Annotated in this window: 44 protein-coding genes, 2 tRNA genes and 2 pseudogenes (2 of these 48 cut by a window edge); 15 read left to right on the top strand and 33 right to left on the bottom strand. The window is 65.2% G+C overall.

Annotated features, from left to right (window positions below):
- The 7 genes from HDR50_RS02760 to HDR50_RS02730 all read right to left on the bottom strand — a co-directional run.
- On the bottom strand, positions 1 to 91 hold the 5' portion of the coding sequence (locus tag HDR50_RS02760) for an efflux RND transporter periplasmic adaptor subunit (protein ID WP_291355704.1). It extends 929 nt beyond the left edge of the window; only the first 91 of its 1,020 coding nucleotides appear in the window; it begins with the start codon at positions 89 to 91; its stop codon lies beyond the left edge, outside the window.
- The gene (locus tag HDR50_RS02755; protein WP_291355702.1) at positions 91 to 1,437 is read right to left on the bottom strand and encodes a TolC family protein; all 1,347 of its coding nucleotides are present in this window, start codon (positions 1,435 to 1,437) and stop codon (positions 91 to 93) included. The genes HDR50_RS02760 and HDR50_RS02755 overlap by 1 nt, the downstream gene beginning before the upstream one ends.
- Before the next feature lie 21 nt (positions 1,438 to 1,458).
- Positions 1,459 to 2,136, bottom strand: a complete 678-nt coding sequence (locus HDR50_RS02750; protein ID WP_291355700.1) for a helix-turn-helix domain-containing protein — start codon at positions 2,134 to 2,136, stop codon at positions 1,459 to 1,461.
- 559 nt (positions 2,137 to 2,695) lie between these two features.
- A complete protein-coding gene (locus tag HDR50_RS02745; RefSeq protein ID WP_291355698.1) occupies positions 2,696 to 3,919 on the bottom strand; it encodes an integrase arm-type DNA-binding domain-containing protein in 1,224 nt (407 codons plus the stop codon).
- Positions 3,920 to 4,069: 150 nt separating this feature from the next.
- Positions 4,070 to 5,320: an integrase arm-type DNA-binding domain-containing protein gene (locus HDR50_RS02740; protein ID WP_291355696.1), complete on the bottom strand. Its 1,251-nt coding sequence runs from the start codon at positions 5,318 to 5,320 to the stop codon at positions 4,070 to 4,072.
- Positions 5,321 to 5,528: 208 nt separating this feature from the next.
- Positions 5,529 to 5,614, bottom strand: a tRNA-Leu gene (locus HDR50_RS02735).
- Between the two features lie 14 nt (positions 5,615 to 5,628).
- On the bottom strand, positions 5,629 to 6,075 hold the full coding sequence (locus HDR50_RS02730; protein WP_291355694.1) for a hypothetical protein: 447 nt from the start codon (positions 6,073 to 6,075) through the stop codon (positions 5,629 to 5,631).
- A 148-nt stretch (positions 6,076 to 6,223) separates the two neighbouring features.
- Between HDR50_RS02730 and HDR50_RS02725 the strand changes: the two genes are divergently transcribed.
- A tRNA-Ser gene (locus HDR50_RS02725) sits at positions 6,224 to 6,318 on the top strand.
- Positions 6,319 to 6,493: 175 nt separating this feature from the next.
- Here HDR50_RS02725 and HDR50_RS02720 read toward each other — a convergent pair.
- From HDR50_RS02720 to HDR50_RS02710, 3 genes are read right to left on the bottom strand one after another with little or no spacing between them, the layout of a single operon-like run.
- Positions 6,494 to 9,466: a DEAD/DEAH box helicase family protein gene (locus HDR50_RS02720; protein WP_291355692.1), complete on the bottom strand. Its 2,973-nt coding sequence runs from the start codon at positions 9,464 to 9,466 to the stop codon at positions 6,494 to 6,496.
- Complete coding sequence (locus HDR50_RS02715) at positions 9,463 to 10,740, bottom strand: restriction endonuclease subunit S (protein WP_291355690.1); 1,278 nt, start codon at positions 10,738 to 10,740, stop codon at positions 9,463 to 9,465. The genes HDR50_RS02720 and HDR50_RS02715 overlap by 4 nt, the downstream gene beginning before the upstream one ends.
- A gap of 11 nt (positions 10,741 to 10,751) precedes the next feature.
- Complete coding sequence (locus HDR50_RS02710) at positions 10,752 to 12,842, bottom strand: class I SAM-dependent DNA methyltransferase (protein WP_291355688.1); 2,091 nt, start codon at positions 12,840 to 12,842, stop codon at positions 10,752 to 10,754.
- Positions 12,843 to 13,082: 240 nt separating this feature from the next.
- Here HDR50_RS02710 and HDR50_RS02705 point away from each other — a divergent pair, with 240 nt between their 5' ends.
- Genes HDR50_RS02705 through fusA form a run of 4 tightly spaced genes read left to right on the top strand, consistent with a single transcriptional unit; the run spans position 13,083 to position 18,735 of the window.
- Entirely contained in the window at positions 13,083 to 14,288 is a 1,206-nt protein-coding gene (locus HDR50_RS02705; protein ID WP_291355687.1) for an argininosuccinate synthase, read from the top strand.
- A gap of 8 nt (positions 14,289 to 14,296) precedes the next feature.
- Positions 14,297 to 15,706 carry an argininosuccinate lyase gene (gene argH, locus HDR50_RS02700; protein WP_291355686.1) on the top strand — a complete coding sequence of 470 codons (1,410 nt, stop codon included), beginning with the start codon at positions 14,297 to 14,299 and terminating at the stop codon, positions 15,704 to 15,706.
- Positions 15,706 to 16,587: a hypothetical protein gene (locus tag HDR50_RS02695; protein WP_291355685.1), complete on the top strand. Its 882-nt coding sequence runs from the start codon at positions 15,706 to 15,708 to the stop codon at positions 16,585 to 16,587. Before argH ends, HDR50_RS02695 begins: the two co-directional genes overlap by 1 nt.
- 27 nt (positions 16,588 to 16,614) lie before the next feature.
- Positions 16,615 to 18,735 carry an elongation factor G gene (gene fusA, locus HDR50_RS02690; protein ID WP_291355684.1) on the top strand — a complete coding sequence of 707 codons (2,121 nt, stop codon included), beginning with the start codon at positions 16,615 to 16,617 and terminating at the stop codon, positions 18,733 to 18,735.
- A 17-nt stretch (positions 18,736 to 18,752) separates the two neighbouring features.
- On the opposite strand, the pseudogene HDR50_RS02685 reads toward fusA, so the two are convergent.
- The 19 genes and pseudogenes from HDR50_RS02685 to HDR50_RS02595 form a co-directional block, all read right to left on the bottom strand.
- A pseudogene (locus HDR50_RS02685) lies at positions 18,753 to 19,052 on the bottom strand (flagellin); the annotation flags it as partial.
- Between the two features lie 441 nt (positions 19,053 to 19,493).
- A pseudogene (locus HDR50_RS02680) lies at positions 19,494 to 20,063 on the bottom strand (flagellin); the annotation flags it as partial.
- A 170-nt stretch (positions 20,064 to 20,233) separates the two neighbouring features.
- Positions 20,234 to 20,437, bottom strand: a complete 204-nt coding sequence (locus tag HDR50_RS02675; RefSeq protein ID WP_291355682.1) for a dual CXXC motif small (seleno)protein — start codon at positions 20,435 to 20,437, stop codon at positions 20,234 to 20,236.
- Between the two features lie 150 nt (positions 20,438 to 20,587).
- Positions 20,588 to 21,913, bottom strand: coding sequence for a cell division protein FtsZ (ftsZ, locus tag HDR50_RS02670; RefSeq protein ID WP_291355680.1), 1,326 nt, complete (start codon positions 21,911 to 21,913; stop codon positions 20,588 to 20,590).
- A 63-nt stretch (positions 21,914 to 21,976) separates the two neighbouring features.
- Complete coding sequence (gene ftsA / locus HDR50_RS02665; RefSeq protein WP_165078915.1) at positions 21,977 to 23,215, bottom strand: cell division protein FtsA; 1,239 nt, start codon at positions 23,213 to 23,215, stop codon at positions 21,977 to 21,979.
- 10 nt (positions 23,216 to 23,225) lie between these two features.
- On the bottom strand, positions 23,226 to 24,176 hold the full coding sequence (locus HDR50_RS02660; RefSeq protein ID WP_291355676.1) for an FtsQ-type POTRA domain-containing protein: 951 nt from the start codon (positions 24,174 to 24,176) through the stop codon (positions 23,226 to 23,228).
- The gene (murB, locus tag HDR50_RS02655) at positions 24,161 to 25,063 is read right to left on the bottom strand and encodes a UDP-N-acetylmuramate dehydrogenase (protein ID WP_291355674.1); all 903 of its coding nucleotides are present in this window, start codon (positions 25,061 to 25,063) and stop codon (positions 24,161 to 24,163) included. Before murB ends, HDR50_RS02660 begins: the two co-directional genes overlap by 16 nt.
- Positions 25,056 to 26,429 carry a UDP-N-acetylmuramate--L-alanine ligase gene (gene murC / locus HDR50_RS02650; protein WP_291355672.1) on the bottom strand — a complete coding sequence of 458 codons (1,374 nt, stop codon included), beginning with the start codon at positions 26,427 to 26,429 and terminating at the stop codon, positions 25,056 to 25,058. Before murC ends, murB begins: the two co-directional genes overlap by 8 nt.
- Before the next feature lie 55 nt (positions 26,430 to 26,484).
- Positions 26,485 to 27,561, bottom strand: coding sequence for an undecaprenyldiphospho-muramoylpentapeptide beta-N-acetylglucosaminyltransferase (gene murG / locus HDR50_RS02645; protein ID WP_291355670.1), 1,077 nt, complete (start codon positions 27,559 to 27,561; stop codon positions 26,485 to 26,487).
- Complete coding sequence (gene ftsW, locus HDR50_RS02640; RefSeq protein ID WP_291355668.1) at positions 27,543 to 28,736, bottom strand: putative lipid II flippase FtsW; 1,194 nt, start codon at positions 28,734 to 28,736, stop codon at positions 27,543 to 27,545. Before ftsW ends, murG begins: the two co-directional genes overlap by 19 nt.
- On the bottom strand, positions 28,733 to 30,052 hold the full coding sequence (gene murD, locus HDR50_RS02635) for a UDP-N-acetylmuramoyl-L-alanine--D-glutamate ligase (protein WP_291355666.1): 1,320 nt from the start codon (positions 30,050 to 30,052) through the stop codon (positions 28,733 to 28,735). Before murD ends, ftsW begins: the two co-directional genes overlap by 4 nt.
- Before the next feature lie 9 nt (positions 30,053 to 30,061).
- The gene (gene mraY, locus HDR50_RS02630; RefSeq protein WP_291355664.1) at positions 30,062 to 31,138 is read right to left on the bottom strand and encodes a phospho-N-acetylmuramoyl-pentapeptide-transferase; all 1,077 of its coding nucleotides are present in this window, start codon (positions 31,136 to 31,138) and stop codon (positions 30,062 to 30,064) included.
- Entirely contained in the window at positions 31,128 to 32,546 is a 1,419-nt protein-coding gene (gene murF, locus HDR50_RS02625; RefSeq protein ID WP_291355662.1) for a UDP-N-acetylmuramoyl-tripeptide--D-alanyl-D-alanine ligase, read from the bottom strand. The genes mraY and murF overlap by 11 nt, the downstream gene beginning before the upstream one ends.
- The gene (locus tag HDR50_RS02620) at positions 32,543 to 33,991 is read right to left on the bottom strand and encodes a UDP-N-acetylmuramoyl-L-alanyl-D-glutamate--2,6-diaminopimelate ligase (RefSeq protein ID WP_291355716.1); all 1,449 of its coding nucleotides are present in this window, start codon (positions 33,989 to 33,991) and stop codon (positions 32,543 to 32,545) included. The genes murF and HDR50_RS02620 overlap by 4 nt, the downstream gene beginning before the upstream one ends.
- A 2-nt stretch (positions 33,992 to 33,993) precedes the next feature.
- The gene (locus HDR50_RS02615) at positions 33,994 to 36,165 is read right to left on the bottom strand and encodes a penicillin-binding protein (RefSeq protein ID WP_291355660.1); all 2,172 of its coding nucleotides are present in this window, start codon (positions 36,163 to 36,165) and stop codon (positions 33,994 to 33,996) included.
- 88 nt (positions 36,166 to 36,253) lie between these two features.
- Positions 36,254 to 36,562 (bottom strand): hypothetical protein, encoded by a 309-nt coding sequence (locus tag HDR50_RS02610; protein ID WP_291355658.1) that lies wholly within the window; start codon positions 36,560 to 36,562, stop codon positions 36,254 to 36,256.
- Entirely contained in the window at positions 36,559 to 37,548 is a 990-nt protein-coding gene (gene rsmH / locus HDR50_RS02605) for a 16S rRNA (cytosine(1402)-N(4))-methyltransferase RsmH (protein WP_291355656.1), read from the bottom strand. Before rsmH ends, HDR50_RS02610 begins: the two co-directional genes overlap by 4 nt.
- A 17-nt stretch (positions 37,549 to 37,565) precedes the next feature.
- Complete coding sequence (locus tag HDR50_RS02600; RefSeq protein WP_291355654.1) at positions 37,566 to 38,036, bottom strand: division/cell wall cluster transcriptional repressor MraZ; 471 nt, start codon at positions 38,034 to 38,036, stop codon at positions 37,566 to 37,568.
- A 197-nt stretch (positions 38,037 to 38,233) separates the two neighbouring features.
- On the bottom strand, positions 38,234 to 40,678 hold the full coding sequence (locus tag HDR50_RS02595; protein WP_291355652.1) for a tetratricopeptide repeat protein: 2,445 nt from the start codon (positions 40,676 to 40,678) through the stop codon (positions 38,234 to 38,236).
- A 209-nt stretch (positions 40,679 to 40,887) separates the two neighbouring features.
- Here HDR50_RS02595 and HDR50_RS02590 point away from each other — a divergent pair, with 209 nt between their 5' ends.
- Together HDR50_RS02590 and HDR50_RS02585 are read left to right on the top strand one after the other, a co-directional pair.
- A complete protein-coding gene (locus HDR50_RS02590) occupies positions 40,888 to 41,310 on the top strand; it encodes a peptidylprolyl isomerase (protein ID WP_165078926.1) in 423 nt (140 codons plus the stop codon).
- 18 nt (positions 41,311 to 41,328) lie between these two features.
- Positions 41,329 to 43,521, top strand: a complete 2,193-nt coding sequence (locus tag HDR50_RS02585; protein ID WP_291355649.1) for a glutamine synthetase III — start codon at positions 41,329 to 41,331, stop codon at positions 43,519 to 43,521.
- 4 nt (positions 43,522 to 43,525) lie between these two features.
- On the opposite strand, the gene HDR50_RS02580 is transcribed toward HDR50_RS02585, so the two are convergent.
- Positions 43,526 to 44,662, bottom strand: coding sequence for a tellurite resistance/C4-dicarboxylate transporter family protein (locus HDR50_RS02580; RefSeq protein ID WP_291355647.1), 1,137 nt, complete (start codon positions 44,660 to 44,662; stop codon positions 43,526 to 43,528).
- Between the two features lie 211 nt (positions 44,663 to 44,873).
- Between HDR50_RS02580 and HDR50_RS02575 the strand changes: the two genes are divergently transcribed.
- On the top strand, positions 44,874 to 45,326 hold the full coding sequence (locus HDR50_RS02575; protein WP_291355646.1) for a YkgJ family cysteine cluster protein: 453 nt from the start codon (positions 44,874 to 44,876) through the stop codon (positions 45,324 to 45,326).
- Between the two features lie 33 nt (positions 45,327 to 45,359).
- Positions 45,360 to 46,271 carry a DnaJ domain-containing protein gene (locus HDR50_RS02570; protein WP_291355644.1) on the top strand — a complete coding sequence of 304 codons (912 nt, stop codon included), beginning with the start codon at positions 45,360 to 45,362 and terminating at the stop codon, positions 46,269 to 46,271.
- Between the two features lie 88 nt (positions 46,272 to 46,359).
- Here the strand turns inward: HDR50_RS02570 and HDR50_RS02565 are convergent, their stop codons facing one another.
- The 3 genes from HDR50_RS02565 to groES form a co-directional block, all read right to left on the bottom strand.
- Positions 46,360 to 47,214, bottom strand: coding sequence for an alpha/beta hydrolase-fold protein (locus HDR50_RS02565; protein ID WP_291355641.1), 855 nt, complete (start codon positions 47,212 to 47,214; stop codon positions 46,360 to 46,362).
- Between the two features lie 134 nt (positions 47,215 to 47,348).
- Entirely contained in the window at positions 47,349 to 48,995 is a 1,647-nt protein-coding gene (groL, locus tag HDR50_RS02560; RefSeq protein WP_165078932.1) for a chaperonin GroEL, read from the bottom strand.
- Between the two features lie 77 nt (positions 48,996 to 49,072).
- Positions 49,073 to 49,360, bottom strand: a complete 288-nt coding sequence (gene groES, locus HDR50_RS02555; RefSeq protein WP_165078933.1) for a co-chaperone GroES — start codon at positions 49,358 to 49,360, stop codon at positions 49,073 to 49,075.
- Positions 49,361 to 49,671: 311 nt separating this feature from the next.
- Between groES and glmU the strand changes: the two genes are divergently transcribed.
- The 6 genes from glmU to HDR50_RS02525 form a co-directional block, all read left to right on the top strand.
- Entirely contained in the window at positions 49,672 to 51,039 is a 1,368-nt protein-coding gene (gene glmU, locus HDR50_RS02550; protein ID WP_291355637.1) for a bifunctional UDP-N-acetylglucosamine diphosphorylase/glucosamine-1-phosphate N-acetyltransferase GlmU, read from the top strand.
- Between the two features lie 149 nt (positions 51,040 to 51,188).
- On the top strand, positions 51,189 to 52,118 hold the full coding sequence (locus tag HDR50_RS02545) for a Tim44-like domain-containing protein (protein WP_291355635.1): 930 nt from the start codon (positions 51,189 to 51,191) through the stop codon (positions 52,116 to 52,118).
- Between the two features lie 90 nt (positions 52,119 to 52,208).
- The gene (locus HDR50_RS02540) at positions 52,209 to 52,631 is read left to right on the top strand and encodes a PaaI family thioesterase (protein WP_291355633.1); all 423 of its coding nucleotides are present in this window, start codon (positions 52,209 to 52,211) and stop codon (positions 52,629 to 52,631) included.
- A 19-nt stretch (positions 52,632 to 52,650) separates the two neighbouring features.
- Entirely contained in the window at positions 52,651 to 53,241 is a 591-nt protein-coding gene (locus HDR50_RS02535; RefSeq protein WP_291355632.1) for a tetratricopeptide repeat protein, read from the top strand.
- A 186-nt stretch (positions 53,242 to 53,427) separates the two neighbouring features.
- Complete coding sequence (locus HDR50_RS02530) at positions 53,428 to 54,705, top strand: DNA repair exonuclease (protein ID WP_291355630.1); 1,278 nt, start codon at positions 53,428 to 53,430, stop codon at positions 54,703 to 54,705.
- Positions 54,705 to 57,671, top strand: the 5' portion of a protein-coding gene (locus tag HDR50_RS02525; protein ID WP_291355628.1) for an AAA family ATPase. 1,026 nt of this gene lie beyond the right edge of the window; only the first 2,967 of its 3,993 coding nucleotides appear in the window; the start codon lies at positions 54,705 to 54,707; the stop codon falls past the right edge of the window. Before HDR50_RS02530 ends, HDR50_RS02525 begins: the two co-directional genes overlap by 1 nt.

Raw genomic sequence — 57,671 nt, 5'->3', positions numbered from 1 at the left:
CCAAGACTAGCCCCATACCAATGATCACATATGAGAGGTGATGTCTCAAAAAAGATTTAGTCGCGTCAGGAACAGTGTTTGTTGCCATCATCATTTTTCCAGAATAAGTTTTTTTCTTTCATTAAATTTCATGAAATCATCCATCTGCCCCGCAATGGCATAAAGCGTTGCATAATTTACAACAAATTGATAAGCAGCCATGCGCCTACCGACTTCCGCTTCGAGCAATTGATCCCACGCTTGTGTCACATCAAGTGAAGTATATAGGCCTTCACCAAAGCCCTGCCTTTTGAGATCGAGATTTTCCTGTGCCAGCCCAACTTCAGATGCCGTCAGGAAATATTGTTCTCGCGCGTTTTGCACATTCAACCACGCTGTTTCCGTTGCCGTTTGTATCTGGTTTCTTATATCAGCATGCATTGCGCGTGCCTCCCGCAAATTTGCCCTTGCACTTCTGTACGTTGCTACCCTGTCAGTTGAATCCCAGAGAGTGAGGCTGGCTCCAAGACCTAATAGCCATGAGGGTTCAATTGCTGTCTGGTAATGTCTGATAAAGCTGTATTCTCCAAAACCGAAAATTTGTGGAAACCATGAGCTTTTGCTGATTTCAACGCCTTGATTCGCCTGTTGAATCTGCGACTCAATCATTGCGATACGCGGATTATTGTTGAGCGCTATTTCCACCCAATATTCCATTGTGTGAGGCGCGCAATTTAAGACAAATAGTGGCGTCGTCAGAGTACCGATGCTCTCGGTCCGTATCAGACGCTGTAATTCCAGTTTTGCTGTCTTAACAGCATTTCTTGCCTTCAGATGTTCACGTTCCGCCTTATCTCTGGCAACCTTGACGCTCATGCGCTCGACCGGACTTATCATCCCCTCACGCTCAAATTTGACAGCTCTGGCCAATTCCTCATTTTTCATCTTCAGAGTATCTGCACGAAGATTTTCTATTGAAGTGGCAAGTTGCAAACCAAAATATCTGCCGATCAACTTAATATCTTGATCAATATATGTATTTCTCTGCTTCGCCCTTGCTTCATCAACCTGGTATCTTGCAATTTTCTGTGTAGCTTCTATTTTGCCACCCGTTATAATAGGTAATGTTCCTGTTATTGAAGCACGAGGTCCACTGAAATTATAATTTTCCTCCATATCGACCGGCATCTCTCCAAGGGGTGTAGAAACACGCTTATGAATATCTATGCGCGTTTCGCCCCACAATTCTTGTCCTTCAAGAGCAATGCGCGGTCCATGCAGCCATCTGAGCGAATTGGACGTATATTCCTTGCTTTCTACATTTGCAGTGGATGCTTTCAGCATATCGCTTCGTTCATAAAGCAACTTTCTCGCGTCTGCCAAGCTCATAGACGCAGGAAACGCATCCTCATGCAGAGTCAAAAACATAATTATAAAAATACAAATCTCGCGCAGCATAAGTATCCTGTGTTCAAAGATTTAGAAATCCGCCAGTTGAAGAAGCCTATCCTCATCGAGTATAGTAACCTTTCTACTGGTAAAACAGCCTATAATACCGGAATTTTTCAGATCCTTGACGATTGCTGCAAGCGTTGCCCTATGCATTCCTAGCATCGAAGCGCAATCTTCCTGGGTAAGTCCCGGAGAAAAATTATTNGAATTTGCGTTACGCATTGCAAGAATAAGATAGCGACAAAAGGCCTTATTGAGGTTATCAATTTTAAGATATGTAAGCCCAGTATAATATGTCTCCATAACAGAAGCCAGTATACGTAGGCTTATTTGAGTAAGGTAAGGACATTGGGGTTTGTCACTAATTACATTGTCTATAGGAATCTTCCATAAAATACTGTCTTCAGTTGCCATATATTCAAGAAAAGAAACTGACTTAAGGACAGCTCTGGTTAAGTTTAGAACGGATCCAGTTTCATATTCCAAGAGCTGTCTTCTTTTTCCTTTGCGGTTGACAAATACAGAATTAAACCTGCCTTTATCAACGAAATATATATCTTTGTCCGAGGCTGGCTGAAAATAAGCTCCTCTTGAAATGGCCATTTCCTTGCCATGGCTCCTTACCTCGGCCCAGACAGGATTATCAGGCCCACATTCGTTGCCTATCTTACGGCAGGCAAAGGGTAAAGAGACATTTATTTCCATATATGATGTCACCATATCTAGATTTTCCATCTTAACAGATTAAAATAATTGTCAGCTTTCTCTAGCTAATTTTCCAGTTAAAAAAATTTGCATCAGACCTTCCAAGTGCTCATGCCTACCGATTTACTTCGGGTCTCATGAATATATAGCTATATTCACGTGCCACAGAGATCACGTCTATTCTCCGTCGCTTGCCAGAGTTCCCTGCAAACCTCCTGAAGAAAATATGCTTTTTATAAAAATATGTCTGTCGTAATTGCGACAATCGTCATAAATTGTGTGGCAAGTGATGGTGAGAGCATCAAGCCCGGATCCCGGTACTCCATCAGCTATTAGGCAGGAACTATTACGTAATTTTCACCATGACTCGAGCAATGGAGGCCTCACAGATTTCCTGCCAGGCGATAAAACTTGAGATGTAACAGCAACTTATTCTTGATGGCAATATCTTGATAATCATGTTTATCAATAAATTAATTATTATTTTTTAAAATAACNAATTGCCTCATTATTTTTAATAATGAGGCAATTTGCTATTTCCTGATATGTTTTCCAGCAGTCAGTGGAGAGTAGATGCTGTTGCTTCTAACTTTCTCAGTTCATCTAGATACAAGGCCCAGCGCTCCATCATGCGGTGTCGTTCGGCTAGGTGCTGAGTACGGTTATATGCGCGGCCATTGGGGTCGCGCACCATATGTGCCAGTTGGTGTTCTATTAGCTCGTACCGCTCTCCCAAGACTTCATCAAGCAGGGTTCTCGCCATTGCTCGGAAGCCATGTGGGGTCATTTCCTCCCCCGTGATGCCCATTGAACGAAGGGCGGCAAGAAGTGCTGTTTTTGCCATGGGCCTCCCCTTTTGCCAGCTATGGGGAAATACCCACTCCTGATGGCCAGTATAGGCATAAAGTGTTTTCAAAATTTTCATGACCTGCGGGGCGAGAGGCACGATATGAGGAGTGCCCGTCTTACTCGTTGTATAACGCCACTCGCAGGCATCAAAGTCAATATCAGCCCACCTTGCATGTTGCAGCTCACCGGGACGAACAAAGACATACGGAGCAATTTTAAGAGCACTGGCGACGACCAGGCCACCGGGATAGGCATCTATAGTTCTCAAGAGCCGGCCCACTTCTTTGGGGTCGGTCATTGCCACATAATGCTTCGTTGTATGCGCGCGCAGACATCCACGCACAGACGGCAAGGGGTCAATTTCTGCGCGACCNGTCGCCACCGCAAAACGCATGATCATTCCACAGACAATGGCGATACGTTTTGCTGAATAAAGCTGGCCCTGTGCCTCAATGCCACGGAGCAGCTCAAGAAAGTCCGGCCCCTTCATCTGGGCTATGGGCCTTTTGCCAATGATAGGAAAAACAAACTTGTCCAGCAGTACCTCATAAATATGCATGGACTGGGGCTTAATTTTTGTAGAGTGGATCTCGATCCATTCGCGCGTAACGGCTTCAAAGGTATCTCGGGCAGATTTGGCACGCTCGGCTTTCTCCTCCTGACGAGCTACGCCTGGATCAACACCCTGCGCTTTTTGTGCTCTGGCCTCGTCCCGCATTTTTCGCGCCTGCTCCAAAGTGAGGGCAGGATACGGGCCGAAGCTCAACAGGCTTTCCTTGCCATCGTTTTTGCGGTATTTCATTTTCCAGTGCTTGCCGCCGGACGGATTGACCTGCAAAAACAAGCCGCCACCATCAAAGAGCTTGTACATTTTATCTTTGGGCTTGGCATTACTCACTTGGGTGGCGGTCAACGGTTTTATCAATTTNGCCAAGACGTTATCCTCCNNTATCGAACCCCAACACNAACCCCTACAAAAATCTCNATNACCCCGATATGAACCCCAATAATGGTTCCATGTCAAGAGATTTCTTTGGACATATCTGGAGGAATATCTTAGCTAACTCATGAAAATAACAAATTTTCAGGATGTAGATGGATATTTGTGGATGGCTTTGAGCGGGCCGAGATAGTCGGCCCATTTCTGAAGCATCTTACGCCGCTTATCAAGATAGGACGCATGGCTATAGGCATCCCGCACGGCATTTTGCTCCTTGTGGGCGAGTTGTGCTTCGATGATGTCGCCGTCAAATCCCCATTCCAGTTTCTTCTCGTTAAGAATCGTGGAAAACATAGCGCGGAAGCCGTGAATAGTCATTTCTTCCTTGCCGAAACCCATGCGCCGAATGCCGTTTAAAAGTGCCATGTCGGAAATGCACCGACTTGCCCAATGCCGTCCCGGAAAACATAAGTCCCCCGAGCCGGTGAGGAGGTGCAATTCACGGAACAGTCTCACCGCCTGCGTGGGCAACGGCACCGTATGGACAACGGGCATTTTCATGCCGCCGCCATCTTTAGGATTTTTCTGCCTGCTTGCCGGAACAGTCCAGAGCGCCTTGTCCAGATCAATCTCTGACCACCTGCCGCCTCGGAGCTCGGCACTCCGCAACGCCACATAGGGGAGTATCTTAAGCGCGTAGCCGACCACGGCTCCACCCTGGTATTCGTCTATGCAGCGCAGGAGATGACCCACCGCGACGGGGTCGGTGATGGTGGCGTAGTGTTTCGTCTGAATGGGCTTGAGGACTTCCTTCAGACCGTCCGCCGGATTGCAAACGATATAGCCGCATGTTCTGGCAAAGCGGCATATCTGCCCCGCCGTCCCCACCAGCTTGTGCGCCGTGCCCGAGTGGCCGGCTGCCTCGACAGGTCTGACGGCAGCCAGAATGTCGCCCGGAGCCAGCTTGGAGATGGGCTTATCGCCAATTCTTTCGTTGAGCGCATTAATGAGCCAGAGCTTTTTCTTGAGATTGGAGGTCGCGTAGGAGTCTCTTTTTGTGGCGAACCATTCCTGCGCCACAACAGCGAAGGTCAGCGCCTGTTCCCTCGCGGCCGATACAGCTTCTTCCTTGGCGGCTTTCTTCTGCGCGCCGGGGTCAATTTCGCTGGCGAGGAGTTCCTTGGCCTTGTCGCGTTTCCTCCGGGCTTCTTTCAAGGACACAGCGGGATATGCACCGAAACTGAGCGTCTTTCGCTTGCTGCCAAAACGGTAATCCATCCGCCAGAGTCTCGCACCTGACGCGGAAAGGTAGAGGTAGAGGCCCTCAGAGTCGGCGAGTTTTGCGGGAGTACCATCGGACTTCAAATTCCTGAGCATGGTGTCGGTCAATGGCATAGCTCAAATCCTCTGCTGTCAAGGGTTTGCAGGGTGACGGTATTCTTCTGGCCGAGATTTCTCAGTTTCAGCGAATACCGTCGCAAATACCGCCATTTTTGCGATGTGTCCCTGGGTTTCGCGACACCTTGTTGGACGTCCTATCGCCCAAAAATCCAAGTCCCGCAAGGGTTTTTCATACCTTGCGGGACTTGGCTGGATTTATCCTTGGTGCCCGGAGCGGGGGTCGAACCCGCACAGCCTTTGGCCGAGAGATTTTAAGTCTCTTGTGTCTGCCTGTTCCACCATCCGGGCGTGTAGGTTGAAAATCAGTCTGGGGCGTCCCCGAGTTCCGCAGCATCCGGGCCGGGACCCTCTGCGGCGATGACCTCGACCTCATGCCGGGGGGCGTCCGCCGGGGCCGTGGCTGGTACCGGCCATTCGGACTCCTGCCAGGCGCCCTTCTGCACCCAGAATAGGTGCATGCCCGCGAGGCTCTTGTCCAGGGCGAGCAGGCGCCCGGTGATGCCCTCAGGCAAGATGGCGGCGACGCCGGACGCTATGCCGCGGAAAGTCTCAAGGTCGACGGCTTCAAAAGCGCACTGGCAGCGCAGCATGTCGCCCAAAGGCGTGAAATCCAGATGCTCGCCCCCGGCGTCCTGTAAAAGCGCTTCCAGCCGGGCCATGAGCACCGCTTCCGCCTCCAGCAGCTCCTCGTAGGTCAGGCTGTCAGCATAGGTAAAGCGCGCGAAAACTTCACACTGGTTCTTGTCCATGGTGGCCTCAATGGCCGCGAACTTACGCCAGAACCGGGCCACAGGCAAGCGGGCCGCGCCACCCCCGGACCGTGGCGCTTTGGCCCATCCCCGCGCGGGGCCCTTGACAATGCCCCGCCACTTCTCTACATTCTCACAGCGGTTTTCAGGAGAGGTGTCCGAGTCGGCCGAAGGAGCTCGCCTGCTAAGCGAGTATACGGGCTTAAACCTGTATCGAGGGTTCAAATCCCTCCCTCTCCGCCAAGCAAGTTTTCAGTGATACGAGAAAAGCCCGCCACGCCTAGCGCAGAGCGGGCTTTTTCTTTCCTCAAGAAAGACGGCCCGAGGTGGGCGGCGGGGGGTGTCAGGCGCGCTTTTCCTGATAGGCGGCAAGATAATCTGTAAATCCCCCCAACGCGCCAGTGAGTCGGAAGCCCCGCTACACGGCCTCGCGCAGGCTTCGGTAAATCTCGTCCGAAAAAATCCCCAGCACCTGGCGCTTGATCTCGTCGTTTTCCAGAAGCAGCGTGTAAAAATCCTGATTCTGCGCCAGCCCCTCGATGAGGGCGTCGTCCACGTCGTCGAAATAGGAAAACTCAAAATCCTTTTGCGTGTTGGTTTTCGCGCTGGTCTTGAGCCGGTCGGACTTCACGAGGATGTCCCGTATCTGGAGCATGGCCTTCACCACCACGTCGTTGTCATAGTTCTTGCCCGTGCGGCTGTTGATTTCGTCAATAATTTCCGAAAGGCGCTTCTCTTTGTCTTCCGTGAGGCCGAAGCGCTCGGCCGTGGGCAGTTTCACGACGGGCTTTGCCACAAGGCGCGGCTCCGCATGCTCCTGCACCTTCTTCTGCACGAAGTTTGCCGCCCGTATCTTGCCGGTCAGATCAAAGCCCGGGCCGGAGTGGCGGATATTGATGAACGCCAAAAGATACTTGATGAAGTTGTACTTCTTGTGCAGCTCCACATCCTCGAAGCACGAGGCCTGCAACAAAAATTCATACAGGCGCACGAAGCCCCGCAGGAGCTGCATGCACTCCTCCTGCTTTTCCTCGTCATAGTGCTCCAGCAGTTTCCGGGTCTTTTCCAGAAAGAACGTGAGCTGCTGTCTCTGCTTCGCCGTGACTTTCCCCGAATACAGGATGGCGTTGGCCGTTTCCACGTCTCCGGGGTCAAGGATGGCGTAGGCGTCGATCTGCGCCTCAAGGTCATAGATGGACTCCGGCGTGACCGAGCTGGCAAGCAGTGTCGCCGTGAAATAGGGCGCGAAGGCGCCCTTCATCTCGTCATAGCTGTTCACGAAGTCCAGCACAAAGGTCTTCTTGTCGTAGGGCGGCTTGATGCGATTGAGGCGCGAGAGTGTCTGCACGGCATTGACGCCCTTGAGCTTCTTCAGCACATACATGGCGCAGAGCTTGGCCTGGTCAAAGCCCGTCTGGTACTTGTTGGCCACCAGAAGCAGCTTGTTGCCCGGCTGATCGAACATCTCCCGCGTCCGCGCCTCGGGGAAGCCGTTGAGCCCGGCCTCGGTGTATTCCGTGTCGTCATGGGGCAGTTTCACCTTGCCGGAAAAGGCCACCAGCGCCTTCATGTCGTCATAGCCCTTGCGGCCGAGGTAGTCGCGCACGGCCTGAAAATACTTGACCGCGGCCTGGCGCGAGGGCGTCACCACCATGGCCTTGGCGTTGCCCCCCAGTTCCTGCATGACCGAGGTGCGGAAATGCTCCACGATGACCTCCACGCGCTGGGCGATGTTGGTATCGTGCAGCTCCACGAAGCGGGCTATCTGGCGCTTGGCCGCATTGGTCTTGTAGCGCGGGTCCTCCTGAATGGCCTTGTTGATCTGGTAAAAGGTGGCGTATTCCGTATAGTTGCGGAGCACGTCAAGGATGAATCCCTCCTGGATGGCCTGGTTCATGGAATAGAGGTGAAAGGCCTCGCGCTGGCCGTGCTCGTTGAGCCGCCCGAACAGCTGGAGCGTGGTGGCCTTGGGCGTGGCCGTGAAGGCGAAAATGGAGACATTGGGCTGCTTGCCGTTAAGCTCTATCTCCTTCCTGATCATGTCCTCCACATCCGCCTCCGGCCCCTTCTCCCCTGCCCCAAGGGTCTTGGTCACGGCGCCCATTTCCGTGCCGGTGGTGGAAGAATGGGCCTCGTCGATGATGACCGCGAAGCGCTTGCTCTTCAGGTCTTTCACCCTGTCCACGATGTAGGGGAACTTCTGGATGGTGGTGGCGATGATCTTGGTGTTGCCCGTGAGCGCCAGGCGCAGGTCTTCGGAAGTGCACCTGTCGTCCAGCACCTTGATTTGCCCGGACTTGTGCCGGAGCGCCGTGATGGCCTCCTGCAACTGGCGGTCAACGATGACGCGGTCGGTCATGATGACCACGTTGTCGAAAACGGGCCTGTCGTCCGCGTCGTGCAGGTCGGCCAGGCGGTAGGCCAGCCAGGCGATGGTCTTGGTCTTGCCGGAGCCCGCGCTGTGCTGGATGAGGTAGTTGAGGGCCGTGCCGTTGACGCGCACATCGGCGAGCAGCTTGCGGATGGCGTCCAGCTGGTGATAGCGGGGGAAGATGAGGCTTTCCACCACCTCCTTCTTGCCCGTCGCCTCGTTGATCCGCTCCTCCGTGTCCACGAGCATGAAGCGGCTGATGAGGTCGAGGATGGTGTCTTTCTTGAGGATGTCCTCCCACATGTAGGCGACGCTGAACTTGTCCGGCCGGGCCGGATTGCCCGCGCCCGCGTTGACGCCCTCGCCGTTGCCCCGGTTGAAGGGCAGAAAGACCGTGGCCTCGCCGTTGAGGCGCGTGGTCATGTGCACCTCGGTGAGGTCCATGGCGAAGTTGACGAGGGTGCCGGCCTTGAAGCGGAAAAGGCGCGTCGCGGGGTTGCGCTGCGTGCGGAACTGGAAGATGGAGTCCTCAAAGGACTGGCCGGCATGGTTGCACTTGAGCTCAAAGGCCATGATGGCGAGGCCGTTGAGGAACACCACCACGTCCACGCGCTCTTTCTCGCTGGCCCAGACCTCTTCCATGACGGAAAAGATGTTCTGCCCGTGCTTGCGGCTCAAGGCCGGGTTGAAGGAGGTGGCCGGCTTCGTATACATGAGCTCGAGCTTGTGGTTGGCTATCTCGACGCCGCCTCGCAGCACATTGAGCAGGCTGCCGCGCTTTTTCGTGGCCTCCGTATTAATGTGGTTGACGATGGTCTCTTCCAGCGCGTCCTTGCAGATCTTGCGCAGGGCGGCCATGGTGTCCGGCTGCGTTTCGTGGAGGAAGCGGAAAAGCAGCTCGCGGTCCATGGCGAACCTGGGGTCATAATGGGAGGTCTTGCGCACGACAAAGCCGTTATCCTGTTCCAGCCGCTCCAGCAGGAACTTCTGGTAGTCTTTTTCAGAGAGGATGCTGTTCACGAGGCCGGAACCTTCTTCTTGCCGGTGACGTATTCAAAGATGAGGGATTTTTTGTAGTCAGCCAGGGTTTGGAGCTGCTGTCGTTTATCTGCTATGGTAGTGTCGATTTCGGCGCACTTCTTGTCCAGTGTTTCAACAATGGCATTTTGTTCTTCCTTCGGGGGTTCGACTACCATAAGCCGGGAAAACTCCGAGAAGTTGAGCCCCTGCCGCACGCCATTGCCCATATTGTAAAAAACCTTCATCACGTCAAAAGCGTGAAGCAAGTAGTGAAAATAGGTCGTATTTATGGGCTTGATGGGCCGCAGAGCAATATACGCCGATGTGATGATGCCCCGCTCCTTTGCGAGGCCGGTACGCAAACTCCGTTTGTCATTCTGCAAGTCTGTGGGCCTGATGATTATGTCTCCCGCTTCGATGATATTATAGGTGTTAAAACTTTCGGGGAGCAGACCCTCTTTTGAATCTATATCCTTCCTGATAATCTTGCCATAGCTCAAGGAGAGAAGGTTGGTCTCCAAGCCTTGGATATTCTGATTCCTCCGCTCCCCAAAATAGTAGTAAAGGCGATGAATTGCCCAGTGTGCGGGGACATCCCCAATAAAATCAATCCCGCTGTCGCGCATTTCCGCGTCAGGGTCCAGCCCCTTTGTCACGGCTTCGGTGATGACGCTGCGCTTGTACTGCTCCAGCGTATCGATTTGGGCTTGGATGTCGGCTGTGAGGGCGTCGATTTCGGCACATTTGGCGTCAAGAAGCTCTACAATTTGTCGTTGTGATTTAAGGTCAGGATAAACAATATATTGTTTTTTCAATTCAGAAAAATTAATAATTTTTCTAACGCCCCCTCCAATGTTGTGAAAAGCCTTACAATTATCATAGGCCTTAAGCAGATAATTAATAAATTCCGGCAAGATTTCACTATTCAATTTTTTTCTAAACACTAAATACGCAGATGTTATTATACCTATTTCTTTTACAATACCAATTCTCTGGGATACAAAGTCATAATTTAAATTTAATCCGTTGAGAACAATATCCCCTGGACTTACAATTGTATATCCTAGTATTGTCCCCGCTACATAATCATCACTATCAGCATCAAAATTTTGTTTTTGAACAATAGTACCATAAGTAAATTTAAGGGCATTTTGAACTAAACCATTTTTGTTTTTCTCTGTTACTTCCTGAAAATCTGCGCGTATAGGCTTTATTGCCCACAATTTTGGGATTTGTCCCACCCACTCAACCCCGCTGTCTTTCATCTCCCGCATGTCCCTTCCCCTCACTCAAACAGCCGCGCCACGCGCTCGGAGACCGAAAGCTCCAGTTCCATGAACCTGGCCTTCAGTTCCTCGCTGGGCACGGGCCGCTGGTACTTGTAAAAATAGCGGGTGAAGGGGATCTCCGCGCCGGTCTTGATGACGGGCTTTTTCGCGCCCGGGTTTTCCTCGAAAAACGCTTTCGCGTCCGGCACATGGGGCAGCACCTCGCGGGCCATGTAGGTGTCGATGTCCTCCTCGTATTTCACGAGCTCGGTGTCCCTGGTCTCCTTGTCGTAAATGGTCTCGCCCTTCTTGTCCTTCTGTATCTCGGCCGCCTTGTCCATGACGGAGAGGCCGTCGGCCATGCGGTCCAGCAGCTTCTTCTCCACCTCAAGGCCGGAAAGGGCCTTTTTCAGCACGGGCAGGAAGGCAGCGGGGCTTGTATACACCTTGGCACACGCTGCCTTGCGCAGCGCGGCCACGATGGCGTCGAAGAGCGGCTGGTTTTCGTGATAATTCGCCAGCTTCTTGGCCTCCTTGCCGGTGAGCTCCTCCGCGTTCTCCAGCTCCTCCACCTTGGCGGCGTCCCAGAGCGGCGCGAGGCCGCCCTTGGCCAGCATGGCGTCGATGCGCTCCTCCGTTATGGCGTAATTGCGTTGCAGGGGCTGCATCACCGTATATTCGCGGTAGAGAAATTCCTCATTGGGAAAAATCCTGCAAAATTCGCCGGGCGTGAAGTCCGCATAGAGCTTGGTTATGGCCGCGCGGTCCTCGGCGGTAATCTCGTTCCGCTTGTTGCCGAGGGCTTTGCGCAGCTTATGGAAGAAGGAGGTGGCGTCGATGAGCTGCACGCGGCCCTTGCGCGCCGCCCGCTTGTTCTTGGAGATCACCCAGATATAGGTGGCGATGCCGGTGTTGTAGAAAAGGTCGGTGGGCAGGGCGATGATGGCCTCGATGAGGTCCTGCTCCAGAAGCCAGCGGCGCACCTGGCTCTCGCCCGAGGCCGTGGCGCCGGTGAAAAGCGGGCTGCCGTTCTCGATGATGGCGGCGCGGCCGAGCCGGTCGTCCAGCTTGTCCACGGCCGACTGGACAAAGAGCAGCTGCATGTCGCCCGAGCCAGGGAGGCCGGCTGCCCAGCGGCTGCCGGGGCGCGTGTGCTCCGCGATGACGGCGTGCTCCACGCCCTCGGCCGCGTCCTTGCCGCCCCAGGGCGTGCCGAAGGGCGGGTTCTCCAGCACGAAACGCATCTTCGTGTCGGCGAAACGGTCGGCGAGCATGGTATCCTGAAAGCAGATGTTCTCCGCGTCCTGGCCCTTGATAAGCATCTCGGCGAGGCACACGGCGTAAGACTCGGGATTGATCTCCTGCCCGAAGAGGCGCACGTCCGCCGTGGGATTGTAGCGCTTGATGAAGTTGTACGCCGTGGAGAGCATGCCGCCGGTGCCGCAGGCCTGGTCAAGGACGGTGATGACCTTGCCGTCCTCAAAAATGTCGTCGCAGCCCTCGGCGAGGAGGATGTTGACCATGAGCCGGATGATGTCGCGCCCGGTGTAATGGTCGCCGGCCTCCGCATTTTCAGAGAATTTGCGGATAAGCTCCTCGAAAATGTAACCCATCTTCACGTTGTCGATGGTGCGCGGGTCGAGGTCGAGCTCCGAGAAGGCCTTGACCACGCTGAGCAGCCGGTTGTTCTTGTCCATCTTGTCGATCTGGCGGGCGAAATCGAGGCTGCGGATGATGTCCTGGATATTGGAGGAAAAGCCCTCGATATAGGCCTTGAAATTGGCGGCCAGGTGGTCGGGGTCGTTGACCAGCTCGGCGAGGTCAAAGCCGCTGGTATTGTAGAAGGGATAGCCGGACACGCGGTACATGGCCTTAGCCGGCCAGTCGGGCTTTTCCCTGTGTTTGGCGAGGACAGCCTCCTTCGTGGGCGCCAGCGCGCACTCGAAACGGCGGATGATGGTCATGGGGATGATGACATCCTTGTACTTGTCGCTCTGGTAGGTGCCGCGCAGCTTGTTGGCGATGGACCAGATGAAGTTGGCCTCGGTGGTGACATCCACGGGGGCGTCGTCCCACATGGCGTCGGGCTTTTTGGGGTTGGGGGCCATGCTTCCTCCAGATGCGGCAGGGGCTCGGGGGCGCCCGTCGGCGGGCCGGGGGCGCGAACATCGCCAAGAATGCCAGACTTGGGCCGCGAGGTCGAGCGGAAAAGGCGCCGGGCCTGCGGGTGGGGCGGGTGAGCGGCGGGGAGTCTCCCCTGCCCGCTTTTGGCTGCGTGCCCCCCGCCCGGGCTTGCGCCCTGAAAAGAATTGAAGGATACTGCGGGGCCAACGCAAAGGGAGTGCAACATGCCTGACATCAAGAAAGTGGTCCTTGCCTATTCCGGGGGGCTTGATACCTCCGTCATCCTCAAATGGCTCATCGTCACCTACGGGTGCGAGGTCATCACCGTCACCGCCGATCTCGGCCAGCCCGAAGACCTCGCCGGCGTGGAGGAAAAGGCCCTGCGCACCGGCGCCTCCAAGGCCTATGTGCTCGACCTGCGCGAGGAGCTGGCCCGGGATTTCATCTTCCCCATGAACCGGTCGGCGGCGCGCTACGAAAACCGCTACATGCTCGGCACCTCCATCGCCCGGCCCTGCATCACCAAGGCCCTCATCGAGGTGGCCCGCGCCGAGGGCGCGGACGCCATCGCCCACGGCGCCACCGGCAAGGGGAACGACCAGGTGCGCTTCGAGTTCGCCGCCAAGGCCCTGGCACCGGAGATCCGGGTCATCGCGCCCTGGCGCGAGTGGGATCTTATGTCGCGCACGGCGCTCAACGCCTTCGCCGAAAAGCACGGCATCCCCATTTCCAAAGGCGCCAAGCGCTACAGCATGGACGCCAACATGCTGCACACGAGCTTTGAGGGCAGCGAATTGGAAGACCCGGGCAACGCCCCGCACGAATCCTGCCACGAGCGCTGCGTGCCCGTGGAGGAGGCGCCGGACACGCCCGAGATCATCGAAGTGGGCTTCGAGCGGGGCAACCCGGTCTCGGTCAACGGCGAGCGGCTGTCGCCCTACGAGATCATCCGCACCCTCGCCGAAATTGCCGGCCGCAACGGCATCGGCCGCGACGACATGGTGGAGAACCGCTATGTGGGCATGAAGTGCCGCGGCGTGTATGAAAACCCGGCCGGCACCCTGCTCTTCGCGCTGCACCGCGACCTTGAGGGTATCTGCATGGACCGCGAAATGCTCGCCATCCGCGACATGCTGGCTGTGCCCTACTCGCACGCCGTCTACAACGGCTACTGGTTTTCGCCCGAGCGCGAGGCCATGCAGGCCTTTTTCGACAAGTCGCAGGAAAATGTCACCGGCGTGGTGCGCGCCAAGCTCTACAAGGGCGGCGTGTGGCCGCTGGCCCGCACCTCGCCCACCTCGCTCTTCTCCGAGGACCTGGCCACCTTCGAGGGCGGCAACTACGACCACAAGGACGCGGCGGGCTTCATCCGCCTGAACGGCCTGCGCCTCGGCCTTTTCGCCGCGATACGCGACCGGGCGGGCAAGTAGGGGGGGCCATGGCAGGGCAGACCAACAGCACCTGGGGCGGCCGCTTCAGCGCGGGGCCGGCCGAGGCCGTCGCCGCCTATACGGATTCGGAGCGCTATGACCGCGCCCTCTGGCGGCAGGACATCCGCGCCTCCAAGGCGCATGCCCGCATGCTCGGGCGCCAGGGCGTGCTCACCGGGGAGGAGGCCGCCCGCATCGTGGAAGGGCTCGACAAGGTGGCGGAAGAGATACGCTCCGGCGCCTTTGTCTGGCGCCCCGAGCTGGAAGACGTGCACATGAACATTGAGGCCCGGCTCACCGAGCTCATCGGCGAGGCGGGCAAGAAGCTGCACACAGGCAGGAGCCGCAACGACCAGGTGGCCCTCACCTTCCGCCTCTTCGTGGCCGACGCGCTGGAAGCATGGCGCGCCGGCCTCGTTGCCCTGTGCGGGGCGCTAACGCGGCGCGCCGCCGAACACAGGGACGACATCCTGCCCGGCTGCACGCACCTTCAGCCGGCGCAGCCCGTGAGCCTCGCGCAGCACCTGCTGGCATATGCCTGGATGTTCCGGCGCGACGCCGGGCGGCTGGACGACACCCTCAGGCGCGTGCGTGTCTCCCCGCTGGGCGCGGCGGCGCTCGCCGGGACGACCTACCCGCTCGACCCGGCTGCCGTGGCCGAGGAGGTGGGCTTCGCCGGCATCCTCGCCAATTCCATGGACGCGGTCTCCGACCGGGACTTCGTGCTCGAGGCGCTCTTCGACGCGGCCACCATCATGATGCACCTCTCGCGCCTCTGCGAGGAGATCGTGCTCTGGGCGAACCCGGCCTTCGGCTTCGTGCGCCTGCCCGACGCCTTCTCCACGGGCTCGTCCATCATGCCGCAGAAGAAAAACCCGGACGTGGCCGAGCTCATGCGCGGCAAGACCGGCCGCGTGTACGGCGCGCTCATGGGGCTGCTCACGGTCATGAAGGGCCTGCCGCTCGCCTATAACCGCGACATGCAGGAGGACAAGGAGGCCTTTCTCGATACCGACGCCACGGTGTCGGCCTCGCTCTCCATCATGGCCGCCATGCTGGGCGAGCTCGAGTTCCGCGGCGAACGCATGCGCGAGGCCTGCAAGGCCGGCTTCATCAACGCCACGGAACTTGCCGACTATCTCGTGGCCAAGGGGCTGCCCTTCCGCGAGGCGCACCACGTCACCGGCCAGGCCGTGGCCGCCGCCGAGCGCGAAAACAAGGGCCTTGAGGACCTGACCCTGCCCGAGCTCGAGGCGCTTTCGCCGCGCATCGGCAATGATGTGTATGAAGTGCTCCAGTGCGCCGCCGCTGTGAGCCGCCGCGAGACGCCGGGCGGCACCGGGCCGCGCTCGGTGGCGCGCCAGCTGGAGGCTATGGGCCGCTGGCTCGAGGCGTGCGGCGCCGAGGCTGGCCGCTGATGCCCTGCCCCGCGCCTGAGGCCGCTGAGGGCGGCGCCGCTGCGGGCGCCTTCTGGCCCGAATGGCTGGAGGCCGCCCGGGTGGACGACAGCATAGTCGGGAGAGCCTATGAGGCGACTCCGGCCCGTTTTCGCGCCGCCCTCAAGACCGGCCTCGCGCTCGCGCATTTCCACTTCGGCGAAAGCCTGACGCGCCGGGAGGAGAGCGCGTGCAACGGGCGCCTGGGCTTTCGGCGGGCCGCCATATATGAGCCCGCGCCGTGGTCGCTCATGGTGTTTTCGCCGGCCTATGCGGCCGCGGCGAGGCTCACGGCGGCCTGCGTGGCCGCGCGGCTCGCCGGCGTGGCGCAGGTGGGCGCAATCTGCCTTGACGGCGAGCCTCAGGCGGGCGCCTTGGTGAGCCTCGAACTCAGCGGTGTGGAGGATATGTTCCAGCTTGAGGGCGACCGCTTCGCGGCCCTCATGGACGAACTTGTGGCGCGCCCCGGTACGCGGGCGCCCGGTCGCGTTGCGCTGCTCCATGCGGGCGAGCTGGACGAGGTGGCGAATGGCGTCCGCGCCCGCAGCATCCCCTGCTTTGAGGAATGCCGGGCCCCGCGGCTGCGCATCGAGGCAGATGCGGGCATCGACCGCGAAATCCTCGCCTTCGCCCACGGGGGCCCAGCCGCCCTCGACACCGCGCTCGCGGCCTCCGGGCCGGCCGATGCCGTGTACCGCGCAGCCGCCGCTTCGGCCACGCCCTCGCCCGAGGCGCCGCTGACGCTCTGCCCCGGCTGCGAGGGCTTCTGGCTGTATCCCGGGCTCGGGCCGGAATTTTTCACCGTTTCCCGGCAGGTTTTCGCGCCCTGGGCGCCCCGCGCCGCCGAAAACCCCGCATCCTGAACCGCGCCACGGCGCAAGGGAGGCCCCATGCCCCCAGCCGGCACCACGCGCCCCGCTTCTCCGCAAACCCCCGACAGTCCGGCCCTGAAGGCCATCCGCGCCATCCGCAATCTGGGCATCATCGCCCACATCGACGCGGGGAAGACCACCCTCACCGAGCGCATGCTCTTTTACAGCCGCAAGATCCACCGCATGGGCGAAGTGCACGACGGCTCGGCCACCATGGACTTCATGCCCGAGGAGCAGGAGCGCGGCATCACCATCGCCTCGGCCTGCACCACCTGCCAGTGGGCGGGCGCCACCCTCAATATCATCGACACGCCGGGGCACGTGGACTTCACCATCGAGGTGGAGCGCAGTCTGCGCGTGCTCGACGGCGCGGTGGGCGTGTTCTGCGCGGTGGGCGGCGTGGAGCCGCAGTCAGAAACGGTGTGGCGCCAGTCCGAGCAGTTCGGGGTGCCCAAGATCGCCTTCGTGAACAAGATGGACAGGCCCGGCGCGGATTTCGCCGCCGTGCTTGAGGCCATGCGCGGACGCCTCAAGGCCAATGCCGTGGCCGTGACCGCGCCCCTCGGCCAGGGGGACGCCTTCACGGGCGTGCTCGACCTCATCGGCCGCGAGACCCTGACCTTCAGCACGGAAGACCAGGGCAGCACCGTCACGCGCGCGCCCTGGGCGCCCGAAGAGGAGGCACTGGGCGCGCCCTGGCGCGAGCAGTTGCTGGAACGCCTCGCCGAGGCGGACGACGCTTTTCTCGAGCTCTGGCTGGAGGGTTCACCCACCGAGGCCGACATCCGCGCGGCCTTGCGCCGCGCCACGCTGGCCCGCGCGCTGGTGCCGGTGTTTTGCGGTTCGGCGCTGCGCAATACCGGCGTCCAGCCGCTGCTCGACGGCGTGCGCGACTATCTGCCCTCGCCGCTGGACGTGCCGCCGCCCCTTGGCGTGACGCCGGACGGCGAGGAAGTGCGCATCGAGCCTGACCCGGCCGCCCCGCTTGCCGCGCTGGTCTTCAAGGTGGTGGTGGAGAACGGCCGCAAGCTCGCTTTCGCCCGCGTCTATGCCGGAGCAGTGCGCGAGGGGGAGACCGTGCGCGTGCTCGGCCTCTCGCCGGAGGGCGCCCCGAGAGAACAGGCGGAGCGCGTGGGCCGCATCTTCCGCCTGCATGCGGACAGGCGCGAACAGCTCGAGAGCGTGGGCACGGGCGACATCGCGGCCCTCGTGGGCCTGCGCTCGGCCCGAACAGGCGACACCTGCTGCGGCCGCGGCCGGGACGTGCGCCTGGAGGCCATCGCCGTGCAGCCGCCCGTCATCACCCTGGCCCTCGAGCCGCGCAACGCCGACGAAGGCAAGACCCTTGACGAAGCCCTTGCCCGCTACGCCGAGGAAGACCCCACCCTCGCCGTCAGCCTTGACGAGGATTCCGGCCTGCGCATGGTCTCGGGCATGGGCGAGCTCCATCTGGACGTTCTGCTGGAGCGCATGCGGCGCGAGTACGGCATCGGGCCGCGCGCCGGCCAGCCGCAGGCCGTGCTGCGCGAGACCGTGAGCCGCGAAGGCTCCGCCCAGGTGGTCTTTGACCGCGAATTCGGGAAGGAGCGCCAGCAGGGCGACGTGAGCGTAAGCGTGGCGCCACGCGCGCGGGACGCCGGGAATCTCGTGCGCGTGGGTGATTTTCTGCCCGCGGACGAGCGCGAGGCGCGCAAGCTGCTGCCGCAGGCCTATCTCGAGGCCGCGCTGGAAGGCGTGCGCGACGGCCTGCAAAGCGGCGTGGCCACGGGCTGGCCCGTGGTGGACGTGGAAGTGGTGCTCACCGGCGTTGCGCGCACCGAAGGCCTCACCACCCTGCCCGGCTGTCGCATGGCCGCGGCCCAGGCCCTGCGCGAGGCGCTGACCGAAGCGCGCCCCCTCACCCTCGAGCCCATCATGAAGACGGAAATCACCGTGCCCGAGGAATTTCTCGGCGCGGCCATCGGGCTCTTCACCGCGGCGTCGGGCAAGGTGGAAGACGTGGAGGATCAGGCCGGCCGCAAGCTCCTGCGGGGCACGGCGCCCCTCCGGCGGCTCTTCGGCTTTTCCACGGCATTGCGCTCGGCCACGCAGGGCCGCGCGGGCCTCACGCTCAGCTTCGACCGCTTTGACGCGCCGTAGGCGCCTCCGCCCCGGGCCTAGCCGCCAATGAGCTGCATGGCCATCTGCGGCAGGGAATTCGCCTGCGAGAGCATGGCGACCGCGGCCTGGGTGAGGATCTGGTTGCGCACGAACTCGGTCATTTCGGTGCCCACATCCACGTCGGAAATGCGCGATTCGGCCGCCTGGAGGTTTTCAGCCTGGGTGGCCAGGTTGGTGATGGTATTTTCGAGCCGGTTCTGGATGGCTCCCAGATGGGCGCGGATCTTGTCCTTGGAGATGATGGCCTCGTTGATGCCGGCAAGCGCCCTTTGCGCTGCCTCCTGCGTGGAGACCGTGTAAGCGTCGCCATAGACGGTTTCCGTGCCGCCGATCTCTATTTCTTTGGTGACCACTTCCGCAGGGCCGTACGTGTTGCCCTGCGCATCCGTATACACATCGCCGCGCACAAGGAGCTGCAGGGGTATCGTTCCGGCCTCATCGGCGTAAGCGGGAAGCCTTTGCCCCTGGTATTGCACTTCGTAGGCCTGCAAAGGCCCCTGCGGCGTGTGATTCCAGCCATATTTGATCGAGGCATATCCGCCCGCGTGCTCGCTGATGAGGAGCAGGCTCCCGTCATTGCCGTCTCTTGTGCCATCCGTATATACCGGGTGAATGTGATCCTCACCGATAACCGGAGTATAGGCCCTTCCCCCCAGGGTAAGGTAGCCTGTTTGCGCCGTCAGCTCCTCGCCCGCGGGAGAAAAGGCCACCGTTTTCGTCCGCGGGCGCACCATCACGGCCTGATTGCCCACGCCGAGCGCCGCGGCGGTGCAGCCGCCGATCTCGATGTAATAATAATCTTCCGCGCTGTCATTGCCCGACCCGAAATGGATCTTGAGCCTGCCCCTGGCATCGAGCCCGGAGCCGTCATGTGCGCCGGAAAGGGAGCCGTCCAGCAGCTTGACGCCGTTGAAGTCCGTAGCATTGGCGATGCGCGTGATTTCTGACGCCATCTGCTGGTATTCGGACTCAATCATCAGGCGCTGGGTGGAATCATAGGTGCCCGTGGCGGCCTGCTCGGCAAGCTCCTTCAGGCGCACCAGCTTTTCATCGATGACGCCCAAGGCTCCGTCGGCCGTCTGGATAAGGGAAATGGCGTCGTTGGCGTTGCGCGAGCCCTGCATCATGGCGGCGATGTCCGCGCGCTGCAATTCCCTGATGGCGAGGCCGGCGGCGTCGTCGGCGGCGCTGTTGACGCGCAGGCCCGTCGACAGCCTTTGCGTGGACTGCGCAAGGCGCCCGTAATGCGCGTTGAGCGACCGGGCCACATTGCCCGCCATGAGATTGTGATTGACGACCAGCGACATTTTTCCCCGGGTGTTTTCCCGAGGCAATCCATGCAAAAATCATGCTGAATATGGCGGAAGTCGCGGCGAAAGGCAGCGAAGCGACGCCGCCCGGGGACAAAAAAGCGCCGGCCCGTAAGGGACCAGCGCCGGAGAAGATTCAAGACGCGGGGAGGGATGGCTCCCGGCCGTCAGATGCGGTCGCAATAGACGTTTTCGAGAAAGCTCTCCATGGCTTCGTCGGCGTTGCCGATAAAGTCCTTGAGCGGAAAGCGCCTGCCGCACACGGGGCAGCGCATGCGCACCTCGCGGCAGGAACGCTCGATAACAAGCGGCGCCCCGCACGAGGGGCACGGCACGGTGGTTTGCGCTTCCCTTGGGCCGAAATAGGACATGGCACGCGCCTCCGAGATTGGGGATACGCCGCACTGGGAGCCCCCCAATGGGGCTCCCGGCGGGCATTTCAGGGCCGAAGAGGCAAGCCCTGAAAAGGTATGGAAGGCGGCCGCGCGGGCCGCGTTGCGCTGCACAGATGGCTCAGGCGCCTAGTTGGGCTGGCTCCTGATGAAGGTGGGGATTTCAAAATCGTCTTCATCATAGATGAAGTCGTCATGGCCGGGGCGGTGCGGGCGGCGCAGCTGCGGGTCCGGCGTGCCCCGCCTGAGATAGGCCGGAAGATCGTCATTTCCCCCATGCCAGCGCTGCACGGCCTCGCGGCGGGAGGCGGGGCGCACGCCGCGTTCCTGGTGCGCGGCTTCCTCGAGGTGCACGAGGCTCCCCTGCTGGGGGCGGCGCGGGCGTGCGGGCGTGGTCATGGCGTCGGGCCCGGGCTGGCGGAAGTCGGTCACGCGGGCCTGGCCCTCCTGCACGGGCTCGGGCTGGATCTGGGGCTGCCCGGGCTCGATGCCCGTGGCGATGACCGTGAGGTGCAACTCGTCGCCGATATTGTCGTCAAACACCACGCCGAAGATGATGTTGGCCTCCTGCGGGGCGGCGTCGGCGATGAGGGTGCCGATTTCCTCGATCTCCTCGGCGGTGATGTCCATGGGCGCCGTGATGTTGTAGAGGATGGCCTTGGCGCTCTCGAGCGACACGTCGTCGAGCAGCGGGCTGCTGATGGCGCGCTGCGCGGCCTCGCGGGCGCGGTTCTCGCCCGAGGCCATGCCCGTGCCCATGAGGGCCGGCCCGGCCTCGCTCATGGTGGTGCGCACGTCGGCGAAGTCGAGGTTGATGAGGCCCTCGCTCACGATCACGTCCGANATGCCCTTCACNGCNTAATAGAGCACGTCNTTGGCGCGCTGGAGCATTTCGGTGAACGGCACCTTGNNCATCTTGGGCGCGCCGGTGCGNAGGCGGTCATTGGGGATGGTGATGAGGCAGTCCACATGCTTGCGAAATTCCTCAAGNCCGGCCTCGGCCGCGCGCTTGCGCTTGACGCCCTCCCAGCTGAAGGGCGTGGTNACGACGCCCACGGTGAGCGCGCCAAGCTCCTTGGCGGCCTGGGCCACCACGGGCGCCGCGCCCGTGCCCGTGCCGCCGCCCATNCCGGCGGTGACNAANACCATGTCGGCATCGCCGATGGCNTCGCGGATGGCGTTGACGCTTTCCACGGCGGCCTCGCGCCCGATGGCCGGGTTGGCGCCGGCGCCGAGGCCCTTGGTGAGNTTTTCGCCAAGCTGNACCTTGAGGGCCCTGTCGTTCTTGTTCAGGGCCTGAAGGTCGGTATTGGCGCAGACGAANTGCACACCGCGCAGGCCGGAATNGATCATGTGGCGCACNGCGTTGCCGCCGCCNCCGCCGACGCCGATGACCTTGATTTTCGCGTTGCCNGACATGCTGGTGTCGATATCGTCAACAATGGACTGCGTCATCTTGCCTCTCCTTGGTTGCTGTCCCCGAGTGCCCGCCTCTGGCGCCCGCGTGNTGCANGGCGCCTAGGAAATATCCGAAAACCATTTTTTCATGCGCGCGAGAACGCCGTCGAAAATGCCGGTCTCGTTGCGCACGCTGAACTTTTTCTGGCCCGCGAGCTCGCGCTCCGCCCCGTAGCGCAGAAGCCCGACGGCCGTGGAAAACTTGGGGCTGTTGACCACATCCTTGAGGCCCGTCACATTGCGCGGATAGCCGATGCGCGTGGGCAGCCCGAAAATCTGTTCGCCAAGCTCCTGGCAGCCGTCCATGAGGGCCGTGCCGCCGGTGAGCACCACGCCCGCGCCGATGAGCTTCTTGTAGCCCGAGCGCTCCAGCGACTGGTCCACGAGGTAGAGGATCTCCTCCATGCGCGGCTCGCAGATCTCGGTCAAAAGGCGCCGCGACAGGCGCTGCGGCTCGCGGCCGCCCACGCTGGGCACCTCGATGAGCTCGTCCCCGGGGCCGAGCAGGTCGGTGAGGGCGCAGCCGTACTTGACCTTGATCTTCTCCGCCGCGGCCACGGGCGTGCGCAGGCCGAAGGCGATGTCGTTGGAGAGGTTCTGCCCGCCGAGCGCCAGCACCGCCGTATGCTTGATGGCGTCGTTGGCGAAGATGGCGATGTCGGTGGTGCCCCCGCCAAGGTCGACGAGGGCCACGCCGATCTCGCGCTCCTCCTCGGTGAGCACGGCCTTGGCCGANGCGAGNGACTCGAGCGCGATGTCGGCCACCTCAAGCTGGCTCCTGTGGCAGGAGCGCACGATGTTCTGCGCCGAGGAGACCGCGCCGGTCACGATATGCACGTCCACCTCGAGGCGCACGCCGGCCATGCCAAGCGGGTCGGCGATGCCGCGCTGGCTGTCCACGATATATTCCTGCGGCAGGATGTGGATGACCTCGCGGTCGAGCGGGATGGCCACGGCCCGGGCGGCGTCGAGCGCGCGGTCCACGTCGCGCTGCGTCACTTCGCCGCCCTTGACGGCGATGATGCCGTGGCTGTTGATGCCCATGATGTGGCTNCCCGCTATGCCCACATAGACNGAGTGGATCTGGCAGCCGGCCATGAGTTCCGCGTCTTCCACGGCCTTGCGGATGGACTGCACCGTCTGCTCGATATTGACCACCACGCCCTTGCGCAAGCCCGTGGAGACGCTGGTGCCGATGCCCACCACGTCCACCTGGCCCGTGTCGGTGAGCTCGCCCACCACGGCGCAGATTTTCGTCGTTCCGATGTCAAGGCCGACGATGAGCGCGGATTTGTTCATCTTCCTCTCCTCACTGGCCCGGGGCGCCGCCCTGCGGCATATCGCCNCGCCGCGCGGGCTGGTTGCGGATAACCCAGACATTTCCATCCACTGCGCGCGCTTCCCGCACCCCGCCAAGTTCGTGCCGCCGCGCCAGGTCCCCCAGGGCCATGCCGAGCCGTGAAAGGTTGCCCTCCCAGTCGTCCGTGGCGATGGAAAGGCGCATTTCCCGGTCTTCCAGATAGAGCTCCACCCCGCGCGACGGGCTCAGCGTCACCTGCGCGATGGCGCCCGCCTCTATGGGCAGGCCGCCCCCCTGCACATCCTTGAGCAGCCGCGCCAGATAGGGCGTNTCGTCCTCGGCGCCGGGCTCGATGCGCAGGGTCGGCAGGGAGAGAAAATTCCTGCTCTCCACCGGGGCGATGATGCCGCCGCGCTCGTTGGCGTAATACAGCACGCCGTCCTTGTGNACCCAGAACGAGGGCATCCGCTCCTTGAGCTTGATGACGAACCTGTCCGGCANNAGNCGCTTGACCGAAGCCTCCTCCACCCANGGGGTGTCGCGCAGGTTGCGCTCCACNTCGGCGATGCTCACCGCCAGGCTGTTGTCCCCCTCGCCGATGCCCCCGTACTGGAGCACCATCTCGCGCGAAAGCCGCACATTGCCCGCCACGTCCACATGCNTGGTGGCGAAAAAATCACTGGTCAGGGCCTTGCCGTAGAGCCAGAGCGAGACCGCGCATATCCCGGCGAGGGTCACGCCCGCCGCCAGCAGGATGAGGATGCCTGCCACGAGCGTCCGCCAGGTGATGCCGCCTATCCTGCGCGCCTGCGAGCCCGCCCCCTGGGCTCCCCCAGCGCTGCTGCCGGCGGGGCGCCGCAGGAAGGAAAACATCCGCCCAAGGCCCGCAAAGCGCGCCTCCTTGGGCGCCGTATAGGCATTGCGGGACTTGCGGCCGCCGCGCCTCAACGCAGCCGGCACGGGACTATCCTGACCTCCGGCACAAGCTCGTGGCCGAAGCGCCGGCGCACCGCCTCCCGCGCCTCGGCAAGGAGCGTCAGCGCCGCGTGAGCGCTGCCCCCGCCCTCATGCACCAGAAAATTCGCGTGCATGGGCGAAAAAGCCATGCCCCCCAACCTTCGCCCGCGAAACCCCGCCTCTTCGAGGAGCTTGCCGGCGGCCACTCCGGGCGCGGGATTCTTGAAGGCGCAGCCCGCGCTCCAGGCCGTTACGGGCTGTTTAGACTTTTTCTCAAAAAAGTTGAGACGCATGCGTTTAGCAATGCCATCCTTTGTGGCGGGGGTCAAGCCAAATATGGCTTCCAGCACAAGAAAATCGCGTATTTCTTCGCCGTCCGCATCCATGATGGCGAGGTTTCGGTACGCCGGCCTGAGGGCTGGGGCGCCGACTTCCATGATTCGCCCCCCCCTGGCGAGCACCAGCCGCTCCACGCGGGCGCAGGTCTCCACGCCGAAGGAGCCCGCGTTCATGGCCACGGCCCCCCCCACGCTGCCCGGAATGCCGGCGATCCCCTCGAGGCCCGAAAGGCCGTTCGCAGCGCAAAAACGCAGCAGTCGCGGCAGCGGCACTCCGGCCCCGGCCCGCACGAGGAACTTCTTCCCCTCTTCCCCGATGATCTCCGGCCCGTCGGTGAAAGCCGCGCGCACCAGCACGAGGGGGAGCTCGCCGTCCCCGGCGAGGAGGTTGCTCCCGCGCCCGATGAAGAGCGCTTCGCCCCCGAGCCGCGCAAGGTGTTCGGGGAGCGCCAGCGCGTCCTCGTGAGTTTCCAGCACGAGCTCGGCGATGGCCGTGCCCCCGAGGCGAAGGGTGGTGCGTTCCGCAAGGCGCGGCGCCGCAATTTCACGCATGCTCGGCCCCGTTGAGCCACGCGGGCCCGAGGCGGGTGATGGAGCCAGCGCCGAGCGTGAGGAGCACGTCGCCGTGCTTCAGCTCCTCCCCGAGGGCGCCGAGCAGGTCGTCCAGGGTGCGGCAATAGCGCAGGGGCGTATCGCACACCTGGCCAATGCCCTCGGCGAGGCTCTGGCCGGAGACGCCGGGGATGGGCTTTTCCGAGGCGGCGTAGATCTCCGTGAGCAGCAGGGCGTCGGCGAGGTCGAAGACCTTGCAGAATTCGCCGAAGTGCGCCTGCGTGCGGCTAAAGCGGTGCGGCTGGAAGGCCGCCACGATGCGCCGCCCCGGGAAGACCTCGTGCGCCGTGCGCAGGGTGGCCGCGATCTCGGCCGGATGATGGCCGTAATCGTCCACTACCGTTACGCCCTCGCGCTCGCCCTTGAACTCGAAGCGCCGCCCCACCCCGCGAAAGCCCGCAAGCCCCTCGGCGCACACCTCGAAGGGGATGTCGGCCGCGAGAGCCGCGCCGATGGCGGCCAGCGCGTTGAGGATATTGTGCCGCCCCGGCTGGGGCACCGTGGCCTCGCCGAGCCTTACCCCGCGGTGCCACACGGCGAAACGGCTTTTGGCGCCGCATTCCAGCGGCTCGGCGCGCAGGTCGTTTTCCTCGCCCAAGCCGTAGGTCGCCACGGGCCGCTTGACGCGCGGCAACAGCGCGCGCACCCCGGGGTCGTCGCCGCAGACGATGTTCAGCCCGTAGAACGGCACCTTGTTCATGAAACGCACGAAGGCCTCGTCCAGGGCCTCGCGGTTTTGGTAGTGATCCATGTGGTCGTCGTCCACATTGGTGACCACATTGATGATGGGCAAAAGGCAGAGGAAGGAGCCGTCCGACTCGTCCGCCTCGGCGATGAGGTAGTCGCCCCGGCCGAGATGCGCGTTGGCGCCGTAGACATTGAGGCGCCCGCCGATGATGACCGTGGGGTCGAGGCCGGCGGTATCGAAAATGGAGGCCGTGAGCGAGGTGGTCGTGGTCTTGCCGTGGGTGCCGGCAATGGCGATGCCCTGCCGAAGGCGCATGAGCTCGGCGAGCATTTCCGCGCGGGGGATGACCGCGATATTGCGCCGGCGCGCCTCCACGACCTCAGGATTGTCTTCGGCTATGGCCGTGGACTTGACGAGCACTTGCACGTCGCCCACGTTCTCGGCGGCGTGGCCCACGGCCACCACGGCCCCGAGCGCGCGCAGATGGCGCACCACGGCGGATTCGGCCATGTCCGAGCCGGAGATGCCGTAGCCCTCGCTGAGCAGCACTTCGGCGATGCCGCTCATGCCCGCGCCGCCGATGCCCACCATGTGGATATGCCGGATCTTGCTCTTCATGTCCCCCCCAGCAAAAATTCGTCCCTGAAAGATCCCTGACAGATGCCGGGGCTTGTCAGCGCGCCACGCCCGTGAGCGCGTCCGCCACGGCGGCGGCGGCGTCGGTGCGCGCAAGCCCGCGCGCCGCCCGGCCCATGCCCGCAAGCGCGGCAGGGTCGGCAAGAAGGCCCAGAAGCAGCGCCGCCATGTGCGCCCGCGGAAAGTCCCGCTCCTGCACGAGGCGGCCGGCCCCGGCCGCGGCCACCACTTCGGCGTTGCGCGTCTGGTGGTCATGGATGGCCGCGGGAAAAGGCACGAGCACGGACGGCAGCCCGGCGGCGCACAGCTCGGCCACGGTGCTGGCGCCTGCCCGGCAGAGCGCGAGATCCGCCCAGGCATAGGCCTCGGCCATGTCGTCGATGAAGGCGCTCACGCAGTCGGGCGCATAGCCCGCTTCGGCATAGGCCGCGCGCGTGGCGTCAAGGTCTTTCTCGCCGCACTGGTGGCGGATCTCCACGCCAGCGGCCTTGAGCCGGTCAAGCAATCCGGGCATAAAGGCGTTCAGGCTGTGCGCGCCCTGCGAGCCCCCGAGCACGAGCAGCCTTTTCGTGCCGCGCGTTGCCGCGTCCTTGCGCATGGCTGCCACGCCGGCGATGGCCGCGCGCACCGGGTTGCCGGTGAGCACGCATTTTTCCGCCGGAAAGCCCCGCGTGCCGGGGAGCGAAATGCAGACTTTGCGCGCCAGCCGCGCGAGAACCCGGTTGCTCGTGCCGGCTACGGCGTTCTGCTCGTGAAGCACTGCGGGCACGCCACAAAGGCGCGCCGCCAGCATGGGCGCAAAAGCCGCATAGCCGCCGAAGCCCGCCACGGCATCGGGGCGGAAGCCGCGCACGAGGGCGAGGGCCTTACCCACGGCCACGCTCATACGCGCCGCGGCGCCCACGGCACGCAGGCCCCGGCCGAGAAAGCCCCGCACGGGCAGCCCGGCGAACTCGATGCCCGCGCGGGCGCAGAGCCGGGCCTCGGGGCCGTACTCGGAGCCCACGAAGAGCAGCCGCGCGTCAGGCGTGCGACGGCGCAGCTCCTCGGCGACGGCGAGCGCGGGAAAGATGTGGCCGCCAGTGCCGCCGGTGGTCAGGAGGATCTTGTCCATGCGCCCGCCGTGCGCGAAAAGTTGAGCAAAAGGCCCACGCAGAGCATGGTGGCGATGAGGTTGCTGCCGCCATAGCTCATGAGCGGCATGGGCACGCCCTTGGGGGGCGCCACGCCCATGACCACGGCGAGGTTCATCACCGCGCCCATGACAAGGATGGTGGTGATGCCGAAGGCCGTGAAGCGGTCGCGCAGCTCGCGCTGGCCCATGATGATGCGGTAGCAGCGCCAGAACAGCAGCGCGAAGAGCCCCATGACGATGGTCACGCCCACGAAGCCCATTTCTTCGGCGAGCACGGCCATGATGAAGTCGTTGTGGGCTTCCGGCAGGTAGAACATCTTTTGCCGGCTGGCGCCCACGCCCACGCCGAAAAAGCTCCCCGAGCCGATGGCGAGCAGGGATTGCACGAGCTGGTAGCCCGTATTGTGCGCGTCCTGGAAGGGATCGAGAAAGGCCAGGAGGCGCCTGAGCCGGTAAGGCTCGGCAATGGCGAGGGCCATGGCGCCCGCGCAGGCGAGCCCCAGGGAGAAGAAGATATAGATGAAGCGGGTGCCCCCGGCCACGCACATGAAGAACAGGATGCCGGCGAGCACAACGGCGCTCCCGAAATCGGGCTGCAGCAGGAGCAGGAAGCAGAAGAGCCCGGTCACGGCGAAGGGCGGGATGACGCCCCTGCTGAAGGTCTTGATGAGCTGCTGCTTGGTGCTCATGAAATAGGCGAGATAGAGCGCCAGCGCGATCTTCACGAACTCCATGGGCTGGATGGAGACGGGCCCCAGGCGGATCCAGCGCTTGGCGCCGTTGATGGAGGGCGCCAGCGGCGAAAGCGTGATGAGCACGAGCAAAAGGGCGAAGAAGAGCGCCGGATACTGGAGCCGGTAGAGCCAGTCGCGCGGCAGGAGCGCCGCGCACCAGAGCGCCACGCCGCCCAGCGCCGCAAACAGTACCTGGCGCTTGAAGAAGTGGTACTTGTCGCCGTTGGCCTGCTCGGCCACGATGCCGCTTGCCGAGAGCACCATGACAAGGCCCACGGCGAGGATGGCGAGGGCGATGGTGAAGAGCCACCAGTCAAAGGAGGCCGGCCCGTTCCCCTCCCCGGCATGGTTCACCGCCCGGGCCACGGGGCTCTTGGCCTGTGCCGAGGGCGCCTGGGGCTTCACAAAGACATTCTTCATGCCAGTTCCCCCACGATGCGTTTGAAATCGTCGCCGCGGGCCATGTAATTTTTGTAGAGGTCAAAACTCGACGTTGCCGGGGCGAGCAAAACCGCGTCTCCGGGCTTCGCCGCGCCGGCCAGCTCCCGCACGGCTTCGGCGAGGGTCGCGTGCCAGCCCATGGGCACCACGCCGGCCCACGCCCTCTCGAATTCCTCGCGGCTCGCACCGAACAGGCCCACCTGCACCACCTTTTCCCGCAAGAGCGGCACAAGGGCCGCAAGGTCGCCGCCCTTGAACTTGCCCCCGCAGAGCAGGCGCACCGGCCGGTCGAAGGCGCGCAGGGCCACTTCCAGCGCGGCCACGGTGGTGCACTTGGAATCATTGACAAAAAGCACGCCGCCGCGCTCGGCCACGCGCTCGAGCCTGTGCGGCAGCGGGCGGAAGCCGGCCACGGCGCGGGCCGCATTGGCCTCGCTCACGCCGAACAGCCGGCAGGCCTGCCACGCGGCCTCGGCGTTTAAGGCGTTGTGGGCGCCCATGAGGCCGCTGTGCGGGAAGCGCGAGGGCCCCTCCTCCACCCAGACCTTGCGGGCGCGCACCGGCCACGCCGCGGAAAGCCCGCGCACGCTCTCGCCGAGCACGGCAAGGTCGCTCTCGTCCTGGCAGCGGAACAGGCGGAACTTGGCCTCGGCGTATTCGTCCATATCCTTGTGATAATCCAGGTGGTTGGGCGAGATATTCAGCAGGATGGCCGCGCGCGGGCAAAAGGTGGAGCAGCCCTGAAGCTGGAAACTGGAGACCTCGAGCACCAGCACGTCGGCCTTGCGGCCCGCGAGCACATATTCCGAAAGCGGCGTGCCGATATTGCCTCCGAGAAAGACCGAATAGCCCTGCGCCTGGAGCATGGCGGCCGCCAGCGAGGCCGTTGTCGTCTTGCCGCTGGTGCCGGTGACGGCGAGCACGGGCTCGTCGTCGAGCGAGCGCCAGGCGAGTTCCATCTCGGCGAGAATTTCCGGTGCCCGGGCGCCGGGAGCCACGGTGGCCTCCACCAGCGGCGCGATGGCCGCCACGGGCAGCCCCGGGCTCGGGATGACCCAGGCCGCGCCCGCGAATTGGGCGGGCGTGTGCTCGCCGAGCTGCACGTCCACGCCGTCGGCGCGCAGTTCCGCAAGCTGGGCTTCGCTCAGCGCGTCCGCCTTTTTGTCCAGCAGGCGCACCTCGGCGCCCAGTTTGCGCAAGAGCCGTGCTGCGGCGAGGCCCGACCGGCCCGCGCCCACCACCACGGCGAGTTCGCCCGCTTGCGGCTTTGGGCCGCGGCTGTGCTCCAGTGCCATTGTCGCTCCTCAGCGCAGTTTCAGGACGGACAGGGCCAGCATGCCAAGCAGGATGGAGAGTATCCAGAACCGGATGATGATCTTGGATTCCGGCACGCCCTTGAGTTCAAAATGATGGTGCAGCGGCGCCATGCGGAAGATGCGCTTGCCGCCCGTCCAGCGGAAATAGCCCACCTGCAGGATGACCGAGAGTGTTTCGGCCACAAAGATGGCGCCCACCACGGCGAGGAGCAGCTCCTGCTTGCAGAGCAGGGCGAGGTAGCCGAGCACGCCGCCGATGGAGAGCGAGCCCACGTCGCCCATGAAGACCTGCGCCGGATAGGCGTTGAACCAGAGAAAACCCAGGCCCGCCCCGGCGAGCGCCGCGCAGAACACCGTGACCTCGCCCACGCCCGGGATGTAGGGCATGAGCAGGTAGGCGGAAAAGCGCGCGTTGCCGGTGACATAGATGAAGATGGCGAACACCAGGGCCGCGATGATGGCCGGCCCGATGGCGAGGCCGTCCAGCCCGTCTGTGAGGTTGACGGCGTTGGACGCCGCCACCATGAGGAAGATGCCGAAGGGCAGGTAGAACCAGCCGAGATCGGGCGCCCAGCTCTTGACAAAGGGGATGGTGAGCCGGCTGTCGAAGGCCGGGTTTTCCCAGAGCATCCAGATGGCGCAGAAGGCCACGAGGATCTGCGCGGTGAACTTGGCCTTGGCCGAAATGCCCCGGTTCTGGTGGTGGCGGAGCTTGGTAAGGTCGTCCCACAGGCCCACGGCGCCAAAGCCCACGAACACGAAGAGCGTCTGCCAGACATAGCGGTTGGCGAGGTCGCCCCACAAGAGCAGGCTCACGGCAAGGCTGAACAGGATGAGCAGGCCGCCCATGGTGGGCGTACCGGCCTTGGCGGCATGCGCGGCCACGTCCTCATGGATGTACTGACCGCACTTGAGGCGCCGGAGCCACGCGATGAAGCGCGGCCCCACGAGGATGGAAATGACGAGCGCTGTGATGAGCGCCGCCATGGAGCGGAAGGAGATGTAGCGGAAGACGTTGAACGCCGTCCATTCCGCTGCAAGCGGGGCGAACAGGCTATAAAACACGCCCTTCCTCCCTGCCCTGCCCTGCCTGGGCCTTTTCCAGCGCGGCCAGCAGTTCTTCCAGCCGGTTGGCGCGCGAGCCCTTGAAGAGCACGACGGCCCCTTGGGGGAAACTTGCCTCCGCCTCCCATGCGCGCGCGAAGTCCTCCGGGCCGGTCACGGGCTTCCAGCGGACGTCGGGATGCGGATTTTCCGCCGCGAGCCCTGCGTGAACATCCTCGCCATGGCCGCCCTTCCAGTAGATTGCATCCACGCCAAGGCGCCCGAGCAGGCGACCCAGGTCTTCATGATGCTTGGCCGATTCCGCCCCCAGTTCGCCCATTTCGCCGAGCACGGCCACGAGCGGGAGGCCCGCACCCCGGGCCTCCTCCGCCGCCGCTTCGAGCATGCGGCGCATGGAGAGGGGATTGGCGTTATAGGTGTCGTCGATGACGCGCCACGGCCCGAGCTCTTTGCGGGCCGAGCGTTGCGGGGGCAGCGGCGCTTCAGCGAAGCCCCGGCGGATCTCCTCTTCGGAAAGGCCGAGCAGGTGCGCGGCCGCTGCGGCGGCGATGGCGTTTTCCGCGCCGTAGGCCCCGCGGAAGGGCGTTGCGGCCTCCAGTCCCTTGCCCGCGAGCTCAAGATGGAAGTTCCCGGCTCTCTCGCCCATGCGCGCGCTGTAGGGGGTATCGGCCCCGGCAGCGGTGAAATAGACGGGCCTGGCGCCCGAGGCTTGGGCCTCGGCCACGAGGTCCGCATAATCCGCGCTCACCAGCGCCGTGCCCCCGGGCGCCAGGTGGGAGAGCAGACGCGCCTTATGCCAGGCCACGCCCTTGCCGCCAAGGCCCTCGGTATGGCCCGGGCCCACATTGAGGATGACAGCGAGGTCAGGCCTGAGGATGGCCGCAAGCTCGTCCATGTCGCCCTCGTGGCTGATGCCCGCCTCCATGACCCAGAAGGGCTCGTCGCCGTCCGTATCCAGCACGGCGCAGGGCATGCCGATCTGGTTATTGTGGTTGAGCGGCGTTTTTGCGGTCTTGCCGCGCACTGCGAGGATGGCGGCGAGCGCTTCCTTGAGCGTGGTCTTGCCGGCCGTGCCCGTAATGCAGACGACTTTTGCGGCCGTCCTGTCGCGCCAATGGGCGGCGAGCCGCCCCAAGGCCTTGACGGTATCCGGCACCACGAGCACGGGCACGCCCAGGGCCGAGACTTCCGGGAGCGGACGGGACGCGAGCACGGCCCCGGCGCCGCGCTCCACGGCGGATGCGGCAAAATCATGGCCGTCCACGCGCGCGCCCGGCACGCAAACGAAGAGAGCGCCCGGGCAGGCCTCCCGGCTGTCCGTCACGGCGCGGGCGAGCACACGGCCCTCGTGGGCGGCACAGGCTTCCGCAGACAGGCCCAGCGCCTGCGCCATTTCTCCAACGGTCATTCGCACCGCAAAAGCTCCCGCACCACTTCCTGATCGCTGTAGTGGTGCTTCACGCCCTTGATGATCTGGTAATCCTCATGGCCCTTGCCGGCGATGAGCAGGGCGTCCTCCCGGCCGAGCATGGCGAGGGCCCTGGACGTGGCCGCGCGGCGGTCCGCCTCGACCACCACCTCGCGCGCGCCCGCAAGGCCGGGCAGCACATCCTCAAGGATGGCTTCCGGCTCCTCGTTGCGCGGGTTGTCCGAGGTGAGCACGGCCACGTCCGCATGCCGCGCCACGGCCTCGCCCATGAGCGGGCGCTTGGTCCTGTCGCGGTTGCCGCCGCAGCCGAAGACCGTGATGATGCGGGCAAAACCGGCACCGCGCAGGGCCGTGAGCACATTGACGAGCGCGTCCGGTGTGTGGGCGTAATCCACAAACACATGCAGGCCCCGGGGGTTGTCCACCCGCTCGAGGCGCCCGCAGACGCCGTTGAAACTCTCCAGCGCGCCCATGGCCGCGGGCGCAAGCCCGAGCTCCAGCGCCATGGCCTGCGCGGTGAGCAGGTTGGCCGCGTTGAAGGCGCCCACGAGCGGCGAGCGCAACTCCCACTCCTCGCCCGCGAAGTGCATGCGCAAATGCGTGCCCCCCGTGCCGGAGGAGAGCAGTTCGCCCCAGAGATGCCGCCGCCCCGGCGCCCCGCGCCCGAGCCCGTAGGAAAGGGCGGTGGAGCAAAGCTCCAGGAGGCGCCGGCCCCAGGGGTCGTCGGCATTGACGGCCATGACCTTGTCGGCGCGCGGCAATTCGAGGAAGAGCCGCGCCTTGGCCTTGAAATAGCTTTCCATGTTTTCATGGAAATCGAGGTGGTCCTGCGTGAGATTGGTAAAGGCCGCGCCGGCGAAACTGACCCCGGAGACCCGCTGCTGCGCCAGCGCATGCGACGAGACCTCCATGAACACCATGTCCACGCCGGCCCCGGCCATGCGCGCGAGCATGGCATGCAGGGAGAGCGGGTCAGGCGTGGTGAGGGGCGCGGCCTCGCTGTGGCCCGGCCAGCGGTAGGTTACAGTGCCGAGCACACCCACGCGGTGGCCGGCTGCCGTGAACAGGTGCTCCAGGAGGGCCGCGGTGGTGGTCTTGCCGTTGGTGCCGGTGATGCCCACCACGCGCAGCGGCAGCTCATCGGTGCGGAAGCGTGCCGCCGCGAGCCGCCACAGGGCCTCGCGCGGGTCCTCATGGGCGATGAAGCGGCAGGAGGAAGTCCCAGCGCCTTGCGCCGCTTCCGGCCGGCAGACGACGATGCCCGCGCCCGCCGCCACGGCCTGCGGGATAAAGCGGCTGCCGTCCTCGCTCGCCCCGGGCACGGCCACAAAGATGTCGCCGGGCGCGACCTGACGCGAATCCGCGCGGATTTCGCGCACGCCGGCACGCACGGCCGCGAGCAGGGCCTCAAAATCCCGTTCCATCATCAGCGCTCCGAAAGCCAGAGGATATAGTCGGCCCGCTTGCCTTCCTCGGGCCAGGCCGTGCCCGCGGGCGGGCTCTGGCGCACCACGCGGCTGCCCGTGCCCTTGAGCTCGGGCACCACGCCCGCACGGGCGAAAAGCTCCACGGCGTTGCGCACGGACTTGCCCATGACATCCGGCACATGGCTCGCGGCGCGGGCCCGGTGGCCGGGAAGGCGCATGCCGTCCTGCGGACGGCGCGGGGCCGGCGCTTCGGCCACGGCCGACGCCTCGGGGCTGCCAGCGACGGCAGCGGCCTTGGGCTCAAGATAGGGGGCATCCATGCCCACGAGCTTGAGGCCGCGGCGGCGCACCGTGTCCTTGCGGGCGGCCTCGGCCACCTGCACCTCGGTGAGCGCACCGGTATAGGTGAGCACACGGCTCGCGATCTCCTTGAAGGCCGGGGCCGCCACCACGCCGCCGTACTGGTTGCGCGTGGGCTCGTCCACGAAGACCACCACCAGATAGCGCGGGTCGCGCGCGGGCAAAAAGCCCACGAAGGAGGCCACGCGCTTGACGCCGTAGGTGCCCGCGCGTGCGTCGGCCTTCTGGGCCGTGCCCGTCTTGCCGGCCACCTCCACGCCGGGCACGCGCGCCCGCTTGCCGGTGCCGTCGTTCTCCTCCACCACGTCGCGCATCATGTCCATGACTTCGCGCACGGTCTTTTCGTTGAAGACGCGCTCGTGCGCCTCCTCCACGCCACCCTCCTCGCGCACGAGGCGCAGGGGCTTGTAGATGCCGTGGTTGAGCAGGGTGAGATAGGCCTGGGCCATCTGGAGCGCCGTGACCGACACGCTTTGCCCGAAGGCGGCCGACATGACATCGGCCTCGCCCCAGTCTCTCGGGCGGCGCAGGATGCCCCGGCTCTCGGCCACTGGCACGCTGGTGCGCTCGCCGAAGCCGAGCGCGTGCAGGTATTTCCAGGACTGCTGGGCGCCGAGCTGGAGGCCGATCTTGGCCATGCCGATATTGGAGGAGTAGCGGAGCACCTTGCTCGCCGGCAGGATGCCCTGGGTCGAGGTGTCGCGGATGGAGATGTTCTTGCGCTCCCACTTGCCGCCTTCGCAGTCGATGAGCGTGTTGGGCGTGACCTTGCGCTCCTGCAGGGCCGCGGCCATGACGAAGGGCTTGAAGGTGGAGCCCGGCTCCAGCGCGTCCGCTGCCAGGCGGTTGCGGTAGATTTGCGGGGAGGACTCGCGGTAGGTGTTGGGATTGAAGAAGGGATACTGCGCCCAGGCGAGGATGTCGCCGCTCTCCACATCCACCACGAGGGCGCCGGCCCAGCGGGCGTCGAACTCGCGCGCCGCGCGGGCCACGGCCTCCTCGGCGATGAACTGGATCTGCATGTCGAGGGTCAGGGTCACGTCCTGGCCGCGGGGCTCGCTCTGGCCCTCCTCGTTGAGGTAGAAGCGCCGGCCCATGGCGTCGCGCTGGACGATCTGGCGCACCGGGATGCAGCCGAGGCGTTCTTCCAGCGAGCGCTCGATGCCCTCGAGGCCCTTGTCGTCCAGGCCCACGAAGCCGAGCAACTGGCCGGCCATGTGCTTGAAGGGATAGATGCGGTCATATTCCTTGCTGAGGCCGATGCCCGCAAGGTCGGCCTGACGGATGGCCGCGGCCGTGGAATCGTCCACCTTGCGGCGGAGCCAGACGAAGCGGCGCCGCGTGCGCGAAAGGTCGTCGTGGAGCTTCTGGGCGTCCACGCCGAGCAGGGGCGCGAGCGTGGCCGCGGTGCGGGCGAAATCCTCGATCTCCTGCGGCTTGGCGTAGACCGAGCGCGCCTCCACGCTGCGCGCGAGCACCTGGCCGTTACGGTCATAGATGAGGCCGCGCTTGCCCGACACGAGTTCCGAGGCCATGTGCTGACGCCTCGCCTTGTCCGCGAGCTTGGGGCCCTCGATCATCTGGAGGTGCCAGGCGCGCCCCCAGAGCGCCACCCAGATAAGGCAGAACATGACCGCCACCGCATTGATGCGCCAGCGGCTCCAGTCCACGCTGGCGGCCCATTTGGCGAGGCGCGAGGCCGGGGCCTTGGCGGGCGCGGCCTTGGCCTCCTGCCATTTGGCGCCCTTGCGCGCATCCCGGCGCGGTGTGTAGGTGGCGCGATTGCGCTTGCGTGACGAAAATCCGAGCATGCCTTCCTCCGCCCCGCTTCCTTGCGAAGCGCGATGCCGTGGCTTGCCGTGACCTTTGTGCCCCCAAAAGGCCCCGGCGGCGCGATCCTTAAGACTTGTCCATGCGCCGCACCTGGCCCGGGCCCGGCTCGCGCATGTCGAATTCCTGCGCGCGGCGGCGCAGCTCATAGGGCGAGAGCAGGCGCTCCCGCTCCACTTCCAGCTTGGCGCGCAGGGCCTGGCGCTCCCGCACCTCGTTCTGCGCGATATTGATGAAATACGTCGTATCCGTGCGCTCGATGCCGCTCCAGACGAGCACGAGCCCCATCACGGGCAGCCCCAGCAGCTCCAGCGCCAGCACGGCGAGCCAGCCGCGCCCCCCCTGCGGCTTGGCCGCGCCCTTCTTGCGGCCGTTCACGCCCAACCCCGCTGGCCTTCGGGCGCCGGCGCCTCGGCGATCTTTTCCACCGCGCGCAGCTTGGCCGAGCTTGCGCGCGGGTTGGCCGTGACCTCATCCGGCGAGGCTGTGAGCGGCTTTTTGCTGAGCGGACGCACCTCGGGCACATGGCCGCAGCGGCACACCGGCACATGCCGGGGGCAACGGCAGCCTTCGGCCCAGTACCGCATGGCCTGCTTGACCATCCTGTCCTCCAGCGAGTGAAAGGTGATGATCACGAGGCGCCCGCCCACAGGCAGCCACTTGAGGATGTTGTCCAAAAAGCGGCGCAGTTCGCCGAGCTCGTCATTGACGGCCATGCGCAGGGCCTGGAAGGTGCGCGTGGCCGGGTGGCGCCGCGCCTTGGCCCGCCATGCCGCGGGATAGGCCTGCGCCACCAGGGCCGCAAGCTCGCCCGTAGTGTCGATGGGCGCCTTTTGCCGCGCGTCCACTATGGCGCGGGCGATGCGGCCGGCCTGCGGCTCCTCTCCGAGGGTGGCGATGCACTCCTTGAGGCGCGCAAAACTTTCGCGGTTGACCCAGTGCCAGGCCGAACGCTCCCCGGAGGCCGCGTCCATGCGCATGTCCAGCGGGCCGTCACCATGGAAGCTGAAGCCCCGCTCCGCCTCGTCCAGCTGGAGTGACGACACCCCGATGTCGAGCAGCGCCCCGTTGACGAAATCCCAGCCGAGCTCTTCGAGCGCGCCCGCAAATTCGCTGTAGCGGCGGTGAAAGAGGTGCGCGCGCTCCCCGAAAGGGGCCAGCCGCTCGCGCGCCAGCTCCAGCGCCTGGGTGTCGCGGTCGAGGCCGCAGAGCCTGCTTTTCTGCGCCGCCTCGAGGATGGCCGAAGCGTGCCCCCCCAGGCCCACCGTGCCGTCCAGATAGCGGCCGCCCGCCACCGGCGCCAGCGCCTCCAGCGTTTCCGCAAGGAGCACCGGCACATGCCGGGGCCGCAGCTCAGGCGCCATGGGGGCCGCTTCCCGCATCACAGGTCAAGAACCACATTGCGGGCCGCCAGTTCTTCGCTCACGTCCACGTCAGGAAGGTCGTCAAAGCGTTCCTGGGCCCAGACTTCAAACTTGTCGAGCATGCCCACGAGCACGGCGTCCCGCCCAAGGCCGGCGGCGCGCAGGAGCGGCTGCGGGATGCGCACCCTGCCCTGACCGTCCGGCACCATCTCGTGCGCGAGGCCGATGACCTTGGTCTTAAAATTGGCGAGCGCGGGCGGCGGCATGCGCAGGGCGCCCAGCTGCTCCACGATGGCGTCCCACTTGGCGGGCAGATAGGCGGTGAGATGGCCGTAATACGCGGTCAGCCAGAAAGTGCCGGCAGCCGGGTCAGCGGCGTCGCCCCCATGCCCGGCCGCGCCCAGCGCGTCGAGAAATTTCGGCGGGAGCACCAGGCGCCCCTTGGCGTCCATGCTGCGGTAATAGCTGCCAGTGAAAAGTGCCGCCATAATCTACCACTTTTTTAACCAGAATCACCACTTTTTTCCACTTATGCCCCACAGCGGGAGGCCTGTCAAGGCAGAGAGGCCGCCCGCTGCGAAACTCGCAGGCAGACGGCCTCAGAAGCTGTATGGTTTCAACGGATTATGAAAGGATTTTCTTGCCTCCGGGATGACGGGCAGGCAGGCCGGAAAAGCGTGAAGCCCTATGCGGAGAGGGCGCGGCCTTCGGCGCGGCGGGCGTCCGCCTCGCGGTCCAGCGCGCGCAGGGCCCGCGCAAGCAAAAGCCACGCTTCGGGCCGGTCATTAAGCCGCACGCTCCGGCGGGCGAGCATTTCGGCCATGGCCGGGTCTTCCCCGCCCTCCAGATAGAGCTCGGCGAGCTGGAGCAGGGCCTGGGCGTCGTCAGGATTGCGGAGCAGCGCGTCGTGGAGCAGTTCGCGGGCCTCGGCCCCGCGCCGCTGGCGCGCGGCAAGGCGGGCGAGCTGACGCCGGGCAGTGGCGGGCGTGCCCGGGCGCGCGTCCTCCAGCGCCGCCGCGCGCTCATAGCAGCGCTGCGCCTCGGCGCGCCGTCCGCGCTGCTCATGCAGGCGCCCGAGCCTCAGCCACACATAGCGGGATTCGGGCGCAAGCTCGGCACTGCGCCGGTAGTGCCGCGCCGCGGCCCGGAAGTCCCCAAGGTTCTGGCAGAGAGCCCCAAGATTGTAGGCGATCTTGGCGGCAAGCGCGGGGTCAGTCGCATGGCGGAGCGCCGCCTGGAACTGGCGCTGCGCTTCGGCGCCCCGGCCCACGGCCGCGAGGCAGACGCCGAGGGAATTGCGCGCCATGGCGTTGGCTCCGTCAGCGAGAAGCGCCAGCTTGTATTCTTCCATGGCGCCGAAGGCGTCGCCCAGGCTGTAGCGCCTGTCCGCGCTGATGTTGAGCGCCACGGAATCGCACAGGCCCACGCGGGGCCCGGTCTCCAGCAGCAGGGCGAACTCCAGCGCCTTGAGGGCGCAGGCTTCGCTTTCGTCCTTGCGGAATTCCAGAAAGGGATGCGCCGCGAGCCCGGCCGCAGCCTGAAGCCCGGCCTCGCCGGCGGCGTCGCAGATGGCCGCGTAGAGCGGCAGGCAGGCATCGCCCTTCGCGCCCGGGTGAAACACGATGAGACTATTGCTGCCGTAACGGCCCACGAGCGCCGGCGCCGGCGCGTTGAGGCGCTCCGCCGTTTCGGCAAGGAGCTGCGGCGCCGCGCAAAGCCACGCTTCCAGCGCGGGAAGCGCTGATGCGTCCGATTCCACACCTTCCCCGCCGCTGTTCTCCACTGTCGACGCAAGGCGCACGATGGCGAGGGTATATTTGCGCGAGGCCTCCCGCGCCATGGCGAAGCGGCGCAAAAATTCCCCATGACTCAAGGGGCCGTCTTCCGGCGCAGGGGCCGGGGCTTCCGCCGCTTGTTCGGAAGCCGGCGATTCCTCCCCGGGCGCCGGGGCCTCCGGCTCCGCCGCCAGCAGGAGGCGGTCGCCCGCTTCGGGCGGCGCCGCCGGGTCTTCAAGATGCACGATTTCGGCCAGGGCCTCCCCGCTCTCCACCCGCAGAAGCACGATGTCGCCCTTGAAGGCGCCGGCGCGGCCGTCCGCCGTGCGCGCCCGTACCTGGAAGCGCTGGCCCTCTGTGGCCTTGGCCTCCCTGCCGAGACTCACCCTGAGACGGTCGAGGGCGGGCCGTTCCAGCACCACGCCCCCTTCGCGCAGGATCTGGGCAAAGGGCATGACGGCATCACGCGAGTGCGCGCCACTCGCGCCAGCGCCGGCAAGCGCCCGTTCGGCAGCATCGGCGGCGAGCCGCGCCCTGTCCCGGAGCTTGCGGGCCTGGTCGAACATGGCGAGCGAAAGCTCGGGGCCGAGCATGTCCTGCGGGTACAGGGCGTGCCCGGCGCAAAGCCTGGGCCTGAGCGCAAGGCCCGTCACCGGGTCGGTGATGCGCACGGCGTCCATGCGCGCGAGCGCCTCCTGCGCGAGCCGGTGGCAGGCGCCGCGCCCGATGGCCGGAAAGAGCAGGCCGATCTCGCAGGGGCCGATGCGCCCGGCCCGGGCGTCCGAGGGCAGTTCCGCAAGACAGGCACGGGCCTGGGCGCGCATCATCTCCTCACAGAAGGCATAGCCGAAGCTGCGGGTCATGGCTTCACCGTCGCGCCAGCGCAGGACGGCCATGCCGAGGCAGAGCCGGTGCAGGGGCGCGGGGCCGCTCGTGGAGCGCGAAGGGTCGCGCATGGCGGCGCGCAGGAGCTCCACCTCGGCTTCCATGCGCGCCAGAAGGGCGGCCTCCGTGATGAGATCGGTTGCGGGGTCGCGCTCCATGGCACGGGCCCGGGCGAGATTTTCGAGGCACAGGGCAGCGATGGCCGGCAAGTGCGACAGGAGGCGCCGCGCCTCGCGGGCCCGAACGCCGTGCAGCATGAGCACCCCGAGGCTTTCGCCGCGCCACACGAGCGGCAGGAGCAGCCGGCGCTCGCGGCTCAAAAGTTCCGGCTCGCGCGGGCCGGCATGCGTGGGAAAATAGAGGGCGTGGCCCTCAAAAGAAAGAAAGGCGCCAAGGCCCGCACAGAGCAGGCTCTCCATTTCCATGAGGTCTGCGCGCGAAAGGATGAGCGAAGCCTGAGTCTCTTGCATCCGCAGAGTCTAGACGGGGGACGCCCGCTTGTCTAGAAAATATCTTGAAAAAGTCCCAAGCCCGGGGCGTCCCGTCTCTCGCGCAACAGTCCTCAACATTGACAAGGCGCGGCGGGCATGTTTTTCTCAAGGCCGGCCAAAAGGCCCGGAAATTCACGGCCGGCCCCTGCTGTGGGGCGCCCTTGGCATCCATTTTTGAAGGAGCGGACATGCCCATCCAGAACGGCGACACCATTCGCGTCCACTATACAGGCACCCTTTCCGACGGCACGGTCTTCGACTCCTCCAAGGAGCGGGAACCGCTGGAATTCACCCTCGGCGCAGGCTCGCTCATCCCCGGCTTCGAGGCGGCTGTTGCCGGCCACGAGCCCGGCGAGACCGTCACCGTGACCATCCCGCCGGCCGAGGCCTATGGCGAGGCCGACCCGGAGCTCGTCTTCACCGTGGCCCGCGCACAGGTGCCCCCGCACATCCCGCTGGAGGTGGGCACCCCGCTCCAGCTCTCCAACGAGCAGGGCCAGATGGACGTGACGATCACCGAGGTGGGCCCGGACGAAATCACCCTTGACGCCAATCACCCGCTGGCCGGCAAGGAGCTCACCTTCGAGATCGAGATCCTCGACAAGAAATAGCGCAAAGACGGAAAGCCCATGAGCAGCAATACCGGGCGCCACAGCGCCATCCAGGCCATCACCACCTACAAGCCGGACGTGGCGCCCCTGAACTTCGCGGACACGCGGCCCACGGACATCTTCGGCTGCAACGTGTTCAACGACCGCGTCATGCGCGAGCGCCTGCCCAAGGAGGTCTACCGCTCGCTGCACAAGACCATCGCCTTCGGCGAGCGCATGGACCCCTCCATCGCGGACACCGTGGCCGCGGTCATGAAGGACTGGGCCATCGAGAAAGGCGCCACCCACTTCACGCACATCTTCTACCCGCTCACCGGGCAGACGGCCGAAAAGCACGACAGCTTCCTCATGCCGGACGGCACGGGCGGCGTCATCGCCGAGTTTTCCGGTTCCATGCTCATCCGTGGCGAGCCGGACGCCTCCTCCTTCCCGTCCGGTGGCCTGCGCTCCACCTTCGAGGCGCGCGGCTACACGGCCTGGGACGTGACGAGCCCGGCCTATATCATGGAAAACCCCAACGGCACCTTTTTGTGCATCCCCACCATGTTCCTCTCCTGGACGGGCGTGGCGCTGGACAAAAAGACGCCGCTCTTGCGCTCCAACCAGGCGGTCAACCGCGAGGCCCAGCGCCTGCTCGCGCTGTTCGGCATCGAGGCGGATCTGCCCATCCTCTCCTATGCCGGGCTTGAGCAGGAATATTTTTTCATCGACCACAATTTCAACTTCGCCCGGCCGGACATCCAGATCGCCGGGCGCTCGCTCTTCGGCGCAAGGCCCGCCAAGGGGCAGGAATTCAGCGACCAGTACTTCGGGGTCATCCCGCAGCGCGTGCTCTCCTGCATGATGGAGGTGGAACGCGAGCTCTACAAGCTCGGCGTGCCCGTGCGCACCCGCCACAACGAGGCCGCGCCCAGCCAGTACGAGATCGCGCCGCTCTATGAGCCGAGCAATCTCGCGGTGGACCACAACCACATCATCATGTCCACCCTGCGCAATGTGGCCAAGCGCTACGGCCTCAAGTGCCTGCTCCACGAAAAGCCCTTCAGCGGGGTCAACGGCTCGGGCAAGCATGTCAATTATTCGCTCGGCAACAGCGAGCTCGGCAGCCTCTTCGACCCCGGCGAAACGCCGCACGCCAATGCCAAGTTCCTCGTGTTCTGCGCGGCCATGATCCGCGCGGTGCACAAGTTCGGGGGCCTGTTGCGGGCCACGGTGGCGAGCGCCAGCAATGACCACCGCCTGGGCGCGCACGAGGCGCCGCCGGCCATCATGTCCATCTTCCTCGGCGACCAGCTCACCGAGGTCTTCGAGGCCTTCCGCGCCGGGCGCGCCGAGGATGCGGCCAACGGCCGGCAGCGGCGCATCATGAACGTGGGCGTGGACACGCTGCCGCCGCTCCCCACCGACCCGGGCGACCGCAACCGCACGAGCCCGGTGGCCTTCACCGGCAACCGCTTCGAGTTCCGCGCGGTGGGCTCGGGCCAGTCCGCGGCCGGCTCCATCACGGCGCTCAACGTGATGATGGCCGATTCCCTCGGTTTCGCGGCCGACTGGCTGGAGCGCGAGACCGCCGCCGGCGCGGACTTCAACGCCGCCGTGGAATCCTTCATCACCCATGTGATGGAGGAGCACAGCGCCGTCATCTTCAACGGCGACGGCTATTCCGATGTCTGGCACCAGGAGGCGCGCCGCCGGGGCCTGCCCGATCTGCGCACCACGCCCGAGGCCCTGCCGGAGCTGACGAGCCCGGAGGTGGTCAGGATCTATGAAAAGGCGGCGGTGCTTCGGCGCGACGAATTGCGCGCCCGGCAGGAGATCTATCTCGAGCAGTACTGCAAGACCGTGCGCACGGAGGCCAACCTCGTCATCCGCATGGCGAGGACCATCATCTTCCCTGCGGCCATGCGCTACCAGGGCGAGCTCGCGGCCACGGCCGGGCGCCTGCGCGACCTCGGCATGGAGTGCCGCACCACGACCCTTGAGCACGTGACCGCGAGCCTGCGCCAGCTTGAGGACGCCACGGCCAAGCTCGAGACCGCGCTTGCCGCCTGCGGCGAACGGGGCGAGGGCCTTGACGCGGCGGAGCACTACTGCAACGATGTGCTCCCGCTCATGCTGGAAGTGCGCGAACACGCGGACACGCTGGAGACCATGGTGGCCGACGACCTTTGGGCGCTCCCCAATTACCAGGAAATCTTGTTCGGCAAATAGGGCGTCAGCGCATCCCGGTCCTTCCGGCCCCGTTGTCCGCATCGTGCGCGGGCGGCGGGGCCTTTTCAACGCTGCACTCACCCTGCGGCGCCGGCGCCGGCCCCCTGAGCAGGATGCGCCCGCGCGAGCGGACAAGGCCCGCCAGCGTGAGGCACCAGGCCCCGAGCGCAAGAAAAATGAAGCCCCTGGGTACGGCCATGAGCGCCGGCACGCCATAGGCGTCAGAAACCGCCGCGGTGCACACCGTATACATGCCGAGCGGGAAGACCATGCTCCAGTAGGTGGGGGTGTACGTGTAGGGATAGCGCCTGACACAATGCCGCCAGAAACCCAGGAGCGCGAGCATGGGCACCCACCACGAGGCCGTGGCCCAGGCGAGGAGCGTGATGCCCGAGATATACGGCTGGAACAGCCCCAGCAGCGGGGCGGCCGCGGCGCGCCCCATGAGCGCCGTGCCGGCGAGGGCCGTGGAGGCAGCGGCGCTGGCGTTGATCCAATAGGTGGGCTCGGAATCGCCGGCGGTCATGTCCGTGAAGCAGAAGCGGAGAAAAATGCCCACGATGACGAAGATATAGAGCATGACGCCGACGAGGAACAGCGCGCAGAGGCCGAAATACACGCTATCCGCGTCCCAGCCTTGCGGCGTGCCAAGGGCCGCGCCGAGAATGACGAGGGATTCGGTGCTCACCGTGGCCAGAAGCCATGTGCCGTTGACGCCGCAGGCGAGCGGGGGCTTGGCCGCGCGCGTGAAAATGGCGAAAAATACGCCCCAGAGGATGATGACCCAGCACAGAGACGCGAGGCAGAAGAGCCACGCGCCGGCCGTGGGGTCGCGCGCGAGCACCACGGATTGCGTTCCGAAAATGGCCGTCGCGGCCACGATGGTGAGAAAGCCCGGACCCCGGAGGTGGCTCGTGAAGTCCGCGGCAACGGCGCCCGGAGAGCGGAGAAGCCGGAGGAGGAGCAGGCCCCACAGGGCCGCGTACAGGCACGCGTTGACGCCGTGCAGGAGGCGCGCGCCCCAGGGGCAGCCCAGCCGCATGAGCGCCAGGGACAGGATGCCGGTGGACATGACCATGGCGAAGTTGGCGGGCGCCATGGCTTTCACCAGCGCGAAGAACCGGCTGCCGACGCTGCTCATGCCGCCTCCGAAAAACTGCGGGGCTGCCGGGGCACACTTTGTCCCGGTCTGCGGGAAGCCTCCGGCAATGGTACAAATCCCGGGGCGCACGGTCAATTTCGGGCAGGGCGTCTTTTGCGGGCTTGTATGTTTTGCCAGACGCGGCTAGACTCGCCCGAACCGCGGGCACGCCGGCCGCATGGCCGGCCCCGCACTTTCCGTGAGGTATGTCATGCCCGAGCCCGACGCCGATTCCCTCTTCCATTGCCGCCAGTGCGGCCACTGCTGCGAGGGGCGCGGCGGCATCGTCGTGAGCCCGGCTGACCTTGCGCGGCTCGCGGCCTTTCTCGGGCTCGCCGCCGAAGTGGTGGCAGAGCGCTACGGCGAGATGTCTGGCGGCAAGCTCAAGATCCGCAACGGCGAAGACGGCCGCTGCATCTTCTTCCTTGAGGGCAAAGGCTGCGCCGTGCATGAGGGCAAGCCCTCCATCTGTCGCGCGTGGCCCTTTTTCCGCGGCAATATCGAAGACCCGGCGAGCCTCGCCATGGCCAAGGAATTTTGCCCCGGCATCGACCCGGAAGCGGTCCATGCCGACTTCGCCCGCGCCGGCCGGGCCTATCTGAAGGAGCAGGGCCTCCTCGCCAGCGACCCGGCCCGCGAGGCCAATGCCCTTGTCCTTCCCTGACCTTTTCCGGCACAAGCCAAAACCCTGAACGCCATGCGCCGACCGTCCCGCCAGCTCTCACTCAAGGAATGCTACGAGGTCCTGCGCCTCGAAAAAGGCGCGGACCTTCAGGCGGTCAAGCGCGCCTACAGGCGCCGCGCCTTTGAGCTGCACCCGGACCTCAACCCGGGCAATCCCGAAGCCGGACGGCAGTTCCAGCTGCTCAACGAGGCCTATGTGGCGCTTACGGCCCTGCTCAAGCCCGAGGAGGACGCGCGGCGCGCCGCGGAAGCGCAGAAGAAGGCGACAGGCGCCACCGAAGGGGATGCCGCCCGGAGCGCGCGCCAGGGCGGGGCGGAGGCCGGCGCGGAAGAGCCGCAGAGCGGGGCCGAACAGACAGCCCACAACCGCGAGGGCGAGCGGGCGCAAAAGGCCTATGCCGAGCAGGACGTGCTCCGCGACCTGCTCAATGACCCCTTTGCGCGCCGGGTGTTTGAAGACATTTACAGCGAGCTCAACCGCCAGCAGACCGGCCCAAGACCCTCGCAGGACGAGGGGCCGCGGCAGGCCCAGCCGCGGCAGGCCCAGGCCCGGCAGCCCCGGCGCGAGCCGCCGCCGCGCAAGGAAGCGCCGCCCAGGCAGAACACCAGGCTGCATCAGGGCAATATCGCCTGGGGCACGCCCAACTGGAACCGCGACCTCAACAAGGGCGTCACCGGCGTTGTCAAGGACTGGCTCCGGCGCCAGATCGACGAGGAGCAAAGCCTGCGCCTGCCGGCCGCGCATCTCGCCCCGGGGCGGCGCATCCGCCTCCAGATACGGCGCGGCCTTTCCGACGAGCTGCACACCGTGGAAGTGACCCTGCCGCAGGATTTCACGCCCGGCAAGCCCGTGCGCCTCAAGGGCCTCGGCAAGCGCGTGGGCCCGTGGCAGGGCGATCTCTACCTCACCATCTACAGCGAATAGCGGCGCAAGCCGCACCACCTGCCACGAAAGAGACCGGGCGCGGCACGCGTGCCCGCGCCCTCCACGCATCCGCCGTGCGCAAGGCGCCTCACGCCCCGGCGGCAAAGCCGACGGACAAAAACTGGAGGATGGGCGCAAGCCCCGTGACCCAGTAATACCAGTTGTGGGTGCCGCTGCGCATCCTGTAGGCCAGCGGGATGCCCTTGGCCTTCATGGCGAGGAAGAACTCCGCATTGCCTTCATAAAAGTAGTCGCAGTCGCCGCAGTCCGCGTACCAACGGACGGTTTTCAATCTTTCCACGGCATCGGGGCCTGCGCTTTTCACAAAGGCCAGGGGATCGTTGGCCAGCAGCGAGGCCGCATAGTCCTTGTCGGTGTGCGCCATGCGGCTCTGCTCCGGGTGGCCCACAAGGCCGCTCAGCGCGCAGGCCGCGCCAAAGAGACCCGGGTTTTTTTGCGCGTAGGCGATGGCGGCCTCGCCGCCCATGGAGGCGCCCGTGATGGCACGGGCTCTTCTGTCCGCCCGGGTTCGGTAGGCCGCGTCGATGAGCGCGAGCAGTTCCTGGCGGAAAAAGGCTTCATAGTCCCAGCCCGGCACGGAGAAAAAGCCCAGGCGCCTGCCAAGACGGGACTCCTCAACGCCGCTGCCGTCCGGCAGCACGATGATCATGGGCAAAGCCATGCCGGAGCGGATGGCGTCGTCGGCCACCTGCGGCAACTGGCCCTGCTTTATCCACGTCTCATGCGTGCCCCCGGCCGGATGCAGCAGGTAGAGCACGGGATATTGCCCCGCGCTCTCCTCGTATCCTGAAGGCAGGTAGACCGAAAACTCCTTGTTTTCTCCCAGTATGTCGCTGCTCATGGTGCAATGCTCGATGGAGCCGCTCCCCGGCAGCTTCTCAAAATGGCTCACGGCCTTGCGGCGCTCAAGAAGTTTTCCCACTGTTCCCTTCCTCCGCTGCTGACTGCATTCCCGCTGTATATCCCATGCCGCGCCGCAACACAAAAGACCCCCCGGCAGTGCCGGAGGGCCTTTTGTGTTCAGCTTTCACACCCCTTGGGGCGCGGGCATTCGGTCTAGTACATGCCGTCCATGCCGCCCATACCACCCATGCCGCCGGGCATGCCGGGCATGTCCTTCTTGGGCTCGGGCTTCTCGACGATGGCGCACTCCGTGGTGAGGAGCAGCGACGCCACGGAAGCGGCATTCTGCAGGGCCGTACGCGTCACCTTTTTCGGGTCGATGACGCCGGCCTTGATGAGGTCTTCATATTCGCCGGTGGCGGCGTTGAAGCCGAAGCCGTCCTTGCCGGCGCGCACCTTCTCGACCACGATGGAGCCTTCAAAGCCGGCATTATGGGCGATCTGGCGCAGGGGCTCCTCGATGGCGCGGCGCACGATGCTCACGCCGGCGAGCTCGTCGTCATCGGCGGGCTTGATGTCGTTGAGTACCTTGGAAACGCGGATCAGGGCCGTGCCGCCGCCAGGAACGATGCCTTCCTCGACGGCCGCGCGGGTGGCGTTGAGGGCGTCCTCCACGCGATCCTTCTTTTCCTTCATTTCCACTTCGGTGGCCGCGCCCACATGGACAACGGCGACGCCGCCCACGAGCTTGGCCAGGCGCTCCTGAAGCTTCTCGCGGTCATAGTCGGAAGTGGTCTCTTCGATCTGCGCGCGGATCTGCTTCACGCGGGCCTTGATGGCATCGGGCTTGCCGGCGCCGTCGACGATGGTGGTGTTGTCCTTGTCGACCACGATGCGCTTGGCGGTGCCGAGCTCGTTCAGGGTCATGCTCTCGAGCTTGGTGCCCGTGTCGTCCGAGGCAACGGTGCCGCCGGTGAGCACGGCGATGTCCTGGAGCATGGCCTTGCGGCGGTCGCCGAAGCCGGGGGCCTTGACGGCCACCACCTGCAGGGCGCCGCGCAGCTTGTTGACCACGAGGGTGGCGAGGGCTTCGCCTTCCACATCCTCGGCGATGATGAGCAGCGGGCGGTTCACCTTGGCGACCTGCTCAAGCACGGGGAGCATGTCCTTCATGCTGGAGATCTTCTTCTCGGTGAGCAGGATGTAGGGGTTATCCATCTCGCAGATCATCTTTTCCGCGTTGGTCACGAAATAAGGCGAGAGGTAGCCGCGGTCGAAACGCATGCCTTCCACCACATCCATGGTAGTCTCGAGGCCCTTGGCTTCTTCCACGGTGATGACGCCTTCCTTGCCCACCTTGGACATGGCCTCGGCGATGATGTTGCCGATGGTGGCGTCGGAATTGGCGGAGATGGTGCCGATCTGGGCGATTTCCTTCTGGTCGCGGGTGGGCTTGGCCAGGTTGGCGAGCTCGGCGATGAGGGCGTCCACGCCCTTGTCGATGCCGCGTTTCACGGCCATGGGATTGCGGCCGGCGGCCACAAGCTTGATGCCCTCATGGTAGATGGCCTGGGCCAGAATGGTGGCGGTGGTGGTGCCGTCGCCGGCGGCGTCGGAGGTCTTGGAGGCCACTTCCTTCACGAGCTGGGCGCCCATGTTCTCGAACTTGTCGTCAAGCTCGATCTCCTTGGCGACCGTCACGCCGTCCTTGGTGATGACCGGCGCGCCAAAGGACTTCTCCAGCACGACGTTGCGGCCCTTGGGGCCCAGGGTCACTTTCACGGCGTTGGCGAGCTTGTCCACGCCGCGGGCGAGTTTTTCACGGGCTTTGACATCAAAAAGGATTTCCTTGGCAGACATAGATGCTCCTCCTGATTATATGCGAACTGGGGGGATAAACAGACTATATCCGGCGCCCATGGCGGGCGGCCGGCCGCTTAGTCGATGATGGCGAGGATATCTTCCTCGCGCATGACGAGATGATCCACGTTGTCCAGCTTGACTTCGGTGCCCGCATACTTGTTGAAGAGCACTTCGTCGCCCGGCTTGACGGCCATGGGGATGCGCTTGCCGTTCTCATCCATCTTGCCGGGGCCCACGGCCACGACCTGCCCCTTGGAGGGCTTTTCCTTGGCGGTATCGGGAATGTACAGACCGCCGGCGGTCTTTTCCTCGGATTCAAGACGCTTGACCAGAACACGGTCATTGAGGGGTTTGAGCTTCATTGCATATCCTCCAGGAAAGGGTGTTATGGCCCATGGGGGGCGAAACGGCGGCCGTTGCCACGGACGCGCCGCTGATTGCGCGTTGCGGGCCGCTACGGAGCCGCGAGTGAGCTCCGCACGGGCAAGAGATAAGTCATGCTTCGCGCTTGAAAAGGGGTGCGCGCAAAAAATTTTTCATTTTTCTTCTTCCCAGGCCGCCCTTTGGCGCCGTTCCCGGCGGCTGTCCGAAAGATTTGCAGGGACGCCCCCGCGCTTGCCGTTTGCCGCCCTTGGGGCTATGGATGCGGCGATGAAACAGCAAAGGAGGCCCCATGGCTAAGCCCGCCGCCCTCATCCTCGCCGCCGGCAAAGGCACCCGCATGCGCTCGCCGCGCCCCAAGGTGCTCCAGGAGCTTCTGGCCGAGCCCATGCTCGCCTATGTGCTCGCCGCCCTGCGCCCGCTCTTTTCGGAGGCGGACGACGCGGGGGGCATTTGGGCGGTTGTGGGCCACGGCGCGGCCGAGGTGGAAAGCGCCTTTCCCGACCTGGCGACGATCACGCAGGCGCAGCAGCTCGGCACGGGCCACGCGCTTGCCACGGCCCTCCCCACCCTTCAGGAGCACGGCGCGACGCATGTGCTCGTGGTGAACGGGGATGTGCCGCTGCTCACCGCTGACATCGTGGCCCGCTTCCTCGCCGCGGCCGGGGGCGCGCCCATCGCCTTCGCCTCGCTCTCGCTGGACGACGCCGGGGCTTACGGCCGCGTGGTGCGCCGGGGCGGTAATGTGGCCGCCATCGTGGAAGCCAGGGATTTCGACCCGGCCCTCCACGGCGAGGACACGGGCGAGGTCAACGCCGGCCTGTATTTTCTGGATGTGGAGGCGGTGGCGCGGCTGCTGCCGCGCATCAACAACGACAACAAGAGCGGCGAATACTATATCACCGACCTCGTGGCCCTGGGCATCGAGGAAGGCCTCACCGTGCGCGGTGTCAACTGCGGCGCGGACGAAAGCCTGTTGGGCGTCAATTCCCCGGCCGAGCTCGCCCGCATGGAAGAACTGTTGCGCGCCCGCATCGTCGCGCGGCTGCTTGAAGGCGGCGTCACCCTGCACGCGCCCGGGCTCGTGCGCGTGGGGCCTTTCGCCGAGGTCGCGCCCGGCGCCGAGCTCACCGGCCCCTGCGAGATTTACGGCCGTTCGCGCGTGGAGGCAGGGGCGCGCATCGAGTCCCACTGCGTGGTCAGGGGCAGCACGGTGAAAAGCGGCGCGCAGATCCGCTCTTTCTCGCATCTTGAGCATGCTGAGGCCGGCGAGGGCAGCATCGTGGGGCCATTCGCGCGCCTCCGGCCCGGTGCGCTGCTCGAGCCCGACTCCCATGTGGGCAATTTTGTGGAGCTCAAAAACGCCCGCCTCGGCCGCGGCGCCAAGGCCAACCACCTGAGCTACCTCGGGGACGCCGAGATAGGCGCGGCCGCCAATATCGGCGCGGGTACCATCACCTGCAATTATGACGGCGTGCACAAGCACCGCACGGTCATCGGCGCGCATGCCTTCATCGGCAGCAATACGGCGCTCGTGGCGCCCGTGGAGGTGGGCGCGGGCGCGCTCGTGGGCGCGGGCTCGGTCATCACCAGGGATGTGCCCGCCGGGGAGATGGGTATCGCGCGCGGCCGGCAGAAAAATCTGCCGCGCCGGAGCTGAGCGGCCGGGACAGAGGCCCGGGAGGGCCCCGGAGGGCACGGGCGGGGGGCTGGTCGCCTGTATCTTGCCTTTTTCTCCAAAATCCCTATAAATACCTGAAGTGACGCAGAACAGCCCCGCGCCGGGGTTCAGCCGCAACCGGAGTTGCCATGAAGATCAGCGCCCTTTTCGCAGCCCTTGTCATCCTCCTTGCCGCTTTCGCGCTCGCCCTGCCCGATTCTGCCGAGGCCGCCCGCATGGGCGGCGGCCGCTCGTTCGGCAGCCGGCCCTACATGAGCACGCCCGCGCAGCGGCCGGCCATGCGCCAGCAGGCGCCCGCGGCCAACGCCCGCAACGCCCAGGCGACAGCGCAGCGCCCCGGCATGTTCGGCGGCATGGGGGGCCTCTTCGGGGGCCTTCTGGCCGGTACCCTGCTCGGCTCCCTGCTCTCGGGCAACGGCCTCGGCGGCGGTGGCGGCATCCTGGATATCCTCCTCATCGGCCTGCTCATCTATGTGGGCCTCAAGCTCTTTGCGCGCTTCCGGCAACGCCAGTCGCAGGAGCCGGCCCCGGCGGGCGGCCTTTTCGGCGCCGGCCGTCAGGACCTGACCAACGACAGCCCCAACCAGCCCTTCGCGCGCAGCAACACCCAGGCTTCCGGGTGGGACGCCCTCCGCAACCTCACCGGCCAGGGCAGCCAGCCCCCGGCGGCGGAACCGGCCGTGGATGTGCCCGCGGGCTTTGATGCCGAGGAATTCCTGCGCGGCGCCAAGATGGCATATACGCGCATGCAGCAGGCCTGGGACCGCCGCGACCTCGACGACATCGCCCAGTTCGCCACGCCGGCGGTCATGGAGGCCCTGCGGGAACAGATGGCAAGCGACCCGAACCCGGGCAAGACCGAGATCATGCTCGTCAACGCCCAGTTGCTCGGCGCCGAAAACGAGGGCGACGACCAGCGCGCCCAGGTGTTCTTCGACGTGCTCCTGCGCGAGCGCCCCGACCAGGACGCCCCCTCCTCCGCGCGCGAGGTCTGGCACTTCCTGCGCGAGGGCGCCAACGGTACGTGGAAGCTCGACGGCATCCAGCAGGTGGAGTGATCCCGCCGCGATTTTCCGGCACATATGCCGCAGGCCGGGGGCGTGGTTCCCGGCCTGCGGTTTTGGCGCAAAACCCTCGAGGAGCCTGGCATGGAGCCCGCCGATACGCTGCGGAACATGGACAACTATGTGGCCAAGCACGACAAGCTCGTGCGCCATCTGCAAATGCAGGTGGAGGTCGCCACGCCGGAATTTTCCCGGGTCATCATGCCCATTTCGGAACACCACAAGAACGGCATGGGCGTGGCCCACGGCGGAGCCATCTTCGCCCTGGCTGACGTGGCCTTTGGCGCGGCCGCCAATGCCGGGCGCAGCACGGGCGTGGTCAGCCTGACCTCGAGCATCGAGTTCCTGAATCCGGGCCGGGTGAGCCCGCTCGTGGGCGAGGCGCGCCTGGTGCGGGCCGGGCGGCATGTGGTGAGCTATGACGTGCGCATCCTCGATGCCGAAGGGGCCCTCGTGGCGCGCGCCGTCTCCACCGGCTTTGTGACCGATACGCCGCTTCCCGCCTAAGCCACCAAGCGAGCCAGCCATGAACACCCGCAAGATCCGCGAAGACCTGGGCCGCATCCGAACCTGTGTGCAAAGGCGCGAATATCCGCGCGCCGTCTTTTTGCTCACCACGGCCCTGCGGGAGCTCGGCGGCCAGACCGCCCCCACCGACCTGCGCGGCGATTACCGCACGGCCATCGCGGACATCTGCGCCGACCCGGCCTACAAGAAGGAATACTCCCAGCCCGTCGCCTACCAGCCCGGCAAGGAGCGCGAGCTGCTCGCCTTCTTCAACAAGTTTTACAAGCAGGTCATGGGGCAGGAGGAGGAAGAGGACTACGAGGCCACCCTCCAGCGCAAGCTCCAGCTCGACCGCTGCATCAGCAACGGTAAAAAATTTCTTGCGGAACACAAGCTCCCCGAGGCGGAAGAATGCTTCGCCGAGGCTTTCAAATACTACAAGAATGAGGTGGCGGCCTACGGCATGATCGCCCGAGCCCTCATCGACGCCGGAGAATATGTGCGCGCCCTCGGCCATGTGAAGAAGGGGCTCACCGAAAAGCCCGACGATGCCGAGCTTCGGCGCATCGCCGAGGAATGCCTGCGCCTGCGCGCCCAGGCGGGCCGCTGATTTTTCGGGCGCGGCGGCTTTCTGGCCTTCGCTCTGCTTCCCTCCGCGCCTTCCTTGCCTCTCACACCTCCCGCTTCAACGCCCCGGCTTTGCCGTCCGGGGGCCGCTCCCCGCGCCTTGCAAGCCGCCTAGAAAAAGTCTAGAATTTCTTTTTTCTGTCTCTTCATTCGCGCAGAGAGGCGCAGCATGGACGAAATCCGCTACATCCACGCGGCAGATCTGCATCTGGACACGCCCTTCCGCGGCATCGCCCAGGATACGGCGCAGGGCGGCCGCCTCGCCCGGCTGCTTCACGAGGCCACCTTCATCGCCCTCGAGCGGCTCATCAGCTGCTGCGAGCGGGAAAAGCCGGACTTCCTCGTCCTTTCCGGCGACATCTACAATCAGGAAGACCACAGCGTGAAGGCGCAGCTCGCCCTGCGCGACGGGTGTGTGCGCCTCGCGCGGCTTGGCATCCCGGTCTTCATCGCCCACGGCAACCATGACCCGCTCTCCTCCAGGCTCACGTCCGTGGAGTGGCCCGACAATGTGGTGATCTTCGGCGCCGAGCCCGAGACCCATCCCCTCCTGCGCGATGGCGCGCCGCTCGCCCTGATCCACGGCGTCAGCCATGCGCGCTCCAAGGAGGGCCGCAACCTCGCCCGCCTCTTCCGGCGTGACGCCGGGCAGGAGTGCTTCCAGCTCGGCGTTTTGCACTGCGCCGTACAGGGGCAGGCGGCGGAGCGCTACGCGCCCTGCACGCTCGAAGACCTCGTGGCCACCGGCCTCGACGCCTGGGCCCTCGGGCATGTGCATGAGCGCTGCATCCTTTCGGAGCAGCCCTTCATCGCCTATCCCGGCAATACCCAGGGGCTGCACATCAACGAGACCGGCCCACGCGGCTGCCTGCTCGTCACGGCCGCGCCCCATGCCGGCGGCTGGCGCTGCCAGGGCGAATTCCGCGCGCTTGGCCCGGTGCAGTGGGAAAAGCTGGCGCTCGATCTTGAGAACGTGGATCACCTCGACGAGGTGGAACGCCGGCTCACCGATTCCCTGACCGGCCTCGGTGAGGACGTGCCGCCCACCTGCGAGGCGGTCATCGCCCGCGTGACGCTGGCCGGGCGCACCCCGCTGGACGGCCTGCTGCGCAAGGCGGCCACGGCGGACGACCTTGCGGAACGGCTCCAGCATCTCGCCGGCGACACGCCGGGCATCTGGCTCAAGGACCTTCGGGTGGAGACGCGCTCGCTCGCCGAGCGCGAGGAGCTGCTGCGCCGCGAGGACCTGCTCGGTGAGACCGCGCGCCTCGCCCGCGAGATGCGCGAGAGCCGTGAGGCCCTGCATGCGCTGGCCGGCCCGGCGCTGGAACCGCTTTTCGCGCACAGCCGCCTCAGGAAGGCGCTCACGCCCCCGAACGAGGAACAGCTCGATGCGCTCCTCGACGAGGCCGAACGCCTCTGCCTCGACCTGCTGGAGGAACGCTGATGTATATCGAATCCTTCCACATTGACGGTTTCGGCGTCCTCTCCGGCGTGGAGGTGGAGGACCTTGCGCCGGGCCTCAGCATCTTTCTCGGGCGCAACGAGGCGGGCAAGTCCACCTGCCTGGAATTTCTGCGCACCATGCTCACCGGGTATCCCAATCCCCGCGCCAGCGAGGCGCGGCGCAGCTTCGCGCCCGTGGGGGGCGGCCTCGCCGGCGGCAGCCTCGTCGTGCGCTGCCCAGGGGCCGACGGCGAGGCCGAGACCATCCACCTGACGCGCCGGCCGGGGCCCTTGGGCGGCACCGTGACCCTGAACCTCCCCGACGGCGCCCCGCTTTCGCCGGATGTGCTGCGCCAACTGCTCTTCGGGGTGGATCGCGAGGTCTACCGCTCGGTGTTTGGCTTCAGCCTGGGTGAGCTCGAGAATTTCGAGAGCCTTGACGGCGAGGGCGTGCGCAATGCGCTCTATGGCGCGAGCTTCGGGCCCGGCTTGCGCGCCCCGGGCGAGGCGCTGAAGCTGCTGGAAAAGCAGGAGGAGGAGATTTTCCGGCGCGGCGGCAGCAAGCCGGCGCTCAACGCGGCCCTCGGCCAGCTGGAGGCGCTGCGCGCCCGCATCGAGGATGTGACCGCCGAATGCGCCGGTTTTGACGCCCTTGCCGAGGATTTCGCCAAGAGGAAGGCGGAGCTCGCCGCCCTGCGGGCCCGCAAGGCCGAACTCGAAGACGAGCGCCGCCATCTGGAACGCCGCCTCGGCGTGTGGCGCCAGTGGGACGAATGGCGCATGGCCGGCGCGCGCCTTGAACGGCTCACGCCCGTGCGCGAAGACTTCCCGGAGGACGGCGCCGCCAGGCTCGCGCGCCTTGAGGAGGCCCGCGAAGCCTGCGAACGCCAGGTGGCCGCCCGGGAGGAAAAGCTCGCGCGGCTCAGGCAGCGTCTTGAAGCCGTCAGCGTGGATGCGCCGCTTCTCGCGGCGCTCCCCGAACTGCGCCGCCTTTCCGAGCGCAAGAGCGGCTATAGGCAGACCCTCGGCCAGATCGGCGCCCTTGAGGAAAATGTGCGCCGCGCGGAATCCGCCCTCGTCCATGGCCTCACCCAGTTGGGGCCGGGCTGGAGCCCGGAGCGCATCCGCGAGACCGACCGTTCCCTCTTCGCCCGCGAGGGGCTCGAAAAGCAGGCGCGCGAAATGACCGCCGCGGTCACGGCGCACCAGGCCGCCATCGACGGGCTCACGCGCGCCAACCGCGATGTGGAGGCCGCGGAGCGCGCCGTGGGCGCCGCCCGGGACGCGCTTGCGGTGCTGCCAGCGCCGGTGGCCGAACTGTCGGACGAGGCCCGGGACGAACTGCGACAGACCATGGCGCGCCTTGAAGAAAACCGCCGCCTCATCCCGGCCCGCGAGCGCGCCGTGGACCAGGCCCGCACGGCCTTTGGCCGCGCCTTTGACCAGTTGCGGGTGACCGGCATGCCGCTTCCGGGCGCCGGCCCGGCAGCCGCCGAGGGCGCCAGCGCCCTTTTGGACGGCCTGCTGGCCCGGCAGGAGGACGCCTTGGGCGTGGCCCGCAGCATGCAGGCGCGCCTCCAGGAGGCGGCGGACATCACCACCGCGGTGCGCCAGTCCGAGGAACAGGCCGAAACCGTCAAAAAACGCATGGACAGCCTGCGCGAGGCGCAGCGCAATGCCGGCGGCCAGACCCGCGAGGCGCTGGACGCCCGCGCGAGCGCCCTGCGCGCCCTGCGCGCCCTTTCGGCCAACATGTCCACCGAGCGCGACCGCCTGCAGGAGCTCGACAACCGCATCTCGTCGGAACAGGCGCCGGCGCCGGTGATGAGCGTGCCGCTCATCGTGGTGGGCGCCCTGCTCATCCTCGGCGGCGGCGGCATCCTTCTCGCGCACTGGCTGCTCGGCATCACGGAATACGCGCTCACGCCCGAGATCAGCCTGCCCGTCACCCTGTGGTCGGGCTATCTCGTGCTCGCGAGCGGCGTGGGCTTCCTCGCCGGGGGCCTTCCGCGCAGCGGCCCCGAGGCCCGGCGCTTCCAGCGCGAGATGGCCCAATTGCAAAGCCGCCGCGAGACCTGCGCCCTGCATGTGGCGGAACTGGGCGACCAGGCCCGTCAGCTCTGCGCGGCAGCAGGCGTGGACAGCATGGATCTCGTCACTCTGGAAGCCACGGAAATGCTCCTCGAGCGGGAGCGCGAGCAGTGTTTCCACGAGGAGCGCGCCCGGCGCGACATGGAAGCGCTCAAGCGCGAATACGCCGAGGCCCGCTCGCAGCTCGCCGCGCTGGAAAGCCGCGCCCATGAAAAGGAAGGCGAGGTGCAGCAGGCGCGGCGCCAATGGCACGGCCTCATGCAGTCGCTCCATGTGACGAGCGTGCCCTCGCCGGAAAGCGCGGCCACCTTTTTCGCCCGGGCCGAATCCGCGCGCCTCGCCTTCGGGGGCGTTGCCGCCGCGCAGGCCGAGCTCGACGCCCTGATGGATGACGTGAACGCCCTCGAGGCCCGCGCGGCTGCCGTGCCGCCCGTGGCCACTCGCATGGCGGACGAGGGGCTCCCGCTGGAGGAGGCCGTGCGTGAGGTCATGGACGCCTGCCGCGAGGCCGATGCCGCGCGCGAACAGCGTATCCGCGCCGCCTCGGCGCTCCAGAACCACGAGAACGAACTGGAGCGCGCCCAGACGCGCCAGCGCGAAGCCTCGGACAGGCTGCGCGCCGACGAGGCGCGGCTTTCCGAGGCGCGGAGCGCCTGGGGCCAGTGCCTCACCGGCCTCGGCCTGGAGCAGGATCTGGACCCCGAGACCGTGCGCGAGGCCTTCAAGCTCATGGAAGACTGCCTCGACGCCGAAGCGCAGCTTGAGCGGGCGCGCGGGGAACTCGCCCAGGGCCGGGCGGAGCTCGCCGCGCTTGAGGAGCCCCTGACCGCCCTCGCTGAAAACCTCGCTCGCCTCCCGGAGCGCGATGCGGACGCC

It is taken from the genome of Desulfovibrio sp. (assembly GCF_014803725.1).
In the GTDB taxonomy this organism is placed as follows: Bacteria; Desulfobacterota; Desulfovibrionia; order Desulfovibrionales; family Desulfovibrionaceae; genus Desulfovibrio.
Note: the sequence above shows the minus strand (reverse complement) of the source record. Positions and strands in the feature narration are given on the sequence as shown.

Bases quoted from the DNA above. Each gene is read 5' to 3' on its own strand.
- HDR50_RS02730 (WP_291355694.1), bottom strand. From the start codon at position 6,075: ATGGACAAGAACCAGTGTGAAGTTTTCGCGCGCTTTACCTATGCTGAC.
- HDR50_RS02710 (WP_291355688.1), bottom strand. From the start codon at position 12,842: ATGGCCCCCAACCCCAAAAAGCCCGACGCCATGTGGGACGACGCCCCC.
- HDR50_RS02705 (WP_291355687.1), top strand. From the start codon at position 13,083: ATGCCTGACATCAAGAAAGTGGTCCTTGCCTATTCCGGGGGGCTTGAT.
- glmU (WP_291355637.1), top strand. From the start codon at position 49,672: ATGGCTAAGCCCGCCGCCCTCATCCTCGCCGCCGGCAAAGGCACCCGC.
- HDR50_RS02585 (WP_291355649.1), top strand. From the start codon at position 41,329: ATGAGCAGCAATACCGGGCGCCACAGCGCCATCCAGGCCATCACCACC.
- murB (WP_291355674.1), bottom strand. From the start codon at position 25,063: ATGCGTGAAATTGCGGCGCCGCGCCTTGCGGAACGCACCACCCTTCGC.
- rsmH (WP_291355656.1), bottom strand. From the start codon at position 37,548: ATGGCGCCTGAGCTGCGGCCCCGGCATGTGCCGGTGCTCCTTGCGGAA.
- HDR50_RS02545 (WP_291355635.1), top strand. From the start codon at position 51,189: ATGAAGATCAGCGCCCTTTTCGCAGCCCTTGTCATCCTCCTTGCCGCT.
- fusA (WP_291355684.1), top strand. From the start codon at position 16,615: ATGCCCCCAGCCGGCACCACGCGCCCCGCTTCTCCGCAAACCCCCGAC.
- HDR50_RS02570 (WP_291355644.1), top strand. From the start codon at position 45,360: ATGCGCCGACCGTCCCGCCAGCTCTCACTCAAGGAATGCTACGAGGTC.
- HDR50_RS02595 (WP_291355652.1), bottom strand. From the start codon at position 40,678: ATGCAAGAGACTCAGGCTTCGCTCATCCTTTCGCGCGCAGACCTCATG.
- HDR50_RS02535 (WP_291355632.1), top strand. From the start codon at position 52,651: ATGAACACCCGCAAGATCCGCGAAGACCTGGGCCGCATCCGAACCTGT.
- HDR50_RS02530 (WP_291355630.1), top strand. From the start codon at position 53,428: ATGGACGAAATCCGCTACATCCACGCGGCAGATCTGCATCTGGACACG.
- HDR50_RS02715 (WP_291355690.1), bottom strand. From the start codon at position 10,740: ATGCGGGAGATGAAAGACAGCGGGGTTGAGTGGGTGGGACAAATCCCA.
- HDR50_RS02590 (WP_165078926.1), top strand. From the start codon at position 40,888: ATGCCCATCCAGAACGGCGACACCATTCGCGTCCACTATACAGGCACC.
- HDR50_RS02600 (WP_291355654.1), bottom strand. From the start codon at position 38,036: ATGGCGGCACTTTTCACTGGCAGCTATTACCGCAGCATGGACGCCAAG.
- HDR50_RS02575 (WP_291355646.1), top strand. From the start codon at position 44,874: ATGCCCGAGCCCGACGCCGATTCCCTCTTCCATTGCCGCCAGTGCGGC.
- ftsW (WP_291355668.1), bottom strand. From the start codon at position 28,736: ATGAAGAATGTCTTTGTGAAGCCCCAGGCGCCCTCGGCACAGGCCAAG.
- groL (WP_165078932.1), bottom strand. From the start codon at position 48,995: ATGTCTGCCAAGGAAATCCTTTTTGATGTCAAAGCCCGTGAAAAACTC.
- groES (WP_165078933.1), bottom strand. From the start codon at position 49,360: ATGAAGCTCAAACCCCTCAATGACCGTGTTCTGGTCAAGCGTCTTGAA.
- HDR50_RS02675 (WP_291355682.1), bottom strand. From the start codon at position 20,437: ATGTCCTATTTCGGCCCAAGGGAAGCGCAAACCACCGTGCCGTGCCCC.
- HDR50_RS02540 (WP_291355633.1), top strand. From the start codon at position 52,209: ATGGAGCCCGCCGATACGCTGCGGAACATGGACAACTATGTGGCCAAG.
- murG (WP_291355670.1), bottom strand. From the start codon at position 27,561: ATGGACAAGATCCTCCTGACCACCGGCGGCACTGGCGGCCACATCTTT.
- HDR50_RS02755 (WP_291355702.1), bottom strand. From the start codon at position 1,437: ATGCTGCGCGAGATTTGTATTTTTATAATTATGTTTTTGACTCTGCAT.
- HDR50_RS02580 (WP_291355647.1), bottom strand. From the start codon at position 44,662: ATGAGCAGCGTCGGCAGCCGGTTCTTCGCGCTGGTGAAAGCCATGGCG.
- HDR50_RS02620 (WP_291355716.1), bottom strand. From the start codon at position 33,991: ATGGAACGGGATTTTGAGGCCCTGCTCGCGGCCGTGCGTGCCGGCGTG.
- murC (WP_291355672.1), bottom strand. From the start codon at position 26,429: ATGAAGAGCAAGATCCGGCATATCCACATGGTGGGCATCGGCGGCGCG.
- murD (WP_291355666.1), bottom strand. From the start codon at position 30,052: ATGGCACTGGAGCACAGCCGCGGCCCAAAGCCGCAAGCGGGCGAACTC.
- murF (WP_291355662.1), bottom strand. From the start codon at position 32,546: ATGACCGTTGGAGAAATGGCGCAGGCGCTGGGCCTGTCTGCGGAAGCC.
- HDR50_RS02695 (WP_291355685.1), top strand. From the start codon at position 15,706: ATGCCCTGCCCCGCGCCTGAGGCCGCTGAGGGCGGCGCCGCTGCGGGC.
- HDR50_RS02740 (WP_291355696.1), bottom strand. From the start codon at position 5,320: ATGCCATTGACCGACACCATGCTCAGGAATTTGAAGTCCGATGGTACT.
- argH (WP_291355686.1), top strand. From the start codon at position 14,297: ATGGCAGGGCAGACCAACAGCACCTGGGGCGGCCGCTTCAGCGCGGGG.
- HDR50_RS02615 (WP_291355660.1), bottom strand. From the start codon at position 36,165: ATGCTCGGATTTTCGTCACGCAAGCGCAATCGCGCCACCTACACACCG.